The 56,061-nt window shown below is 62.6% G+C and carries 55 protein-coding genes and 1 pseudogene (2 of these 56 only partly in view); 13 read left to right on the forward strand and 43 right to left on the reverse strand.

Annotated elements, in window-relative coordinates; translation table 11 throughout:
* The 3 genes and pseudogenes from LB532_RS22990 to LB532_RS23000 all read right to left on the reverse strand — a co-directional run.
* Positions 1–187 carry the 5' portion of a GNAT family N-acetyltransferase gene (locus tag LB532_RS22990; RefSeq protein ID WP_140638095.1) on the reverse strand. Its footprint begins 578 nt before the window's first position, so the window shows 187 of its 765 coding nt (coding positions 1–187); its start codon is at positions 185–187; its stop codon lies off the left edge, out of view.
* 119 nt (positions 188–306) lie between these two features.
* Positions 307–572 (reverse strand): annotated as a pseudogene (locus LB532_RS22995) (sulfite exporter TauE/SafE family protein); the annotation flags it as partial.
* A 184-nt stretch (positions 573–756) separates the two neighbouring features.
* The gene (locus LB532_RS23000) at positions 757–1,017 is read right to left on the reverse strand and encodes a DUF1127 domain-containing protein (protein ID WP_181169256.1); all 261 of its coding nucleotides are present in this window, start codon (positions 1,015–1,017) and stop codon (positions 757–759) included.
* Between the two features lie 136 nt (positions 1,018–1,153).
* Here LB532_RS23000 and LB532_RS23005 point away from each other — a divergent pair, with 136 nt between their 5' ends.
* Positions 1,154–2,671 carry a winged helix-turn-helix domain-containing tetratricopeptide repeat protein gene (locus tag LB532_RS23005; protein WP_181169255.1) on the forward strand — a complete coding sequence of 506 codons (1,518 nt, stop codon included), beginning with the start codon at positions 1,154–1,156 and terminating at the stop codon, positions 2,669–2,671.
* A 48-nt stretch (positions 2,672–2,719) separates the two neighbouring features.
* Here LB532_RS23005 and LB532_RS23010 read toward each other — a convergent pair whose 3' ends face one another.
* The 5 genes from LB532_RS23010 to LB532_RS23030 form a co-directional block, all read right to left on the reverse strand.
* On the reverse strand, positions 2,720–3,112 hold the full coding sequence (locus LB532_RS23010) for a GFA family protein (RefSeq protein ID WP_140638093.1): 393 nt from the start codon (positions 3,110–3,112) through the stop codon (positions 2,720–2,722).
* 78 nt (positions 3,113–3,190) lie between these two features.
* Positions 3,191–4,075: an aldose 1-epimerase family protein gene (locus tag LB532_RS23015; protein WP_140638092.1), complete on the reverse strand. Its 885-nt coding sequence runs from the start codon at positions 4,073–4,075 to the stop codon at positions 3,191–3,193.
* Positions 4,076–4,280: 205 nt separating this feature from the next.
* Positions 4,281–4,997 (reverse strand): Bax inhibitor-1/YccA family protein, encoded by a 717-nt coding sequence (locus LB532_RS23020; protein WP_140638091.1) that lies wholly within the window; start codon positions 4,995–4,997, stop codon positions 4,281–4,283.
* Between the two features lie 23 nt (positions 4,998–5,020).
* Positions 5,021–5,794 (reverse strand): anti-sigma factor family protein, encoded by a 774-nt coding sequence (locus LB532_RS23025; protein ID WP_140638090.1) that lies wholly within the window; start codon positions 5,792–5,794, stop codon positions 5,021–5,023.
* On the reverse strand, positions 5,791–6,324 hold the full coding sequence (locus tag LB532_RS23030) for a sigma-70 family RNA polymerase sigma factor (protein WP_411908892.1): 534 nt from the start codon (positions 6,322–6,324) through the stop codon (positions 5,791–5,793). Before LB532_RS23030 ends, LB532_RS23025 begins: the two co-directional genes overlap by 4 nt.
* 194 nt (positions 6,325–6,518) lie before the next feature.
* Here LB532_RS23030 and LB532_RS23035 point away from each other — a divergent pair, with 194 nt between their 5' ends.
* Entirely contained in the window at positions 6,519–7,703 is a 1,185-nt protein-coding gene (locus LB532_RS23035; RefSeq protein ID WP_140638088.1) for an aromatic amino acid transaminase, read from the forward strand.
* A gap of 89 nt (positions 7,704–7,792) precedes the next feature.
* Complete coding sequence (gene mazG, locus LB532_RS23040) at positions 7,793–8,617, forward strand: nucleoside triphosphate pyrophosphohydrolase (RefSeq protein ID WP_140638087.1); 825 nt, start codon at positions 7,793–7,795, stop codon at positions 8,615–8,617.
* A gap of 6 nt (positions 8,618–8,623) precedes the next feature.
* Here the strand turns inward: mazG and hflX are convergent, their stop codons facing one another.
* The 8 genes from hflX to dusB form a co-directional block, all read right to left on the reverse strand.
* The gene (gene hflX, locus LB532_RS23045) at positions 8,624–10,012 is read right to left on the reverse strand and encodes a GTPase HflX (protein ID WP_140638086.1); all 1,389 of its coding nucleotides are present in this window, start codon (positions 10,010–10,012) and stop codon (positions 8,624–8,626) included.
* Positions 10,013–10,258 (reverse strand): RNA chaperone Hfq, encoded by a 246-nt coding sequence (hfq, locus tag LB532_RS23050; RefSeq protein WP_006202172.1) that lies wholly within the window; start codon positions 10,256–10,258, stop codon positions 10,013–10,015.
* 145 nt (positions 10,259–10,403) lie between these two features.
* Positions 10,404–11,267, reverse strand: coding sequence for a D-amino-acid transaminase (locus LB532_RS23055; protein WP_140638084.1), 864 nt, complete (start codon positions 11,265–11,267; stop codon positions 10,404–10,406).
* Between the two features lie 184 nt (positions 11,268–11,451).
* Positions 11,452–12,813, reverse strand: a complete 1,362-nt coding sequence (locus LB532_RS23060) for a sigma-54-dependent transcriptional regulator (RefSeq protein WP_140498569.1) — start codon at positions 12,811–12,813, stop codon at positions 11,452–11,454.
* Positions 12,803–15,088, reverse strand: coding sequence for a sensor histidine kinase NtrY-like (locus tag LB532_RS23065; protein ID WP_181169254.1), 2,286 nt, complete (start codon positions 15,086–15,088; stop codon positions 12,803–12,805). Before LB532_RS23065 ends, LB532_RS23060 begins: the two co-directional genes overlap by 11 nt.
* Before the next feature lie 129 nt (positions 15,089–15,217).
* Complete coding sequence (gene ntrC / locus LB532_RS23070; protein ID WP_140515418.1) at positions 15,218–16,678, reverse strand: nitrogen regulation protein NR(I); 1,461 nt, start codon at positions 16,676–16,678, stop codon at positions 15,218–15,220.
* A complete protein-coding gene (locus LB532_RS23075; RefSeq protein WP_140548581.1) occupies positions 16,675–17,817 on the reverse strand; it encodes a two-component system sensor histidine kinase NtrB in 1,143 nt (380 codons plus the stop codon). Before LB532_RS23075 ends, ntrC begins: the two co-directional genes overlap by 4 nt.
* Positions 17,814–18,836, reverse strand: coding sequence for a tRNA dihydrouridine synthase DusB (dusB, locus tag LB532_RS23080; protein ID WP_140638083.1), 1,023 nt, complete (start codon positions 18,834–18,836; stop codon positions 17,814–17,816). Before dusB ends, LB532_RS23075 begins: the two co-directional genes overlap by 4 nt.
* A gap of 238 nt (positions 18,837–19,074) precedes the next feature.
* Between dusB and LB532_RS23085 the strand changes: the two genes are divergently transcribed.
* Positions 19,075–20,304, forward strand: a complete 1,230-nt coding sequence (locus tag LB532_RS23085; protein WP_140638082.1) for a bifunctional 2-C-methyl-D-erythritol 4-phosphate cytidylyltransferase/2-C-methyl-D-erythritol 2,4-cyclodiphosphate synthase — start codon at positions 19,075–19,077, stop codon at positions 20,302–20,304.
* Complete coding sequence (locus tag LB532_RS23090; protein ID WP_140638081.1) at positions 20,301–20,807, forward strand: CinA family protein; 507 nt, start codon at positions 20,301–20,303, stop codon at positions 20,805–20,807. Before LB532_RS23085 ends, LB532_RS23090 begins: the two co-directional genes overlap by 4 nt.
* Here LB532_RS23090 and LB532_RS23095 read toward each other — a convergent pair.
* The 10 genes from LB532_RS23095 to eno all read right to left on the reverse strand — a co-directional run bounded on the left by LB532_RS23095 (position 20,786) and on the right by eno (position 30,878).
* Positions 20,786–21,241, reverse strand: a complete 456-nt coding sequence (locus LB532_RS23095) for a type II toxin-antitoxin system RatA family toxin (RefSeq protein WP_140638080.1) — start codon at positions 21,239–21,241, stop codon at positions 20,786–20,788. The genes LB532_RS23090 and LB532_RS23095 overlap by 22 nt on opposite strands.
* A gap of 114 nt (positions 21,242–21,355) precedes the next feature.
* Positions 21,356–22,321: a lipoyl synthase gene (gene lipA, locus LB532_RS23100; RefSeq protein WP_140638316.1), complete on the reverse strand. Its 966-nt coding sequence runs from the start codon at positions 22,319–22,321 to the stop codon at positions 21,356–21,358.
* A gap of 133 nt (positions 22,322–22,454) precedes the next feature.
* On the reverse strand, positions 22,455–22,712 hold the full coding sequence (locus LB532_RS23105) for a GlsB/YeaQ/YmgE family stress response membrane protein (RefSeq protein ID WP_140498561.1): 258 nt from the start codon (positions 22,710–22,712) through the stop codon (positions 22,455–22,457).
* Positions 22,713–22,811: 99 nt separating this feature from the next.
* Complete coding sequence (gene lpdA, locus LB532_RS23110) at positions 22,812–24,257, reverse strand: dihydrolipoyl dehydrogenase (protein ID WP_140638079.1); 1,446 nt, start codon at positions 24,255–24,257, stop codon at positions 22,812–22,814.
* A gap of 15 nt (positions 24,258–24,272) precedes the next feature.
* On the reverse strand, positions 24,273–24,908 hold the full coding sequence (locus LB532_RS23115; RefSeq protein ID WP_140638078.1) for an SGNH/GDSL hydrolase family protein: 636 nt from the start codon (positions 24,906–24,908) through the stop codon (positions 24,273–24,275).
* A 123-nt stretch (positions 24,909–25,031) separates the two neighbouring features.
* The gene (locus LB532_RS23120; protein WP_224557232.1) at positions 25,032–26,444 is read right to left on the reverse strand and encodes a pyruvate dehydrogenase complex dihydrolipoamide acetyltransferase; all 1,413 of its coding nucleotides are present in this window, start codon (positions 26,442–26,444) and stop codon (positions 25,032–25,034) included.
* 18 nt (positions 26,445–26,462) lie between these two features.
* Positions 26,463–27,854 carry a pyruvate dehydrogenase complex E1 component subunit beta gene (locus tag LB532_RS23125; protein WP_140638076.1) on the reverse strand — a complete coding sequence of 464 codons (1,392 nt, stop codon included), beginning with the start codon at positions 27,852–27,854 and terminating at the stop codon, positions 26,463–26,465.
* Positions 27,855–27,869: 15 nt separating this feature from the next.
* The gene (pdhA, locus tag LB532_RS23130) at positions 27,870–28,907 is read right to left on the reverse strand and encodes a pyruvate dehydrogenase (acetyl-transferring) E1 component subunit alpha (RefSeq protein ID WP_140638075.1); all 1,038 of its coding nucleotides are present in this window, start codon (positions 28,905–28,907) and stop codon (positions 27,870–27,872) included.
* A 215-nt stretch (positions 28,908–29,122) separates the two neighbouring features.
* Positions 29,123–29,446 (reverse strand): FtsB family cell division protein, encoded by a 324-nt coding sequence (locus LB532_RS23135; protein WP_140501344.1) that lies wholly within the window; start codon positions 29,444–29,446, stop codon positions 29,123–29,125.
* Positions 29,447–29,603: 157 nt separating this feature from the next.
* The gene (gene eno, locus LB532_RS23140; RefSeq protein ID WP_140638074.1) at positions 29,604–30,878 is read right to left on the reverse strand and encodes a phosphopyruvate hydratase; all 1,275 of its coding nucleotides are present in this window, start codon (positions 30,876–30,878) and stop codon (positions 29,604–29,606) included.
* A 199-nt stretch (positions 30,879–31,077) separates the two neighbouring features.
* On the opposite strand from eno, the gene LB532_RS30105 reads away from it, so the two are divergent.
* Positions 31,078–31,200, forward strand: a complete 123-nt coding sequence (locus LB532_RS30105; RefSeq protein WP_263483006.1) for a hypothetical protein — start codon at positions 31,078–31,080, stop codon at positions 31,198–31,200.
* 69 nt (positions 31,201–31,269) lie between these two features.
* Here the strand turns inward: LB532_RS30105 and LB532_RS23145 are convergent, their stop codons facing one another.
* From LB532_RS23145 to LB532_RS23170, 7 genes are all read right to left on the reverse strand, one after another.
* Positions 31,270–31,635 (reverse strand): PRC-barrel domain-containing protein, encoded by a 366-nt coding sequence (locus tag LB532_RS23145; protein ID WP_140501340.1) that lies wholly within the window; start codon positions 31,633–31,635, stop codon positions 31,270–31,272.
* A 172-nt stretch (positions 31,636–31,807) separates the two neighbouring features.
* Complete coding sequence (gene kdsA, locus LB532_RS23150) at positions 31,808–32,653, reverse strand: 3-deoxy-8-phosphooctulonate synthase (RefSeq protein ID WP_140557261.1); 846 nt, start codon at positions 32,651–32,653, stop codon at positions 31,808–31,810.
* Positions 32,650–33,540: a VOC family protein gene (locus tag LB532_RS23155; RefSeq protein ID WP_140638073.1), complete on the reverse strand. Its 891-nt coding sequence runs from the start codon at positions 33,538–33,540 to the stop codon at positions 32,650–32,652. Before LB532_RS23155 ends, kdsA begins: the two co-directional genes overlap by 4 nt.
* 47 nt (positions 33,541–33,587) lie before the next feature.
* Positions 33,588–33,878, reverse strand: a complete 291-nt coding sequence (locus tag LB532_RS23160; RefSeq protein ID WP_140501335.1) for a Dabb family protein — start codon at positions 33,876–33,878, stop codon at positions 33,588–33,590.
* 106 nt (positions 33,879–33,984) lie between these two features.
* Positions 33,985–34,119 carry a hypothetical protein gene (locus LB532_RS30110; RefSeq protein ID WP_263486323.1) on the reverse strand — a complete coding sequence of 45 codons (135 nt, stop codon included), beginning with the start codon at positions 34,117–34,119 and terminating at the stop codon, positions 33,985–33,987.
* 199 nt (positions 34,120–34,318) lie between these two features.
* The gene (locus tag LB532_RS23165; RefSeq protein ID WP_140638072.1) at positions 34,319–36,298 is read right to left on the reverse strand and encodes a bifunctional 2',3'-cyclic-nucleotide 2'-phosphodiesterase/3'-nucleotidase; all 1,980 of its coding nucleotides are present in this window, start codon (positions 36,296–36,298) and stop codon (positions 34,319–34,321) included.
* Positions 36,299–36,449: 151 nt separating this feature from the next.
* Positions 36,450–37,715, reverse strand: a complete 1,266-nt coding sequence (locus tag LB532_RS23170; protein WP_140638071.1) for an NAD(P)/FAD-dependent oxidoreductase — start codon at positions 37,713–37,715, stop codon at positions 36,450–36,452.
* 165 nt (positions 37,716–37,880) lie between these two features.
* Between LB532_RS23170 and LB532_RS23175 the strand changes: the two genes are divergently transcribed.
* Positions 37,881–38,540, forward strand: coding sequence for a 5-formyltetrahydrofolate cyclo-ligase (locus tag LB532_RS23175; RefSeq protein ID WP_140638070.1), 660 nt, complete (start codon positions 37,881–37,883; stop codon positions 38,538–38,540).
* Between the two features lie 30 nt (positions 38,541–38,570).
* Here LB532_RS23175 and LB532_RS23180 read toward each other — a convergent pair whose 3' ends face one another.
* Positions 38,571–39,044, reverse strand: coding sequence for an Lrp/AsnC family transcriptional regulator (locus LB532_RS23180; RefSeq protein WP_140501327.1), 474 nt, complete (start codon positions 39,042–39,044; stop codon positions 38,571–38,573).
* Positions 39,045–39,202: 158 nt separating this feature from the next.
* On the opposite strand from LB532_RS23180, the gene ald reads away from it, so the two are divergent.
* Entirely contained in the window at positions 39,203–40,318 is a 1,116-nt protein-coding gene (ald, locus tag LB532_RS23185) for an alanine dehydrogenase (RefSeq protein WP_140501325.1), read from the forward strand.
* A 378-nt stretch (positions 40,319–40,696) separates the two neighbouring features.
* Here the strand turns inward: ald and LB532_RS23190 are convergent, their stop codons facing one another.
* From LB532_RS23190 to LB532_RS23215, 6 genes are all read right to left on the reverse strand, one after another.
* Positions 40,697–41,164 (reverse strand): DUF1203 domain-containing protein, encoded by a 468-nt coding sequence (locus tag LB532_RS23190; RefSeq protein WP_140638069.1) that lies wholly within the window; start codon positions 41,162–41,164, stop codon positions 40,697–40,699.
* A 142-nt stretch (positions 41,165–41,306) separates the two neighbouring features.
* Positions 41,307–41,864 carry an OmpA family protein gene (locus LB532_RS23195; RefSeq protein ID WP_140638068.1) on the reverse strand — a complete coding sequence of 186 codons (558 nt, stop codon included), beginning with the start codon at positions 41,862–41,864 and terminating at the stop codon, positions 41,307–41,309.
* Positions 41,865–41,960: 96 nt separating this feature from the next.
* On the reverse strand, positions 41,961–42,524 hold the full coding sequence (locus tag LB532_RS23200) for a GNAT family N-acetyltransferase (RefSeq protein ID WP_140501320.1): 564 nt from the start codon (positions 42,522–42,524) through the stop codon (positions 41,961–41,963).
* A 2-nt stretch (positions 42,525–42,526) separates the two neighbouring features.
* Positions 42,527–43,378: a 3-mercaptopyruvate sulfurtransferase gene (gene sseA / locus LB532_RS23205; protein ID WP_140638067.1), complete on the reverse strand. Its 852-nt coding sequence runs from the start codon at positions 43,376–43,378 to the stop codon at positions 42,527–42,529.
* A 76-nt stretch (positions 43,379–43,454) separates the two neighbouring features.
* The gene (locus tag LB532_RS23210; RefSeq protein WP_140638066.1) at positions 43,455–44,198 is read right to left on the reverse strand and encodes an alanyl-tRNA editing protein; all 744 of its coding nucleotides are present in this window, start codon (positions 44,196–44,198) and stop codon (positions 43,455–43,457) included.
* Positions 44,198–45,232, reverse strand: coding sequence for a cysteine synthase A (locus LB532_RS23215; protein WP_140638065.1), 1,035 nt, complete (start codon positions 45,230–45,232; stop codon positions 44,198–44,200). Before LB532_RS23215 ends, LB532_RS23210 begins: the two co-directional genes overlap by 1 nt.
* Positions 45,233–45,462: 230 nt before the next feature.
* Here LB532_RS23215 and LB532_RS23220 point away from each other — a divergent pair, with 230 nt between their 5' ends.
* On the forward strand, positions 45,463–46,284 hold the full coding sequence (locus tag LB532_RS23220; protein ID WP_140501312.1) for an SDR family oxidoreductase: 822 nt from the start codon (positions 45,463–45,465) through the stop codon (positions 46,282–46,284).
* Between the two features lie 93 nt (positions 46,285–46,377).
* Positions 46,378–47,352: an alpha/beta hydrolase gene (locus tag LB532_RS23225; RefSeq protein WP_140638064.1), complete on the forward strand. Its 975-nt coding sequence runs from the start codon at positions 46,378–46,380 to the stop codon at positions 47,350–47,352.
* A gap of 108 nt (positions 47,353–47,460) precedes the next feature.
* Here LB532_RS23225 and LB532_RS23230 read toward each other — a convergent pair whose 3' ends face one another.
* On the reverse strand, positions 47,461–48,876 hold the full coding sequence (locus LB532_RS23230) for a DEAD/DEAH box helicase (RefSeq protein ID WP_140548627.1): 1,416 nt from the start codon (positions 48,874–48,876) through the stop codon (positions 47,461–47,463).
* Positions 48,877–49,273: 397 nt separating this feature from the next.
* Here LB532_RS23230 and LB532_RS23235 point away from each other — a divergent pair, with 397 nt between their 5' ends.
* On the forward strand, positions 49,274–50,806 hold the full coding sequence (locus LB532_RS23235) for an acyl-CoA carboxylase subunit beta (RefSeq protein WP_140638063.1): 1,533 nt from the start codon (positions 49,274–49,276) through the stop codon (positions 50,804–50,806).
* An 18-nt stretch (positions 50,807–50,824) separates the two neighbouring features.
* Here the strand turns inward: LB532_RS23235 and LB532_RS23240 are convergent, their stop codons facing one another.
* Positions 50,825–52,354 (reverse strand): NAD(P)H-hydrate dehydratase, encoded by a 1,530-nt coding sequence (locus LB532_RS23240; protein WP_140638062.1) that lies wholly within the window; start codon positions 52,352–52,354, stop codon positions 50,825–50,827.
* A gap of 334 nt (positions 52,355–52,688) precedes the next feature.
* Between LB532_RS23240 and LB532_RS23245 the strand changes: the two genes are divergently transcribed.
* Positions 52,689–53,027 (forward strand): P-II family nitrogen regulator, encoded by a 339-nt coding sequence (locus LB532_RS23245; RefSeq protein WP_006205430.1) that lies wholly within the window; start codon positions 52,689–52,691, stop codon positions 53,025–53,027.
* A 58-nt stretch (positions 53,028–53,085) separates the two neighbouring features.
* Complete coding sequence (gene glnA, locus LB532_RS23250) at positions 53,086–54,495, forward strand: type I glutamate--ammonia ligase (protein ID WP_140515442.1); 1,410 nt, start codon at positions 53,086–53,088, stop codon at positions 54,493–54,495.
* A gap of 848 nt (positions 54,496–55,343) precedes the next feature.
* Here glnA and LB532_RS23255 read toward each other — a convergent pair.
* A protein-coding gene (locus LB532_RS23255; protein WP_140638061.1) for a glutamine synthetase beta-grasp domain-containing protein crosses the window boundary here: on the reverse strand, positions 55,344–56,061 show its 3' portion. Its footprint extends 323 nt past the window's final position; 718 of the gene's 1,041 nt are visible here — the last part of the coding sequence; its start codon lies beyond the right edge, outside the window — the gene reads right to left on this strand; it ends in the stop codon at positions 55,344–55,346.

A 56,061-nucleotide genomic window follows, 5' to 3' on the forward strand; every position in this document is an offset into this window, starting at 1 on the left:
GATCGACGTGATAGGCGATCCATTCTTCCTTGCGGTAATCGCGAGCGTTCTTGCGCTCAGCATCGCGCATCAACCACAGCGACCCGACACGACTTGTCTCGTAAGGAAAGGTACGGCTCTTGCCGGTGCTGTGCCCGTGCACGAACACCTCGATGGCAGACTCAATCGCTCGATTTGAACCCGTCATCGCCGCAGCCTAGCGTTGCTGGACAGATCAAGGCAATACGCTGCATCAGCTCAATGCTACAGTTCCATAATCTATCTTATGCGACTTATGGAGATGGCAGGCTGGCTGGTGCATTCAAGCGCTTCGTGACCGAACAACAGCACGGCCGCGATGACGACCAGCAGTAAGGCTATCATCTTGTAGAGAGTTTCCGATTTGAGGCGTGTTGCCCACCTTGAGGCTGACCGGCCAATGGGCCGCCACGTCGGCAAAGGGCACTGTCTGCGCCCTGAACGGCAACGCTGTGGCCACCACGACTAGGCTGATCGCCTTGTTCAGGATCACTGCTTCCAACGAAGTTGAACGTGCCAATTAATAGCGGCAGACGAAACTCGGCGCCTCCCAGGGTCTGCGCCGGCAGCGCTTCGCCGAACACCTACTTGACGTTCGGGCTGCGCAGCGTCGGCAGCGCGCGCCTTACCGTCGGCCCTGACCGCCGCACGGCTCGTCCTCAATGTGATCGGTACCATCGCCCGGCAGGTCTGAAATCCGCCCTACCCTATACTGCTGATATTTGCTCAGCATTCGGCTTACCGTCGCCAGAACGGCTTTGCGAGCTCTGCCTCGACCTGCCGTTTCGTCAATCCGATGTCGTCGATCAGATGGGGATTGTCCTTCGACATTCGCTCAAGCTCCCAGCGAAAGCGTATCCGCTCGCGCCAGCTCCGATCGTGCCAGCTTTCGACAATGCTTCGCAGGGTCGTCAGGTGCCGACGCAACGCTTCCGCCAGCCCCTCAGGCATCCTCGGTCGCGCGGTCTGACACCGCGTCGATGCAAGGGTATCGTTCATGGCAACCTCCTACGGTTTGAGGGAGGGGTCCTAGACTTGGGACCTCGACCTGAAAGAGGTTGAATTGTGCCGGATGCGAACAGCGCCGTAATTAAGCTCTCCCAAATAGTTCTCAAAAGTTCCAAACGGGCTATAGATGCGCTTCATGCAGGGATCGCGCTTTGCCTTTGGTCCGTTTGTGCTTGATCCGGATGCGGGAACACTGCTTCGGAACGATGAGCCCGTTGCCGTCGGCTACCGTGGGCTCAAGCTGCTGACGGCGCTCGTCGAACGGCCAGGCGAAGTCCTCGACAAGGCCCATCTGATGGATGCGGCATGGCCGGGTACAGCGGTCGAGGAAGGCAATCTCACCGTCCAGATCGCGCAGCTGCGCAAGCTGCTTGGTCCGCCCGCCGACGGCGGGGAATGGATCGCCACTGTTCCGCGCGTCGGCTACCGCTTCGCCGGGATCGTGGAATCCCTCGGTAGCGCCAAGCGGAAAGCTTTGCCGCTGCCCGACAAGCCCTCGATAGCCGTGCTGCCCTTCGTCAATCTCAGCAACGACCCCGAGCAGGAGCCCTTCGCCGACGGATTGACCGAAGACCTGATCACCGACCTGTCCAGGGCCTCGGGCTTGTTCGTCATCGCGCGCAACTCGACCTTTGCCTACAAGGGAAAGGCCATGGACGTGCGCGAGATCGCCCGGGAGCTTGGCGTACGCTACCTCCTGGAGGGCAGCGCAAGACGTGCCGCGGGACGCGTGCGCATCAACGCCCAGCTGGTCGACGCCGTGAGTGGCGATCACCTGTGGGCGGAACGCTTCGATCGCGGGCTGGACGATATCTTTGCCGTTCAGGACGAGGTGACGGCCAAGATCGTGGAGGCGCTGCTCGGCCGGCTGCGCGCGCCGCCGCCGCGCAATCGGCCCAAGAGTCTCGAGGCCTACGATCTCTGCGTTCGGGCGCGCAAGCTGATAGACGATTCACCGCAGACGGCGCGCGAGGCGCATCTGATGCTGACGCGCGCGGTCGCGCTCGATCCGGACTACGCCGAGGCCTATCGCTGGCTTGCCATGAACCACTGGATGGGATGGGTACATTGGGGCGAGCCGGTGGAACCCAACCGTCGCCTGGCCCTGGATCTGGCGCGCAAAGCGGTGGCGATCGATCCCAATGACGCCGGCTGCCGCTGGGTGCTCGGCAACCTGCTCGCCTATGAGCGCGACTTCGCTGAGGCGGATGCGGAATTCGCCAGGGCGTTCGAGCTCGACCCCAATGAGGCCGATGCCTGGGCGACGTTGTCCGACATCTCCGTGCTGGCCGGGCGGGTCGAGGAAGGGCTCGAACAGATCCGCAAGGCGTTCCGACTCAACCCGTTTCCGGCAAGCTGGTACTATCTGACGCTCGGCGCGGCGCAATATGCGGCGCGCGACTACGAGGCCGCCGTCAAGACGTTGCGCCGGGACGAGACCTATCGAACGAGCTCACGCCGCTTCCTGGCGGCCAGCCTCGCGCAGCTCGGCCGGCTCGAGGAGGCGCGCACGGAGGTCGAACTGTTTCTCGTCAGCAACCCGCATTTCACCACCAGCCACTGGGTCTGGACGGAGCCCTTCCGCGATGCGGCGATGCTCGATCATTTCGTCGACGGCTTCCGCAAGGCCGGTCTTCCGGAGTGAGGCGCCGCCGGTCCCCTGGTCACGGCGCCTTCCCGCCGTTCGTGCCGCCTACTCCTCGAAGCGGCCCGCGGCGTCACGATCGCGCTCATATCGTCTCGTGAGCGGAAACGGCGGCAGCCAGGTTTCGCGACGGATGATCCAGCTTTCGTACGTTGGCGTCAGTTGGTCCGGGGCATCCAGGGATCCCAGGTTCACTTCGATTTCGTCGGCGGTGCGACCAAAAATGGTCGAGCCGCAACGGGGACAGAAGAACCGCCCGGCATAGTCACGGGTTTCGCCATCGATCGTCACCGCATCCTGAGGGAAAATCGCGGAAGCATGAAAAAGCGCCCCGTGATGCTTGCGGCAGTCGAGACAGTGACAAAGGCCCACCCGGTATGGGCGTCCAGTCGCCACAATTCGGACGTTGCCGCACAGGCAACCGCCGGTGAATCGGTCCATGCTGTATTCCTCCAAATCAAGCGAGTTGGATGTTTACGACCAACTCCACCATCCATGAACGCGACGCCAGCCTTTCAGCTAATGCCTCTGCGGTTGAAATTCGATCCGATAGCCGAGCACGCGCCTTCCGGCCGGCTCGATCAGCATCACTCCCGGCTTGTCGACGAATTCGCCATCGAAATCCACCGGGCTGGCGAGGCCGTACCACGGTTCGATGCAGAGGAACGGCGCGCCGCCGGGCTTGGACCAGACGCCCAATTCCCGAAATCCGTGCCAATGCATCTCGATCGCCGGACCGCGATCGGCTCCATAGCGCACGGCGGTGCTGGCAGGCTGGTCCAGGATCACGGCATCCTCGTCGAACAGGCGATCCGCCAACGCGAGAACGTTGCCCTCGAGGGGCGTCGGCTGCGGCGCCGCCAGCAGCAGTCCGTCCTTCAACCGGCGGACCGGCGCACGCTCTGCTTCAGCAAAGGTCAGGCGGTAAGCCTCCTTGGGCAGGTCCGGCAGCAGCGGCCAGTTGAACGCCGGGTGAGCTCCGATCGACGCCGGCAGCGTCTCATCACCGGTGTTGGTGATCTCGAAGGTCACATCGAGCCGCCGGCGGTCGAGGGTGTAGGTTACCGCCAGACGGAAGGCGAAGGGATAGTGCGTTCGGGTCTCCGCGTCGTCGGTGAGCACCAGCATGCAGGACCGAGAACCCCTCTCCGCCCAGGCAAACGACTTATCGCGGGCGAAGCCGTGCTGCGTCATCGGATAGGTCTGGCTGCGATGGCGCAGTTGATCGCCCTTCAGCCGGCCGACGATCGGAAACAACACCGGGGAATGACGGCGCCAGGCCGGTCCGGCCTGCCACATAAGTTCCAGCCCATCCGCATCCCGCAGCGAGACCAGTTCGGCGCCCTGCCCGACTATAACGGCCGAGATGCCGTCGCCATGAAGTGTCTGGCTGTCCTGTGCCATATGTTCTCGCGGTTTGTCTTTGCTTGGCCGGCAGGCTAGCAAATGGCCAGGCGTGAACTCAAGGCGGCGGTTTGCATTGCGTTTCACATAGTCACGATGAACGTGCGATGGCACAAGCGGGCCAGGCGCCGTCTCAAATGAAGAGTGGCCGGAGATTTCCCTCCGGCCACGGCAAGATGCAAGATGTTGCCTGCTACGGTTCGGACTATTCCCGCTCGCCGGTGAAGTTCAGCAACAGCTGGAAGATGTTGACGAAGTTGAGGTAGAGCGAGAAGGCGCCGAAAACGGCCAGCTTCTGCCGCGACTCCGCGTCGAAGTTCTCCGCATACTGTTCCTTGATCGACTGCGTGTCCCAGGCAGTCAGGCCGATGAACACGGCGATGCCGATCACCGAGATGGCGAACTGCAAAGCGGTCGAGCCGAGGAAGATGTTGACGATGCTGGCAATCACCACGCCGATCAGGCCCATGATCAGGAAGGACGAGAACTGGGTCAGGTCACGCCGGGTCGTGTAGCCGTAGAGGCTGGTGGCGCCGAACATGGTGGCGGCGATGAAGAAGGTGCGCGCGATGCTGGTTCCGGTGAAAACCAGGAAGACGGAAGCCAACGACAGACCCATGACCGCACAGAAGGCCCAGAACATCGCCTGCGCGCTTGCCGCCGACATCGTCTGCATCTTGAACGAGAACAGCAGGACGAAGGCGAGCGGCGCCAGCATCACCACCCATTTCAGCGGGCTGGAAAAGATTGGCACGTAGAGCGCGGGCGTCGACGACACCATGAAGGCGACGAGGCCGGTCACCACGAGCCCGAGGCCCATATAGTTGTAGACGCGCAGCATGTGCTGGCGCAGGCCCTCGTCGTAGAGGGCGCCGCTTTGGGCGCCGGTGCCGACGCGGTATCCCAGATTGGGCGTGTTCATTTGCATTCTCCTTTGTGAACGGATCAGTAAAGCGTTCTGGCAAGCGTCTCGGCGGCGCGGTCGAGGTCATGGACCTCGCCTTGCGCGACCACCGCATAGGCGACCTCGCCGACCTGGAAATAGGCCGAGGAAATATCGCCCGAGGGCGCGACCGTCGGCTTGACCACGTCGAAGGTTCCCGGCCGTATCGCGAACAGCGACACCAGGCCCATCTCCTTGGTCTCGACCGCCATCTCGACGCTGGGCCCAAAGCGCGACGGATAGACCTGCACGTCGCGGACCTTCCAGTCCTTGGGCAAGGATGGCATAACGATGGCCGTCGCCGAGCGGATTTCGCCGGCATTGTAGTTTGGCGCCTCGGCCTGCGAAGACATGGTTTCGCGCACAAGGGTCGTCCTGTGTGCGCGCACCGCCTCGTCGACATAGGCGGGCGGCTGCGGCGAGGCGACGACCCTGGTCACCGACATCGGCCCGACGATGCCGTTGGCCAGCCAGCCGGCGGCGACGAAAGCGGCCACCGCCGCGACACGTTGCAAGACGCCGAAGATGCGGCCCCGGGCAAGCCCCCTCTCCAGGCGCCGCGCGGCATCGGTCGTCATCGGCCTCGCCATCCCGCCTGATCCGGCCAGCGCCACGCGCAGTTCGTCCCGCATCCTGAGATCCGCCATCACACGCGCGGCCGCTTCCGGCCGGGCGGAGAGGAAGGCCTCGACTTCGATGCGGCGCGAGACGTCGAGCTGATCGTCGACATAGGCGTCGAGATCGGCGTCCGTCACGGGATCGATAGCTGCTGTCATGACGGGCCTCCAACAATCCTGAGGTGATTTTTCGCCTTCGCGGGAGCCCCCTCCTCCATCTCGCGAAGCGCGGCGCGCGCCCTGCCGATGCGCGACATCAGCGTTCCGAGTGGCACGCCGCTGGCATCGGCCGCCTGGCTGTAGGAAAGGCCCTCTATGGCAACGAGATGCAGGGCCGAGCGCTGTTCTTCGGGCAGGCTGAAAAAAGCATCGCGCACCTGGCCCAGGCGCACCGAATGCTCCTGCGGCGCTGGCGCGCTGGCGTCCGCAAGGTATCCAGCCTGTTCGAGGCGCGCTGCTTCCGAACGTCGCGAGCGCATGCGGTCTACGAACGTGTTATGAACGATGGACAGCAGCCAGGCGCGCAAATTTCCGCCCGAGCGGAAGGTGCCGCGCCGCTCATAGGCACGCACAAGAGCGTCATGCACGAGATCCTCTGCATCGGCACCGTCGCGCGTCAGCGAGCGCGCGTAACGCCTGAGCGAGCCGAGTTGTCCGACGATATCGAAGCGTGGCATCGACCGTTTCATGCCCTGTTTACGGAACATGTGGGGGTTTTAATCCCGGCCCTGCAGATTTTTTCGCGAAACGCCGCACATATGCAGCCGCGGACGTAGCTCGCGGCGATGCCAAGGCTATGCGATTCGGGGTGGCGCGAGTTAAAACCGCTGGTGCAAGGGGTTCGATTTGCGTATCACTCCGCCGCGCCAACGGAACCATGCAGATGTTTGAAAACCTTCAGTCGGCCGCCGCCGACAAGATCCTTGCCTTGATCGGCCTCTATCGCGCCGATCCTCGACCCGACAAGGTCGACCTTGGTGTCGGCGTCTACAAGGATCGCGACGGCAAGACGCCGGTCATGCGGGCCGTCCGCGAGGCGGAGAAGCGGCTGCTGCAGGGTCAGGACACCAAGACTTATCTCGGCCTCGCCGGCGACACCGGGTTCAATACCGTGATGGCCAGGCTCGCCTTCGGTCCGGGTGCAGACATGACGCGGATCCGTGCCGCGCAGGCGCCGGGCGGCTCCGGCGCGTTGCGGCTGGTGGCCGAGCTTTTGATGCGAACCCGCGCCGATGCGACGGTCTGGTTGTCCGATCCCACCTGGCCGAACCACATGCCGGTGATGCGCGCCGCCGGGCTGCAAATCCGTGAATACCCCTATTTCGACGCGACGTCGGGCGCCGTTCGCTTCGACGACATGCTGGCAGCACTGCGCACCGCAAAGAGCGGCGACGTGGTGCTGCTGCATGGCTGCTGCCACAACCCGACCGGCGCCAATCTGGACATCGCGCAGTGGGCCACTGTCACCGATCTCGTCGTCGAGCGCGGCCTGCTGCCGTTTGTCGACATTGCCTATCAGGGCTTTGGCGATGGCCTCGAGGCCGATGCCGCCGGACTGCGGCTGCTGGCCGAAAAGGTTCCGGAAATGGTCGTCGCGTCCAGCTGCTCGAAGAACTTCGCCGTCTACCGCGACCGTGTCGGCGCGGCGATGATCCTGGCCAGGGACAGCGCGCAGGCCGACGTGGCGCTGGGCCAGATGCTGTCGGCGGCTCGTGCCATGTATTCGATGCCGCCCGACCACGGCGCAGCGGCGGTGCGCATCGTGCTTGAGGACGCGGTCTTGCGCGCGGACTGGGAAGCCGAGCTCGAGGAGATGCGCCTGCGCATGCTCAGGCTTCGGGTGCAATTCGCCGAGGCGCTGCGCCGGCAGTCCAACTCCGACCGCTTCGATTTCGTCGCCAGCCATCGCGGCATGTTTTCCCGGCTTGGGCTCACGGAAGCGCAGGTCGAACGGCTGCGCGCGGAATATGGCGTCTACATGGTCGGCGACAGCCGTATCAATGTCGCCGGCCTGCCGGAAGACGGCATGGACAAGCTCGCCAAGGCGATCGTTTCCGTGCTCGACTGACCGGACTTGTTCGGCGCAACTGTGGACAAGCCCGCTTCGCCTGCCGACAGCATTGGCCGCGCCGCGGACCGCGCGATAGCATCCGCCGCATGAAGCCATCGAAAGACATTTCGCGCCTGATCGAGATCATGGCGGCGCTGCGTGCACCAAAGACCGGCTGCCCGTGGGATATCGAACAGGATTTCTCGACCATCGCGCCTTACACGATCGAGGAGGCCTATGAGGTGGCCGACGCCATCGCGCGCGGCGATCTGGACGATCTGCGCGACGAACTCGGCGATCTCCTTTTGCAGGTCGTGTACCACGCGCAGATGGCTGAGGAAGCCGGCGAGTTCGCTTTCGGAGACGTGGTCCAGGCCATCACCACGAAGATGATCCGCCGCCATCCACACGTCTTCGGGGACGAACAGGCCCGCAGCGCCGGCATGGCCAAAGGCATGTGGGAGAAGATCAAGGCACAAGAGAAGGCCGAGAAGCGTAGCGCCCGTCTCGCGCGCGGTCTCGACCCGGAAGACAACGGCAAGGGGTTTCTGGACAGCGTGCCGATCGCCCTGCCCGCATTGACGCGGGCATTGAAACTTCAGGAGAAGGCCGCCCGCGTCGGTTTCGACTGGAGCGAGGCAGCGCCCATCCTCGACAAGATCGAGGAAGAGATCGGCGAATTGCGCGAGGCGCTGGCCAAGGGCCAAACCGCGGAGATCAAGGATGAATTCGGCGACATGCTGTTTGCCGTCGTGAATCTCGGCCGTCACCTGAAGCTCGATTCGGAAGCAGCGCTCAGCGGCACCAACGAGAAATTCCGTTCGCGCTTCCACTATGTCGAGCAGGCCCTGGAGAAATCCGGCAGCTCGCTGGAAAAGGCTGATCTGGACGAAATGGAAGCGCTCTGGCAGAAAGCGAAGAGCGCGAAATAACTGGCGTTAGCCGTTATTCTTGCGACGCAATCTGCTTTCGATCTCTTCGCGGGCACTTTGCGTGGCCTTGAGGGAGATGGTGGCGCTGCCGTCGTCATTGTCGGTTCGCGAAACGACATCGCCATTGCGGTAAAGCCAGTCGACAAGGCCGAACTGCGCCGGCCCGATCGTCACCGTCAGATCTTCGAGTTCGCCGGACATGCGTGTCTCTATGATCGCGTTCAGCGCGTCGATGCCTTCGCCCGTGACCGCCGATATGGCGACGGGAGGCGCCTTGGCATCCGTACTCTCGGCAAGCAGCCGCGCGCGATTGCCTTCATCGAGCAGGTCGACCTTGTTCCAGACCTCGATGACCCGCTTGGTATCGCCGGCGTCGACGCCGAGGTCGGCCAGGATGCGCTCGACGTCCTCGGCCTGGGCGGATGTGTCAGGATCGGAAATGTCGCGCAAATGGATGACGAGATCCGCCTCGACCACTTCTTCGAGCGTGGCGCGGAAAGCCGCGATGAGATGCGTCGGCAGGTCCGAGATGAAGCCGACCGTATCCGAGAGGATGATCGGCGTGCCGTGCGGCAGCCGCACGCGGCGCAGCGTCGGATCGAGCGTGGCGAACAGCATGTCCTGCGCCAGCACCCCTGCCCCGGTCAACTTGTTGAACAGCGTCGATTTTCCGGCATTGGTGTAGCCGACGATGGCCACCACCGGAAACGGCACCTTCTTGCGCTTGGCACGATGCAGGTCGCGGGTGCGGCGCACCGTCTCCAACTCGTGCTTCAGCTTGACGATCTTGTCCTGCAGGACGCGCCGGTCCGATTCGATCTGGGTTTCGCCGGGGCCGCCGAGAAAGCCGGCACCGCCGCGCTGGCGTTCGAGGTGGGTCCAGCTGCGCACCAGCCGGCCCTTCTGGTAGTTGAGATGCGCAAGCTCGACCTGCAGCGTGCCTTCCTTGGTGCGGGCGCGCTCGCCGAAGATCTCGAGGATCAGCCCGGTGCGGTCCAGCACCTTGGCGTTGAATTCCTTCTCGAGGTTGCGCTGCTGCACCGGCGTCAGCGGATGATCGACGATGACCACCTCCGCGTGCCCCTCCTTGACGATCTGCGCCAACTCCTCGACCTTGCCGCTGCCGAGCAAGGTCGCCGGACGTGGATCGTTGACGGTAACCACGGCCGTGTGGATCAGATCGAGATCGATGGCGCGGGCAAGGCCGACCGCTTCATCATGACGGGCCTCGGCCGAGCGCGTCAGCCGCGGACGGTTGGTGTCGTCCTCGCCGCGCGGCTGGCGGGTAAGCACCGGCACGATGACAACTGCCCGGGTCGGACCCTCAGCTTCCGTCCCCGGCAGATGTGCTGATTTTCCGCGAACGCTGCGATCCGGGTCCTTCTCACGTGCCAATCAGGCGCCCTGGCTTTCCTCGCCATCGAACATCTGAACCGGCTGGCTCGGCATGATCGTGGAAATGGCGTGCTTGTAGACGAGCTGGGAGTGGCCGTCGCGGCGCAGCAGGACGCAGAAATTGTCGAATGAAGTGACGACGCCGGTCAGCTTCACGCCGTTGATGAGAAAGATGGTGAGCGGGTTCTTGCTCTTGCGAACAGAGTTCAGGAACAGGTCCTGAAGGTTTTGCGATCGTTCCGCCATTGTTCTTGTCTTTCGCCGATCCCCTTCGGTTTGCAGGCCAATGCGCCAAATTGTCAGGCACATGTCAAGCGCACAAACACCGTCTTGTCGTCAGTAACGACAAGCAGAACGAGATATATTGATGTTCATTCCACCTGTGCGGTTATCAGGCTGGACTTTTTTCCGCAATGTCAAAAAAGGCTTGCCGCAACGAAAGTGTTATCGAGCCGGGGTGGCCGTTGGCGATCGGATCGCCGTCTATGGCCACGACCGGCATGGCGATCGTGGTCGCGGAACTGATGAAAGCCTCCCTCGCCGCCTTGGCCTCGGCGACGGAAAAGCCGCGTTCCTCGATCTTGAGTCCGAGCTTGGCCGCCACTTCAAACATGGTGGTGCGGGTTATTCCGCGCAGAATACCGTGCTCGGCGGGCCTGGTGACCAGAACGCCGTCCCTGGTGACGATCCAGGCATTCGACGACCCGCCTTCCTTGACGTTACCGTCCGTATCCACGAACCAGGCTTCCTGCGCGCCAGCTTCCTTGGCCTTCTGCTTGGCCAGTACATTGGGCAGCAGGCCGGTGCTCTTGATGTCGACGCGATCCCAGCGATTCTCGGGCACGGTGATGACGGCGATACCGGTCTCGGCCCGCTTGGTCCCAGCAGCGGGATCCATCTTCCTGGCGGTGATCACCAGCGACGGCTTGGTATCAGCCGAGGGGAAGGCGAAGTCGCGGCTGGCAACGCCGCGTGTGACCTGGACGTAAACAAGGCCGTTGACGACATGGTTGCGATTGACCACTTCACGCATGATGAGCGGCAGGACGCCTGGGGTGACGGGCCAGCCGATCGACAGCTCGCTCAGCGAACGGTTCAGCCGGGCAAGGTGACGCGGCATGTCCACGATGAAGCCGCGCGCCACTTCGCAGACCTCGTAAACGCCGTCGGCGAACTGGTAGCCACGGTCTTCGATATGCACAGCGGCATCGGCATGAGCGGTGTAGCGCCCGTTCACATAGGCAATACGCGGCATTTGTCACCTCGGGGGATCTGCTTCGGCTTGTTTAGGCGATTCCGCCTCAACAGTGATGGATAATCGCGTGGGCCACTGAAGCAATTCCAGAAAGCGTGTAACGGTTTTCCGGCCGGAACTGCTTGAGCAAGGTATTGAACCGAGCCGGCAATGCATCAAACGCCGAACCGCTCAAGATATCAGGTCAGACACCGAGCGACTTCAGCTTGCGGTGCAGCGCGGAACGCTCCATGCCGATGAACTCGGCCGTTTTCGAAATGTTGCCGCCGAACCGGTTGATCTGGGCGATCAGATAGTCCTTCTCGAATTGTTCGCGCGCCTCGCGCAGCGGCAGCGCCATGATGTGCTGGTCCGACTGGTTTGGCGTGCGCGGCATGACATCGCCGATTTCGGACGGCAACAGGTCGGCGGTGATCGGCGCATCGACATTGTCGCCGCGCGCCAGGATCATCAGCCGTTCGACATTGTTGCGCAATTGGCGAACATTGCCTGGCCAATTGTGCGCCTGCAGCACCGCCATGGCGTCATCGCCGATGCGGCGCGGCTTGATGCCGGCCTGACGGGCGATCTGCTTCATGAAATTGTCAACGAGATAAGGAATGTCCTCGCGCCGCTCGGCAAGTCCCGGCACCGTCACCGGTACCACCGCAAGGCGATGGTAAAGATCCTCGCGGAAACGGCCATCGGCGATCATCGCCTCCAGGTTCTGCGATGTCGAGGAGATGATGCGGACATCGACCTTGACCCGTTTGGTGCCGCCGACGCGCTCAAACTGCTGTTCGACCAGCACACGCAGGATCTTGTTCTGCGTCTCGCGCGGCATATCGGCCACCTCATCGATGTAGAGGATGCCGCGATGGGCTTCCTCCAGGGCGCCGACCTTGCGCTCGACGCCGTTCGATTCGGTGCCGAACAGTTCGATCTCCATGCGTTCGGGCGTGATGTTGGCGGCGCTCAGGGTCACGAAAGGTGCGCTCTTGCGCGCCGACAGCGTGTGGATGGCGCGCGCGGCCAGCTCCTTGCCAGATCCGGAGGGGCCAATGATCATGACGCGGCTGTTGGTCGGCGCGACGCGCTCGATGGTCTGGCGCAACTGGCTCATCGCCGACGACATGCCGATCAGGTCGAAGGTCTCCCCGCTGCGCAGCTTGAGATCGGAAACCTCGCGCCTCAGCTTGGAGGTTTCCAGCGCACGCTCGGCAATCAGAATCAGCCTGTCCGCCTTGAACGGCTTCTCGATGAAATCATAAGCGCCGCGTCTGATGGCGGAGACCGCGGTTTCGATGTTGCCATGGCCCGAAATCATCACCACCGGCAGGTTGGGGTGCATGGTCTTGATCTCGTCCAACAAAGCCAGGCCGTCCAGGCGCGAACCCTGCAACCAGATGTCGAGGAAAATCAGGCGCGGCGCTCGGTCAGCGATGGCCGCCAGAGCGGTGTCGGCATCGGATGCCGTGCGGGTTTCGTGACCTTCGTCGCTCAGTATGCCTGCGACGAGCTCACGGATGTCTTCCTCGTCATCGACGATCAGAATATCAGACGCCATTACCGACCTTTTCAGTTTCTCTTTCGTGTTCCGTCCTGCTTTCGCCGCGCGCTGGCGCCACGGCCGCAGGTGGCAGGATGATGCTGATCATCGCGCCGCGCCCGCCGTGGAAATCTGCAGGCGCATCGTGGAGCTCCAGCCTGCCGCCATGGTCCTCCACGATCTTCTTGACGATGGCGAGGCCAAGGCCCGTGCCCTTCTCACGCGTGGTCATGTAGGGCTCGAGCAGCCGTTGGCGATTCTCCCGCGGCAGGCCCTTGCCATTGTCGATGACGTCGATGCGAATCGCGCCATTTTGGCGTCCGGCTTGAATCCGGATTATGCCGTGCGAACCGTCCTTCTGTTCCAGCCCGTCGATCGCTTCGGCAGCGTTCTTGATCACGTTGCCGAAAGCCTGCGCCAACAGGCGGCTGTCGAAAGTACCCTTGAGCGGTTCGTTGCCGAATATGCGCTCGAACGTGATGTCGGAACGGCTCACTTCGACCAGGAAGGAGGCCTCGCGCAGCGATTCACGCAGGTCTATGGACTTCATCTCGGGCTTCGGCATGCGAGCGAAAGCGGAGAATTCGTCGACCATGCGACCAATATCCTCGACCTGCCGGATGATCGTGTCGGTGCACTGGTCGAACACCTCGCGGTCCTCGGTGATGACCTTGCCGTAGCGGCGCTTGATGCGCTCGGCTGAAAGCTGGATCGGCGTCAGGGGGTTTTTGATCTCATGGGCGATGCGGCGCGCCACATCGGCCCAGGCAGAGGAGCGCTGCGCCTGGACCAGATCGGTGATGTCGTCGACCGTCACGACGTAGGATTTCTCCTCGGTGCCGTTATTGCCGGCCTCGATGGTGATCTGCACGTTGAAAGTCCGCTCCGTGCCGGCGCGGAAAAACGTCACCTGCTCGCGATAGACGGGCTTGCCCGATTGGCGGCCGATCTCGAAGACGCGGCCGACATGCGGGAGAATGGCGGAAAGGTTCTGCCCGAGTGCCGCACTGGCCGAAATGGCCAGCATGGACTCGGCCGAGCGGTTCACGATGGTGACGATGCCATAGGGATCGACCCCGATGACGCCCGCGGTGACACCGGCCAGCACCGCTTCCGAAAAGCGCCGTCGTTCGTCGATCAGATCCTTGGCGGACAGGATCTCGTTGCGCTGCGATTTCAATTCCTGCAGCATCTTGTTGAAAGTATTGCCGAGCGAGGCAACGTCGCCGTCGGACGGCCGCACCGGCACGGCGACATCGAGATTGCCGGTCGCGACCTCGTCGGCAGCCCCGATGAGCTGACGAATCGGCCGCACCAGCCGGTCGGCCACGGCAATGCCGGTCCAGATTGCCGACAAGATGATAATCAAAGTCAACGACAGATAAGGCAAGGCGAAAGCCACCTGCGAAGTGCGCCTGTTGTCTTCGAGATTGCGATATTCGTCGGTATTCGATCTGACGATCTGGCGCGCCTTAATCACCTCGGGATCGACCAGCCGGATCGTGTAGAGGTAGAGTCCCTCGATCTCACGCAGCTTGACGATAGCGCCCATGATGTTGCGCGTGCGCGGCTCGATCAGAACCGGCTTGCCATCGGTGGCGCTGGCGACCGCTCCCTCCGGCGGTTCCGGCATGGCGAAGTCGGCGTCGGTCTTGGCGCTCATCACGAAGGAGCCGTCGGGCTTGATCAGCGCGGCATGTGCCAGCGAGCGGCCCACCGCTTCCTTGCTCATCAGATCGAGGAAGCCAGTCCGGTCGAGGCCGTAAAGCGTGCGCGACGCGTCGAGGTCATAGGCCATCGACAGCGTCGTGCCCTGCAGATTGCGCGCGTTTTCCTGCACATAGGCATCGGCGATGGACAGCGACGAATTGACGATCGTCTTGGTGCGAATCTCGAACCAGCGGTCGAGACCGATATCGAGCGTGATCGATGCGATGATGGCCACCATGATGGCGGGGATGGCGGCGACGAGCGCGAACATGGCCACGATGCGCACATGCAGCCGCGAGGCTGCCTTGCCATGCCGGCGCGCCATGACGATGCGATGCACCTCCCGGCCGATCAGTGCGATCAGCAACAGGACGAAGACGGCGTTGAGCGCGATGAGCGCCCAGGTTGTCCTGGCGTCGGGCGCAATCGGCGTCGCGCCGACCAGGATGGCGAACGAAATGGCCGCCATGACCAGCGCACCCACGACCGCCACCACGCCGGGCAGCGCCAACAGTCGGCGCCCGTCACGCGTGCCGGGGTCGTTGAAAAGCGGTTCGTTCGGTGTCGGAGCCTGCGAAGCCATGTCGCCGTCTAGAGCCAGTGATTGCGTCGGATCTATGCAACGCATTGTGGCGATTATGCAACAAGTGTGGCCTGGACGGAAATCTTTCGCGGCCAGTCCCCCGGAAAAGCGCTTCGGCTCGATCCCAGCTCAGGCCTGGCGTGACGATTTGTAGACGTTGACGCCGAGTTCGCGAATCTTCTTGCGCAGCGTGTTGCGGTTGAGCCCCAGCAGTTCCGCGGCTTTGATCTGGTTGCCGCGCGTCGCGGTCATCGAGGCCAGCACCAGCGGATACTCGACCTCCGAGAGAATGCGCTGGTAGAGGCCGGCAGGCGGCAATTCGCCGGCAAACGAGGTGAAATAGCGCTGCAGGAAATGCTCGACCGCCTGGCCGATGGACAGGTCGTCGGGAATGAGGTTGCCGCCGCCCGGCACCACGGGACGCTCGCCGGTCTTGAGTTCGGCCTCGATGATCTCGGCAGAAATCTCGTCCTGTGAATAGAGCGCGGCGAGCCTGCGGACCAGGTTTTCCAGTTCGCGCACATTGCCCGGCCAGGGATAGCGCTTCATCAATTCGATGCCGCCCGACGAGATACGCTTGGTCTGGAGACCTTCCATCTCGCCGAGCTTGAAGAAGTGCCGGACGAGGTCCGGCACGTCCTCGGAGCGCTCGCGCAGTGCCGGCAGCCTGAGGGGCACGACATTGAGGCGGTAGAAAAGATCCTCGCGGAAGAGCCCCTGGTTGATCAGCGTGCGCAAATCCTTGTTGGTGGCGGCGACGATGCGCACGTCGGTCTTGATCGGCGTGCGGCCGCCGACCGTCGTGTATTCGCCCTGCTGGAGGACGCGCAGCAGGCGCGTCTGCGCTTCCATCGGCATGTCGCCGATCTCGTCAAGGAACAGCGTGCCACCTTCAGCCTGTTCGAAACGGCCGGTTGAGCGATTCTGCGCGCCGGTGAAGGCGCCCTTCTCATGGCCGAACAGTTCCGATTCGATCAGGTCGCGCGGGATGGCCGCCATGTTGATGGCGACGAAAGGGCCGCCACGGCGGCGGCCATATTCGTGCAGCGCACGCGCCACCAGCTCCTTGCCGGTGCCCGACTCACCCGAAATCATCACCGTCAGGTCGGTCTGCATCATGCGCGCCAGCATGCGATAGATGTCCTGCATGGCGGCCGAGCGGCCGACCAGCGGCATGGTCTCGGGCTGCTCTTCCGGCCGCGCGTCGATCTTGGGGCGCCGCGGCTCCGACAGCGCCCGGTTGACGATGTTGAGGAGCTCGGTGAGGTCGAACGGCTTCGGCAGATATTCGTAGGCGCCGGTCTCGGAGGCACGGATCGCCGTCATGAACGTATTCTGGGCGCTCATGACGATGACGGGCAGCTCCGGCCGTGCTTTCTTGATGCGCGGCAGCATGTCGAAGGCGTTCTCATCCGGCATTACCACGTCGGTGATGACGAGATCGCCCTCGCCCGCCGCCACCCAGCGCCACAGCGTCGAGGCGTTGGAGGTCACGCGCACCTCATGGCCGACACGCGAAAGGGCCTGGTTGAGGACCGTACGGATCGCTGCATCGTCGTCGGCGACGAGAATATTGCCGCGAACGGTCATTTGCGGTCTCCTTCAGCGTCTTCATCGGCGCCCAGCGCCGTTTCCTTCCAGGCCGGCATCAGGATGCGGAACATCGTCGCGCGCGGCGTCGATTCGCATTCGATGATGCCGCCATGCTCACCAACGATCTTGGCAACCAGCGCGAGGCCCAGTCCCGAGCCGTTCGGCTTGGTGGTGATGAAGGGATCGAACAGGATCGGCAGGATATCCTCCGAGACGCCGGAACCGTTGTCGCGTACGCAGAACTCGAGCGGCAGCGACACGCGATCCTGGGTGCCAGGTACCGAAACACGAATGCCGGGCCTGAAAGCAGTCGACAGGACGATTTCGCCTTGCGGGTCGCCGCCGATCGCCTCGGCGGCATTCTTGACCAGGTTGAGGAACACCTGGATGAGCTGGTCGCGGTTGGCGAAAACCGGAGGCAATGAAGGATCATAATCCTCCAGTATCTTGATTTTTTTCGCAAAACCGTTCTTGGCGATCGCCTTCACATGGTCGAGTACGACATGGATGTTAACGGGGTAGCGGTCGATCGGCCGCTCGTCGGAAAACACCTCCATGCGATCGACCAGCGACACGATGCGGTCGGTCTCGTCGGTGATCAGCCGCGTCAGCGCGCGATCCTCGTCGGAAGCGGACAGTTCAAGCAGCTGGGCAGCGCCCCTGATGCCCGAGAGGGGGTTCTTGATCTCATGGGCGAGCATCGCAGCCAGACCGGTCACCGAGCGCGCCGCGCCGCGATGCGTCATCTGCCGGTCGATCTTGTCGGCCATCGACCGTTCCTGGAACATCACCACGACGGAACCTGGAAACTCCGGCACCGGGGCGACATAAAGATCGACCACCTTCTCGATGCCGAGACGCGGAGACGACACGTCGACGCGGTATTCGTTGACGGGGGCCCGGCGCTCGCGCACCTGGTCGACCAGCGTCAGCAACGGGCTGCCGAAGGGGATGAGCTTTGACAGCGTGTTACGGGCGAGCATCGTCGCGCTCGAGCGGAAGAAGTCTTCCGCATCGGCGTTGGCGAAGGTGATGAACCCCTCCGGGCTGATCATGATGACCGGACGGCGGATGGTGTTGAGCACGATCTGGGCGGCATCCGCCATTTCCGGGCTCTGGCCGACGGAGGCGTTCATGCGGCGCTCCGCAAGGGTGTTTGCTCGGCGGCCGAAAACACCTCGCGAAGCAAGGTAATCGTCCGCGCGGGATTGAACGACGTTAGAATGGCCTTGCGCTTTTCGTCGGCAACGGCGCCGGCATGGCGGTCCAGATACCAGCCGAGGTGCTTGCGCGCTTGGCGCAGGCCGCTCTCGACGCCGTAGAGCGCCAGCATGTCCTCGTAATGGGCAATGATGTAGTCGGCCAGTTCCGCAGCGCTTTCCGGTAGCCGGGCAAGCTCGCCTGCCGCCGCGACCGCGATGGTTCCGGCGGTCCAGGGCGCGCCGTAGTGGGCGCGGCCGACCATCACCGCATCGGCGCCGGACTGCTCCAGAACAGCGGCGGCTTGCGCAGGCGAAGACACATCGCCATTGGCGACGACCGGGATCGACACGGCAGCCTTTACGCGAGCTATGGCACGCCAATCAGCCTTGCCCTGGTAGAACTGGCAGCGCGTGCGGCCGTGCACCGTTACCATCTTGACGCCCGCCTGCTCGGCACGGCGCGCCAGGTCAGGCGCGTTGAGCGCCGTTTCGTCCCAGCCGAGCCGCATCTTCAGCGTCACCGGCACACCGACCGCGCCGACCACGGCGTCGACCAGCGACAGTGCATGATCGAGGTCCTGCATCAGTGCCGAACCGGCATAGCCGCCGGTCACCTTCTTGGCGGGGCAACCCATATTGATATCGATGATGTCGGCGCCCTCGCCGGCGGCGATGCGCGCGCCTTCGGCCATGTGTGCCGCCTCGCGGCCGGCAAGCTGCACCATATGGACGGGCAGGCCCGAATGACGTATGCGCAGGTCGCAGCCGGCCCTGCCTTTGGCGAGCTCGCCGCTTGCCACCATTTCGGACACGACCAGGCCGGCGCCATGCGCATGGGCGCGTCGCCGGAACGGCTCGTCGGTAATTCCCGACATCGGCGCGAGGAACACGCGATTGCGGATACTCACGCCGCCGACATCGAGAGGTGCGGCCAATTTGGTCAGGTCAAGCATGCACAAAAACCAAGCATGTTCATTTGCTGCACATTCTCTAGCCATATCGGCCGCAATGTGCAACGCGCAATGACGTCACATTACGGCGCAATTGGGAAATGCCGAGCTCGGCTGCAGTCCCGAGCAAAGCGCCGCGCCTTGCACGGACACGCAATGGACGTTTTAGGGCTTCATGTTGGCCTACGATCTCTCCGAAAACCGATTACACTTTTGGGGATCGTGCGCTAAGCCAATCGGCATGACTGACGGAAACGAAAATCAGGCTTTGGAGGCGAACGGCAAGGTCGCGGTGGTTATTGTTGCGGCCGGCCGTGGCGCGCGTGCCGGACAGGCCGATGGGCCGAAGCAATATCAGCAGATCGGCGGTCGCGCCGTCATCGCCCACGTCATCGATATTTTCCTGGCGCATCCGCGTATCGGCCCGCTCGTCGTGGCAATACACGCCGAGGATCACGAACTTTTTCGACATGCCGTCGGCGCACACTCCAATCGCGTCACGGCAATTGCGGGTGGCCCCACCAGGCAAGACTCGGTTCGACTCGGACTGCAGGCGTTGAGAAGCCACGCACCGGACAAGGTTCTCATCCACGACGCGGCGCGCCCCTTCGTCGACGCGGATCTGATCGACCGTACGATCGCGGCCATCGGCGAGCGCGAGGGCGCGCTCCCGGCGCTGCCCGTTGCCGACACGCTGAAACGCGAATCCGCCGCCGGGATGGTCGCCGAAACGGTTTCCCGGAGCGGGCTTCACGCGGCGCAAACGCCGCAGGGTTTCCCATTCCTGGCGATCATGGCCATGCATGAGGAAGCCTATAACAGCGGCAAAACCGACTTTACCGACGACGCCGCGATCGCCGAGTGGATGCAGATGCCGGTCAAACTTGTTCCCGGCTCGCCGGACAACGTCAAACTCACCTGGGCACGGGACATCGCCATGGCGGACCAACGACTTTCCAGCGAGCGCATGCGCTTTCCCGATATCAGAACCGGCAATGGCTACGACGTCCACGCGTTCGAGCCTGGCGACCACGTCACGCTATGCGGCATCGCCATCCCGCACGACAAGAAACTGTCCGGCCATTCCGATGCCGATGTCGGGCTCCATGCCCTTACCGATGCGCTGCTGGCGACCTGCGGCGCCGGCGATATCGGCACGCATTTCCCACCCTCCGACCCGCAATGGAAGGGCGCCGCCTCGCGGCTGTTCGTGGAACATGCGGCAAAGCTGGTGCGTGCGCGCGGCGGCCGCATCGCCAATGCCGACATCACGCTGATCTGCGAGGCGCCACGCGTCGGCCCGCATCGCGAGGCGATGACGGCTGCCCTGTCGCAGATGCTGGCCATCTCCGCCGACCGCATCTCCATCAAGGCGACAACCAACGAGAAACTCGGTTTCGTCGGCCGCGAGGAAGGCATTGCAGCGATCGCCACGGCGAGTGTGGTGTTTCCCGGCGAGGTGCCGGAATGAGCAACAGCGAGCTGGCAAACGCATTGCTGCAAGCCTGCCAGAAGCGCGGCATCATGCTTGCGACGGCGGAAAGCTGCACCGGCGGCATGATCATCGCCGCGCTGACCGACATCGCCGGCTCTTCCGCCGTGGTCGATCGCGGCTTCATCACCTATTCCAATGAAGCCAAGATGGACATGCTCGGGGTTTCCGCCGCCACGCTGGAGGCTCATGGCGCGGTTTCACGCGAGACAGCGATCGAAATGGCAACCGGCGCGCTGGCGCGCTCCCGCGCTGGGCTCAGCCTCGCCGTTACCGGCGTTGCCGGACCGGGCGGTGGCTCGCCGGAAAAGCCGGTCGGCCTGGTCTGGTTCGGGATTGGCCTAAGCGGCCGGCCGGTGACGGCCGAGCGGGTGCTGTTCGCCGATGAAGGCCGTGATTTCATTCGCCAGGAGACCGTCAGCCATGCACTCAAGCTGGGATTGCACGCGCTTGGGCATGCTCACGCCGGTTTTACACCGTAGATGACATCAGCACGCTTCTCGAATGCCTCGGAAAACATACGGAAAGCACGGTCGAACATCGTGCCCATCAGGGCGCCGAGGATGCGGCTCTTGAACTCGTAATCGATGAAGAAGCAGACGGCGCAGCCGCCGTCGGCAGGGTCGAATCGCCAGACATTGGTCAGATATTTGAACGGACCGTCGATGTATTTGACGTCGATCGCGCGCTCGTCGGGCTTCAGCAGCACCTGCGTCGTGAAGGTCTCGCGGATCGCCTTGTAGCCGATGCTCATATCGGCGACGAGGATGGTGCGCCCATCACGCTCCTTGCGCGAGCGCACCGTCAGCGCCTCGCAAAGCGGCAGGAATTGCGGATAAGCTTCGATGTCGGCGACCAGGGCAAACATCTGTTCCGGCGTGTGGGCAACGCGGCGGGTGGCTTCGAATTTCGGCATGAACCCAACTCTAAAGCGCGTCGCGTCGACACAGACTCATGCGACGCGCTTTGGAGTCTTTGTTCTCGTGCATGTCGTTCTCCCAAAACCCGAGGTCACTTTGGGCGACATGCATCAGAGCGATTTCTGGAGCTGCGCTTCGCGCGCGGCGCGCAGCCTGGCGAAGTCATCGCCGGCATGGTGCGAGGAGCGGGTCAGCGGGCTCGACGCCACCAGCAGGAAGCCCTTGGTCCGGCCGATCGTCTCGAAGGACTTGAACTCCTCCGGAGTGACGAAGCGGATCACCGGGTGGTGCTTTTTCGATGGCTGCAGATACTGGCCGATGGTCATGAAGTCGACATTGGCTGAACGCAGATCGTCCATCAGCTGCAGGATTTCGTTTCGCTCCTCACCCAGTCCAACCATGATGCCGGACTTGGTAAAGATCGAAGGGTCGAGCTCCTTGACCCGCTGCAAAAGCCTGATCGAATGGAAATAGCGGGCGCCTGGCCGGACCGTCAGGTAGTTCGACGGCACGGTTTCCAAATTGTGATTGAACACGTCCGGCTTGGCGGCCACGACGATCTCCAGGGCACCGTCCTTGCGCAGGAAATCAGGCGTCAGTATTTCGATTGTGGTCGAAGGCGTCGCCGCCCGGATCGCACGGATGACGTCGGCGAAATGCTGTGCACCGCCATCGGCGAGGTCATCGCGGTCGACAGAGGTGATGACAACGTGGCTGAGGCCCATCTGCTTGACAGCGTGGGCGACCCGTGCCGGCTCATCCGGGTCGAGCGCGGTCGGGATGCCGGTGGCGACATTGCAGAAGGCGCAGGCACGTGTGCAGATCTCGCCCATGATCATAAAGGTGGCGTGCTTCTTGTCCCAGCACTCGCCGATGTTCGGGCAGCCGGCCTCCTCGCACACCGTCACCAACTTATGCGATTTCACGATCTCGCGGGTTTCGGCATAGCCTTTGGACACAGGCGCCTTGACGCGGATCCAGTCAGGCTTGCGCAGCACGTCCTGGTCGGGCTTGTGCGCCTTCTCGGGATGGCGCAGCCGCGGCGCATTGGCGATCGTGTCGAGGACGGTGACCATCGGAACCCTGGTTTTTTTGCGATCGCCTCCGGCGATCGTCACTTACACGTCATCTAGGACTTTTCAGCACAAAGAAAAAGGCTGCGGCGGTACATGCCGCCACAACCGTTTCGCATGGCGGAAACGATACCGGCTAACGGCGCACCAGACGCCCGGCCCAGATCAGCAGGCAAGCGCCGATGAAACCGGTGATCAGGTAGGCGGTCCAGCCGACGCCAAACACGCCGATGTTCAAGGCACGCAGGATCGCGTTCAGCACCACTGCGCCGGCAATGCCCAAGATGATGTTCATCAAGACGCCGGTATTGCTCTTCATGACCATTTCGGCAAACCAGCCCGCCAGGCCGCCGATGATGATGGCTGCGATCCAGCCCACGCCATTCACGTCCATATGCCCTCTCCTTATTTGAGAAAAAACGCATCCGGAAACGAACTAACTTGCCGTCGAGCTCCAGCGGTTTTCGCATCTGAGTCTCGTGCGGCCAATCTATCATGCGTTCAACACACGGCCATAGGCGTCGAGCACGCTTTCCTTCATCATCTCCGACAGCGTCGGGTGCGGGAAGATCGTGTGCATCAGTTCTTCCTCGGTCGTCTCGAGGTTCATCGCCACGACAAAACCCTGGATCAGTTCGGTCACTTCGGCGCCCACCATGTGGGCGCCAAGCAGCTGGCCGGTCTTCTTGTCGAAAATGGTCTTGATGAAGCCCTGGTCCTCGCCGAGCGCGATGGCCTTGCCATTGGCGGCGAACTGGAAGCGGCCGACCCTGACATCCTTGCCCTCGGCCTTGGCTTTCGCTTCCGTCAGGCCGACCGAAGCGACCTGCGGATTGCAATAGGTGCAGCCAGGGATCTTCAGCTTGTCGATGGCGTGCACGCCGGGGAAATTGGCGATCTTCTCGACGCAGATGACGCCTTCATGCTCGGCCTTGTGGGCGAGCATCGGCGGGCCGGCGACATCGCCGATGGCATAGATGCCGGGCACATTGGTCTTGCCGTAGCCGTCGACGACGACGCAGCCGCGCTCCGTCTTTACGCCAAGCGTCTCCAGGCCGAGGCCCTCGATGTTGCCTTGCACGCCGACGGCCGAGATCATCCGGTCGGCCGTGATCTTCTCCACCTTGCCGTCCTTCATCTCGACATGCGCAGTGATCGAGTTGGCGCCTTTCTCGACCTTGGTCACCTTGGCTTCGAGGATGATCTTCATCCCCTGCTTCTCGAACTGCTTCTGGGCGAATTTCGACACCTCGGCGTCCTCTACAGGCATTACCGCCGGCAGCAGTTCGACGACGGTCACGTCGGCGCCCATGGTGCGGTAGAACGAGGCGAATTCGATGCCGATGGCGCCCGAACCCATCACCAGCAGCGACTTCGGCATTTCCTTGGGCACCATGGCCTCGAAATAGGTCCAGATCAGCTTGCCGTCCGGCTCGATGCCCGGCAGCGTGCGCGGCCGGGCGCCGGTCGCCAGTATGATGTGCTTGGCGGTGTAGGTGCCCTCGCCCTTGACGCCTTTCGGCACAGGCGGCTGCGGCTCCATCGGCTTCTTGGCCGTCTTGGAGACGACGATCTCGCCCGGTTTTGTCAGCTTGGCCTCGCCCCAGATGACGTCGACCTTGTTCTTCTTCATCAGGAAGGCGACGCCGCCATTGAGCCGCAGCGACACCTTGCGCGAGCGGTCGACGACGGCCGACGTGTCGACGCTGACCTTGCCGTCGAGCTTCAGTCCATAGTCCTTCAGATGATCCGAATAATGCATGATCTCGGCCGAACGCAGCAACGCCTTGGTCGGAATGCAGCCCCAGTTCAGGCAGATGCCGCCAAGATGCTCGCGCTCGACGATCGCCGTCTTGAAACCGAGCTGCGCGGAACGCACTGCCGTGACGTAGCCGCCGGGACCGGAGCCGATGATGATGACGTCGTAGTTCTCAGCCACGGTTTTCTCCTTCAATCACAATTCCAGCATGACGCGCACGAGCGGCGTCAACGCCTCGCCGATGTTTCGCGTATTTTCGGCATCGAGATGGACACCGTCGAGCGGCGTGGTCTGGGCCACCGTGCCGGCATCGAAGAAGCCGCAGCCAGCCTCATCGGCAAGCGCGGAATATTGCGGCGCAAGCTCTTTGGAGGCATCGTCGCCGCCGGCAAACATCGCCTTGAACTCGGCATCTTCGGTGCGACTGACGAGAGGCGGTGAAACGATCAGGATCTGCGGCGCCGGCCAGTCGAACGGATAGTCGTGGCCGCGCACGATGTCGATCAGGCGCTGGATGCCTTGTTTGGCCGCAACGGGATTGCCGTGGATCCAGGGCTTCATGTCGTTGGCGCCGAGCATGATGGTGATGAGGTCGATCGGCGCATGCGTGGTCAGCACCGTCGGCAGCGTTCTTGCGCCATTGCGGTCGGCGCCTGCCAGGTGATCGTCGAACGCCGTTGTGCGGCCATTCAGCCCCTCGGCAATGACATGCACGCCGTCACCTAGTCCGGTCTGCAGCACGCTTGGCCAGCGATCCTCGAGCGCATGACGGCCACCGTCGGCATTGTAGCCCCAGGTCAGCGAGTCGCCGTAGCAAAGAACCGTCTTCATCCTGCTCAACCCGCCCCTGCGAGGGTGTATTCTTCCTCGGCATTGGTGACGACGGCGAATTCCTGCGCCTCCAAGCCGCCGGCGAAGAAGCCGGTGAAGAATTTCCGCACCGCCTTGTTCTTCCTACACCAGCATGCCCATCGGGTTCTCGATCAGCTTCTTGAAGGCGACCAGCAGTTCGGCGCCGAGTGCACCATCGACGGCGCGATGGTCGGTCGACAGCGTCACCGACATCACCGTGGCGATTTTGATCTCGCCGTTCCTGACCACCGCCCGCTCCTCGCCGGCGCCCACCGCCAGGATCGTCGCATGCGGCGGGTTGATGACGGCGGCGAAATCCTTGATGCCGAACATGCCAAGGTTCGACACCGCCGTGGTGCCGCCCTGATACTCTTCCGGCTTGAGCTTGCGGCTGCGCGCGCGGCTGGCCAGGTCCTTCATCTCGTTGGAGATGGTGGACAGCGTCTTTTCATCCGCCTTGCGGATGATCGGCGTGATCAGGCCGCCGGGGATCGACACGGCGACGCCGACATCGGCGTGCCTGTGCTTGACCATGGCGCTTTCGGTCCACGAGGCATTGGCATCCGGCACCGCCTTCAGGGCCATGGCCATCGCCTTGATCACCATGTCGTTGACCGAGAGCTTGTAGGCGGGCGCCTCGCCCTTGTCGGTCTTCTTTACCGGTGCGGCCGCATTGAGCTGCGTGCGCAGCGAAAGCAGCGCATCGAGCTCGCAGTCGAGCGTCAGGTAGAAATGCGGGATGGTGGTCTTGGCCTCGACCAGCCGCCGCGCGATGGTCTTGCGCATGTTGTCGTGCGGAACCAGCTCGTAGGAGCCTTCCTCGAACAGGCGCAGCACCTGATCGTCCGACATCGCCTTTACCGGCGCGGGAGCAGCGGCCGGCGCGCCAGCCGGAGCCTTGGCAGCGGGTGCTGCCTTGGCGCCGCCGCCGGCTATGGCGGCATCGACATCGGCCTTCACCACCCGGCCATGCGGGCCGGTGCCGGTCACGGCAGACACATCGACGCCCGCCTCTTTGGCAATACGGCGCGCGAGCGGCGAAGCAAAGGTGCGCCCTTCCAAGGATTGGCCGATCTCCCCACCCGTGGGGGAGATGCCCGGCAGGGCAGAGGGGGGCGTGACAGAATGCGACGTGGGAGGGGCAGCGCGCCCCTCTGTCGGCTTCGTCGACATCTCCCCCACGGGTGGGGAGATTGGCGCCTTCTCCTGCTGTGCCTCGGCTTTCGCCGGCGCGGCATCGCCACCGCTTTTCGCGGCGGCACTTGCGTCCTCGCCCTGGGCGGCAAGCACGGCGATCAGCGCATTGACCTTGACGCCTTCGGTACCGGCGGGAACGACCAGTTTCGCCACCGTGCCCTCATCGACGGCTTCGACTTCCATCGTCGCCTTGTCGGTCTCGATCTCGGCAATGACATCGCCGGGCGAAACCTTGTCACCTTCCTTGACCAGCCACTTCGACAGATTGCCCTCTTCCATGGTGGGCGAGAGGGCCGGCATGGTGATGTTGATTGGCATTGTGTCCTCCCGCCCGGTTCAGCGATATGAGACGGCTTTGACGGCCTCGATGACCTCGCCGACATTCGGCAAGGCCAGCTTTTCGAGATTGGCCGCATAGGGCATCGGCACGTCCTTGCCGGCAATGGTGATGACCGGCGCGTCGAGGAAATCGAAGGCTCGCTGCGACACCTGGTTGGCGATATGGTCGCCGACCGAGTTCTGCGGGAAGCCTTCTTCCACCACGACCAGCCGGTTGGTCTTCTTCACCGAGGCGATGATGGTGTCGAAGTCGAGCGGACGGATGGTCCTGAGATCGATGATCTCTGCGTCGATGCTCATGCCGCGCAGTTCCGCTTCGGCCTTGACCGTATAGGTCATGCCAATGCCGAAGGAGACGATGGTGACGTCCTTGCCTGACTTATGGATGCGCGCCTTGCCGATCGGCAGCACGAAATCGTCCAGCTTCGGCACGTCGAAGGACTGGCCGTAGAGGATTTCGTTTTCTAGGAAGATGACCGGGTTCGGATCGCGGATCGCCGCCTTGAGCAGTCCCTTGGCGTCGGCGGCGGTATAAGGCATTACTACCTTCAGGCCCGGTATATGGCTGTACCAGGCGGCGTAGCATTGCGAATGCTGGGCGGCGACGCGAGCCGCAGCACCGTTCGGCCCGCGGAAGACGATCGGCGCGCCCATCTGTCCGCCGGACATATAGAGCGTCTTGGCGGCCGAGTTGACTATCTGGTCGATCGCCTGCATGGCGAAGTTGAAGGTCATGAACTCGACGATCGGCTTCAAGCCCGCCATCGCCGCGCCGACCCCGACGCCGGCAAAGCCGTGCTCGGTGATCGGCGTGTCGACGACGCGACGCGGTCCGAACTCCTGTAGCAGTCCTTGGGTGATCTTGTAGGCGCCCTGGTACTCGGCAACCTCCTCGCCCATGACGAAGACATCGCCGTCGCGGCGCATTTCCTCCGCCATGGCATCGCGCAGCGCTTCGCGCACTGTGGTCGAGACCATCTCGGTGCCTGCAGGAATGTCAGGATCGGCGGCGACTTCAGTCTTCGGCGCGGCCGCCACAGGTGCCGCCGCCTCGCTCTTGGCTGCGGCGGGCGCAGGTGCCGGCGCCGCTGCTTCAGCCTTGGCGGGCTCTTCACCGATGCCTTCACCGGCCTTGTCGACGTCTTCGCCATCCACGGCCAGCACGGCGATCACCGCGTTGACCTTGACGCCTTCGGTGCCTGCGGGAACCACGATCCTGGCAAGCGTGCCCTCATCGACAGCTTCGACTTCCATCGTCGCCTTGTCGGTTTCGATCTCGGCGATGACGTCGCCGGCGACCACCTTGTCGCCCTCGTTCTTCAACCATTTGGAAAGATTGCCCTCTTCCATGGTCGGCGAAAGGGCGGGCATGAGAATTTCGATCGGCATGTCCTTGCCCTCCCGTTACAATACGATGTCGGTCCAGAGCTCGGACGGATCCGGCTCGGCGTCGTGCTGGGCAAACTCGGCGGCATCGGCGACGACGTCGCGAACCTCCTTGTCGATGGTCTTCAATTCGTCCTCGCTTGCCCACTTCTTCTGGATCAGCCGCGCTTTGACCTGCTCGATCGGGTCATGCTCGGAGCGCATCTTCTGCACTTCTTCCTTGGAGCGGTATTTCGCCGGGTCGGACATCGAATGGCCCCGATAGCGGTAGGTCTGCATTTCGAGGATCAGCGGCCCATTGCCGGCACGGCACCATTCGGTGGCGAGATCGCCGGCGGCCTTGACAGCACGCACGTCCATGCCGTCGACCTGGATGCCGGGAATCTTGAACGAGGCGCCGCGATTAGAGAAGTCGGTCTCCGCCGAGGAGCGCGATACCGAGGTGCCCATGGCATAGCGGTTGTTCTCGATAATGTAGATCACCGGCAGCTTCCAAAGCGAGGCCATGTTGAAGCTTTCGTAGACCTGGCCCTGGTTGGCGGCCCCGTCGCCGAAATAGGTCAGCGTGACATTGTTGTTGCCGCGATAGCGGTTGGCGAAAGCCAAGCCCGTGCCGAGCGACACCTGGGCGCCGACGATGCCGTGGCCGCCGTAGAAATGCTTTTCCTTGGAGAACATGTGCATGGAGCCGCCCTTGCCCTTCGACAGGCCGCCTCGGCGGCCGGTCAGTTCGGCCATGACGCCACGCGGCGAGAGTTCCATCGCCAGCATATGACCGTGATCGCGGTAGGCGGTGATCATCTGGTCACCGTCGAGCAGCGCCATCTTCATACCGGTGACGACCGCTTCCTGGCCGATGTAGAGATGGCAGAAGCCGCCGATGAAGCCCATGCCGTAAAGCTGGCCGGCCTTTTCCTCGAAGCGGCGAATAAGCATCATGTGCCGGTAAGCGGCAAGCTCCTCGTCCTTGGTGAATTCCACTGGTTTGGGCGCGGAAAGGCCCGATTTGCCGTCGGATTTCGACTTGGCAGGCGCTTTCCTGGCTGCGGTTGCCATGCATCACTCCCTGTTGGCGGCTCTTCGCGGACATTTCGAGCAAGATAAAAATCTGCTCGAGCAAGATGAAATCTGCTCAGGGGAGATCAGCTCTCCCCACTGATTTTGGGGAGGCTAACACGTGAGAACGTGTTCCGCCATGTCGAAATTGCATAGCTGGCATGCGACTAAGCAATTAGAATCATTGAAAATATTGGTGATTAACCTGATATTGGTTACTTTGCCGAGACCGGCAGCATGATGGTGATCTCGTCGGCCTGGGACAAATTCAGCGCCTTACGCGCCTGCTCGTCGAGCATGTCCTTCTCCAGCGTGCCGTCGTGCATCAGCTTGACGCGCCGTTCCAGCTCCATCCTGCGCGCCTTGATCGCATCGAGCTGGGCCTGCAGGGCAACAGTCTCGGCCTCGAGCTGGTATTTCGAATTGATGCCGAACTCGCCGTGATAGGCATGAAAGCCGAAATAGGCCAGGAACACCGCGCAGAGCGAGGGAATTATCAGCCGGCCGGTGTTTCTCTGTTTGTGCTGACGCGTCCACATCGCCCGATCCCTCGCAGTCGCGAACTCAGGCGACCACGGTCTTTTTCGCTCCATTGTGCTTAACGGACGGTTACGGATGACGCGTCCACAGGCGCTCCAACGAAAAAGGGCGGGAATTCCCGCCCCTCGCCGCCATCCCTGTGTCCGATGCTCCGGCTCAGCCCTTCAACATCGACTTGCCGGCGTAGCGCGCCTGCTTGCCGAGTTCTTCCTCGATGCGGATGAGCTGGTTGTATTTGGCCATGCGGTCGGAGCGTGACAGCGATCCGGTCTTGATCTGCCCGCAATTGGTGGCGACGGCGAGGTCGGCGATGGTCGAATCCTCGGTCTCGCCCGAGCGATGCGACATGACGGCGGTGTAGCCGGCCTTGTGCGCGGTCTCGACGGCGTCGAGCGTCTCGGTCAGCGAGCCGATCTGGTTGACCTTGACCAGGATCGAATTGGCGACGCCCATGCGGATGCCGTCGCGCAGGCGCGCCGTATTGGTGACGAAGAGATCATCGCCGACGAGCTGCGTCTTCTTGCCGATCAGGTCGGTCAGATATTTCCAGCCTTCCCAGTCGTCCTCGGCAAGGCCGTCCTCGATCGAAATGATCGGATAATCGGCGGCGAGTTTGGCCAGGTATTTCGCCTGCGCCTTCGGGTCGCGTGTCTTCTTCTCACCTTCATAGACGTAGTTGCCATCCTTGAAGAATTCCGTCGCGGCGCAATCGAGGCCGAGCGCAATCTCTTCGCCCGGCTTGAAGCCGGCCTGCTCGATCGATTCCATGACGAAATCGAGCGCCACCGGCGCGCTCTTCAGGTTTGGGGCAAAGCCGCCTTCATCGCCGACATTGGTGTTGTGGCCGGCGTCCTTCAGCTTCTTCCTTAGCGTGTGGAACACCTCCGAACCCCAGCGCACGCCTTCGCGCAGCGTCGGCGCACCGACGGGCAGGATCATGAATTCCTGGAAATCGATCGGGTTATCGGCATGGGCGCCGCCATTGATGATGTTCATCATCGGTACCGGCAGCAGATGCGCCTTGGTGCCGCCAACATAACGATAGAGCGGCAGGCCGGCGGCTTCGGCCGCGGCCTTGGCCACCGCCAGCGACACGCCGAGAATAGCGTTGGCGCCGAGCCGGCTCTTGTTGGGCGTGCCGTCGAGTTCGATCATGGTCTGGTCGATGTGGATCTGGTTTTCGGCTTCCATGCCGCCGATCGCCTCGAACAGTTCGCCGTTGACCGCCTCGACGGCCCGCAGCACGCCCTTGCCGAGATAGCGGGCGCCGCCGTCGCGCAGTTCGACGGCCTCATGCGCGCCGGTCGAAGCTCCAGACGGCACGGCCGCGCGGCCCATCGAACCGTCTTCGAGCACCACATCGACCTCGACGGTCGGATTTCCACGGCTGTCCAGGATTTCACGCCCGACAATGTCGATGATGGCGGTCATTGCGATGTCCCCGATTGATCTGACGAAACGTCGCGCCCGTCTTAGCCAAAGCGGCGCAAAAGGCAATCGGGCCACCGGCAATTATTGCCGCCGGCGCGATTCACGAAGCGCAAATTCCTGTCATCATAAGTCATGCGCCATAGGGTGGCCGCCGGTCTATGATGGCAACTGCGCGGGGCGAAACAGGAGGAGTTTCGCCATGTCCGAGTTGAGCGGTATCGTGAGTTTGTTCCTGATCGCGGCGGCGTTCTTGACGTCCTGCGACAACCAGCAGCCTCCACAGGGCGCGGTGCAACTGTCGACCCTCCGCAGCGCGGAGTAGGCACTGCAGGCGATCATGTAAAAGGCCCCCGCTGCGTTTGCGGGGGCCTTTTCACGTCAGGCTGGCCGGTCAGTGCCAGTAAGGCTCGACCTTGTAGTAATTGTAGGAGGCGTCACGTGCGGCCTCGCCATCGGCGCCCGTCAGCTCGTTGATCGAATAGGCGGGAGCGGCTTTCAGCTGGTCCTTGGAGAATGGCACGACATAGCCGCCCCGGTCCTCATCGTAATCCAAACTCGCCCATGGGATGGCGTGATATTTTTCACCCATGCCGAGAAAGCCGCCAAAACCGATCACAGCGAACATGATGCCGTTGGACAGCTTGTCGAGCATGACGTCCTCGATGCTGCCGATCTTCGTGCCTTCGGTGTTATAGACGGATGTGCCGATAACCCGCGAAGCAGCGATAGCCTCTGTGTGTCCTGCCTGGGTTGTCATGATGTGCTCCTCATTGTCGTTGCTCTGGACTTTCACAATGAGGGGCGAGATCGAAGGTTCCCGACTTTTCCGCCGGTCTGTTCGACTTTTTTCGCCTGTATGAAGGTGACTTCTTACTGACGTGGCAGACCGATATATGTCCTCCGCGGCGACAACCTTCAGCTGCGCCGGGTCAGCGGGCCTTCGCCACCCGGTCGAACGCCATCAACCTTTCCAGAAGTGCCGGCATATCCTTCAGCGGCACCATGTTCGGTCCGTCGGACGAGGTCGAATTATCCGGATCCTGGTGGGTCTCGATGAAGACGCCGGCAACGCCGACAGCGACAGCCGCGCGGGCCAAGGTCTCGACAAAGCGGCGTTCGCCGCCGGAGGAACCGCCCTGCCCGCCCGGCTGCTGGACCGAATGGGTGGCGTCGAAAATAACAGGCGCGCCGATGTCGGCCATAATGGGCAGGGCCCGCATGTCGGAGACAAGCGTGTTGTAGCCGAACGAGGCGCCGCGCTCGGTGGTCAAGACATTGGCGTTGCCGGAGCCGGTGATCTTGGCCACCACGTTCTTCATGTCCCAGGGCGCGAGGAACTGTCCCTTCTTGACGTTAATCACCTTGCCCGTCCTTGCGGCGGCAACCAGCATGTCGGTCTGACGCGACAGGAAGGCCGGGATCTGCAGCACGTCGACATGCGGCGCAACGATGGCGCACTGTTCCTCGGTGTGGACGTCGGTCAGAACCGGCAAGGAGAATTCCTTGCGCAACTCGTCGAAGACCGGGAGCGCCGCTTCCATGCCGGCACCTCGCGTTGCCGACAGGGAGGTGCGGTTGGCTTTGTCGTAGCTGGTCTTGTAGACGAGGCCTATGCCCAACCTGCCTGTCAATTCCTTCAGCGCGCCGGCCATGTCGAAAGCATGCTGGCGTGATTCAAACTGGCAAGGGCCGGCGATCAGCGACAGCGGTGCTGCGTTGTCGAAGACGACATTGCCGACGGTTACCGATGAATTGGGCGCCAAGGCGTTGCTCATTGTATCTCCCGAAAGATGAAGGCCGCGCCCTGCCCGGATGCCGGCTGCACGACGATATCATTGCCCGACATATCGTATCTGATGGAATTGGCTGCAAGCAGACCTGCCGCGACAGCGGCACGCTGAACCGAAAAGACGACTGCCGCGAAGCGGAGTTGCGTCGGCTTACCGGCGGGCACGCCAAAGCGTGCCGTGAAAGAGGCCGGGTCGAGCACAGTCAAGACAGCGTTAGGTAGACGAAAAATGGAGGCGCGCGCGTCAGCGGTCGGATCGTTTGCTGCCACGGAAATCAGCCGACGCTGCTCGGCGGGCTCGTCGCTGATTGCCACGATCTCGACAATTCCCGTGGCACCGTTGGCGTGAGCCTGCAGCGCTGTGCGGTCCACTTCCGGCGCGTTGACGCGCTGGCAGGCGAACAGGAACGCATCGGTTGAACCCCCGGACGACGCGAAGGCCAGTCTGAATGACGCCATGTCGCTTTTGCCCGAGGCATCGGTGAACGCGCGCGAAAAGCCCAGCATGTCCCCGCCCGACAGGCTCGCATCGACATAGCGTGCATGGTCCGCATCGGCATCATCCGTGGCCAGGACCACGGCGGAAAAACCTTCCTTGCCATTGCGGTCACGATAGAGTCGGTCACGCGCGACGAAGACATTGCCCTGGCCGGCGGCCCTCATCGCGGCCTGGTCATCGCCGACAGCCAGCGGTTCGAGATAGGTGCCGTCCGCGAGGAAGACGCAGCAATTTTCCGTGCCGAATGGATGGATGCCTGTCGGCGCGACGATGAAGCCGAGGGCCGTTAGCCGCGCCCGCGCCACATCCAGGCTCAAGGTCGGCAGCACGAGGTGGTCCAGCGGATGAGTGCCTGTGGATGGTGTGTGGATCATGCCGGCGCGGTGTGCCTCATTCCGCAAAAGGGTTCAAGAGTGTCGGATCAGCTCCCCGCCACCACATCGGCGGAATAACGCAATTCACGCAACGGTTTGACCCTGCTGGTGGTCTGCGCATAGAGCGGATGCGCCTTGTAGGCGGCCAATGCGGCGGCATCCGTGAATTCGGCATAGACGACCACGTCGATTTCATCCGACAGCGGATCGACCTTGGTGTTCAGCGTCACCTCGAACAGGCTGGAATGGGGAATGCCGCCGAGCGCCAGCAGCCCCGAGCGCACTGCCTCCACATCCTCGCCGCGCCGCGCGCTGAAGAAAACGATATGCCGGATCAAACCCGCCTCCTCGATCAAAATCCGGGGTCTTTTGTGACGACGAAACCGTCAGGTCAACCGTTCAGGGTGCCGCGCGTCCTTGCGACGCGCCCAGGATGCGCCAAATCTAGGCCTTGCCGGTGACGTAACGCACCACGTGAGAGACATTCCTCACCGTCATATCGAGGTACCGGCCCTGGTTGTAGAGACCGTCCCAGATCAGGAAAAACGCAACGGCGGCGATGACGATGACATAACGCATGGCTAATCTATCGCATAAGCCCGGCTGTGCTCCTAGACGTTTCTGCCAGGCAAAAACAGGTCCGTGTCGACCCTCGTCCGGTGTGTGAGCTCTCGGCACCTGGAACTGGCAAATCAATGCCGGCGCGCCTTTGATCTCGTCGCCGGGCGACTGGCCGGGCATGCCCCGAAACGGCCCGCGGCCCAATTGCGAGTGGCGATCAGAGAAGGATTCGGTATTTCGCGAATCCTGCCTCGCCTTCGCCAGCCGGCTCGATCTTCAACGACTTCACTTCAGCGATGAAGTCCTTCGCCTTGGGCCCTGTCTCGAACACGACGCTGGTTCCGGGCAGCGGCGCGAACGACCAGTTGCCGTCCGCCGACGGGTTTATCGTGCCCTGCTTGACGATGTAGCGGACGATGACATCGCGGTTGGTGTCCGGCGCTTCGTAGATGATCCTGGAAGCATCAATGTCAGGGAAATTGCCGCCGCCGCCGGCCCGGTAGTTGTTCGTTGCAACCACAAATTTCTGATTGGGATCAATTGGTTTTCCGTCGAACATCAAGTCGACGATGCGATTGGCGCCGGCATTGGCAAGCCCGCCCTTGGCATCGTATTTCGGCGGCTGGGACAGATCTATTTTGTAGGTGACGCCGTCGATAACGTCGAAATTGTAGGACGGAAAGTCGGTGTTGATGAGCGCCTGGTCGGCCTTGCCAAGTTCGATCCGGTTGAAGATGCCGGCCGACATTTCCAGCCATTCCTTGACCTGCGCTCCGGTGATCTCAACGGCCCGCACGGTGTTGGGATAAAGGTAGAGGTCGGCGACGTTCTTGATGGCGATGTCGCCTGCCGGCACATCGGTGTAGTAGTCGGCGCCGTTGCGCCCGCCGGCCTTGAAGGGGGCTGCCGCCGACAGCAGCGGCACGTTCTTCCATTGGGTGTTTTTCAGGATGTCCTGCAGGTACCAGGTCTGCGCCTGGCTGACGACCTGAACCGACGGATCGTCGGCGACCAGCGCGAAATAGGAATAGAGCGGCGCTGCGGTCTTGCCGACGGGACGACGCACATAGGCGAGCGTTGCCTGGTGGTCCTGCTCGAGCGCGGCGATGATGCGGTTGTCGTCCGCGACAGTCGGCTTGTTCTTGTTATCGACACGCTCGAAGATCGGCCGCGCCTCCGAGGTAGCGGAAACGATCTTCCATTTCGATCCGTCGCGCTCCAGCATCAGATCGATCAGGCCCATATGCGAGCCCCAGAAGCCGCCCATGACGGCGGGCTTGCCCTGTAGCGTACCCTTTTGCGCATCGACGCCTTCGAGCGCCTGAAAATCCTTCTTCCCAGGGAACACCAGATGCTGGTGACCCGTGAACACCGCGTCGATGCCTTCGACGCCGGCGACAAAGAACGATGCGTTCTCCATCATATCGCCCTGCTTGATGTCGATGCCAGAATGCGAGAGCGCGATGATAATGTCGGCGCCGTCCTCCTTCATCTGCGGCACCCAGGCCTTGGCGGCCTCGACAATGTCGCGCGTTCTGACATTACCTTCGAGGTTCTTGAGATCCCAGACCATGATCTGCGGCGGCACGAAGCCGATGATGCCGATCCTGATCGGTTGCTCGGTGCCTGAACCGTCCTTGATCTTCTTGTCGAGGATGACGTAGGGCTTGAGGTAGAGCTTGTCGTCGCGCGGGTTCGCGGCAAGCTTGGTGCCGCGGATCAGGTTGGCGCAGACGAAGGGAAAATTGGCGCCGGCCAGAACCTTGTCCATGAACGACAGGCCATAGTTGAATTCGTGGTTGCCCAGCGTCGAGCACTCGTAGCCGAGCAGGTTCATGCCTTTCATGACCGGATGAAGGTCGCCGTCCTTCATGCCCTTTTCATAGGCGATGTAGTCGCCCATCGGATTGCCCTGCAGCAGGTCGCCATTGTCGATCAGCATCGAATTGATAGCCTGCTTGCGCACCGCGTCGATCAGCGAAGCCGTGCGCGACAGTCCCATCGTGTCATTCGCTTTGTCGGCGTAATAGTCGTAGGGCAGCACATTCACATGGATGTCGGTGGTCTCCATGATCCGGAGATGCGCCTGGTTAGCCTGGGCGCGGGCGGAGAAAGGGTGAAGCGCAATCAGCGCGCCCGTGGCGCCGGCGCCCGCGAGGAGACTGCGGCGGGAGACGGAATGGAGCGGCTGCGACATGTTTTCTCCTTTTCGACGACACGAAAGCCCTGCCCCAAAGCGAACTTCGCGCTGAAACCTATTCGAGTCCATTCAAGAAGTTGCGCGCATCGGAGCTCTCAGTCGATCAGCAACTGATGACGCGCGGATGAACGGGCGCAAGCGCGGAAGATCAGCCCTTGTCGTCGTCGCCCTGCGTGATCAGGCGGGCGCTGCGTTGGCCCGTGACGTAGATCCATAGCCAGCTCAGCGACACCGCGAGCCGGTTGCGGAAGCCGATCAGGAAATGGATGTGCGCCAGTCCCCACAGCCACCAGGCCGGCCAGCCGGTCAGCCTGATCCAGCCGAAATCGATCGCTGCGGCGCGCTTGCCGATCGTGGCCAGGTCACCGGCATGCTTGTAGTGGAACGGCCGTACGCTCGGGTCGCCGGCAAGCCTGGCCTTGATGGTCGCGGCAACATGGCGGCCCTCCTGCTTGGCGGAAGGCGCCACGCCGGGAACTGGCCGTCCATCGGGCCGCAGCACGAGAGCGGCGTCGCCGATGACGAAAATCTCGGGGCTGCCCGGGACGGTGAGATCGGGTTCAACCAGCACCCTTCCCGCCCGATCGGCGGCGGCGCCCAGCCATTCGGCTGCCGGCGAAGCGGCAACGCCCGCCGCCCACAATATGGTCCTCGCCGGCAGATGCGTGTCGCCGAAGACGACGCCCTCGGCGTCGCAGCGCGTGACCGCCCGGCCGAGTTCGATCGTCACGCCGAGCCGCTTCAGCGCCTTTTTGGCATAATCGGACAGTTTCGGCGCGAAATTGGCCAGTATGCGGTCGCCAGCCTCGATCAGCACCACACGCGTCTCGCGCGTGTCGATGTTGCGGAATTCGCCGCGCAGTGTGTCGTGCGCCAGTTCGGCAATGGTGCCGGCAAGTTCGACACCGGTCGGACCGCCGCCGACGATCGCGATGGTCAGCAGCGCCTGGCGCCTGGCGGGATCGGTTTCCCGCTCGGCCTGTTCGAAGGCGAGCAGAATGCGCCGTCGAATGGTGGTGGCGTCCTCCAGGGTCTTCAGCCCTGGCGCGAACGGCTCCCATTCATCGTGGCCGAAATAGGCGTGTCGGGCACCGGTGGCGAGCACCAGCGTGTCGTAGGCGACGGTGCTGCCGTCATCGAGCAGCACGCGTTTTCCGGCTCGGTCGATGCCGGTGACATTGGCGAGCAGCGTCGTCACGTCCTTGCGCTTGCGCAGCAGGTGGCGGATCGGCCAAGCGACCTCCGAGGTCGCCAGCGCCGTCGTCGCGACCTGGTAGAGCAGCGGCTGGAAAAGATGATGATTGCGTTTGTCGATCATGGTGATGCGCACGGGCGCTCCGGCGAGAGCGCGGGTGAATTCGAGGCCGCCGAACCCCGCCCCTACGACGACGACATGGTGATTGGCTTGATCCATCGCGTTCACCCTGACGAGCAATATCGCCTGCCTTTGATGTAGGAGCTTTTGTGCAATGCAGCAACACAAAGGCCGTGCCCGAGACTCGTCGTTCCATGTCGTGAATGCACATGTCGCATCCCGCCGCCGGGTATAGCGTTATGGAAAACAGCGATGAGGTGAAGCATGGCCAACGATCACGACGACCAGGGTCCCGCGCAATATTCCTCGCCGCCATGCTTCATGCACGAACTCGATCCTGCGTTTCACGCGCCCATAGCCGATTGGACCGACGTCAGACGATGGCGCAAGGCCGAACGGGAACGCCTGATCGCGGCGCGTCTCGCGGTTTCCGCCGATGCGCGAACGGCGATGTCGCAGAGCATCGCCGGAGCCCTCGACGCGGTGATCGGCAATATCGCCGGCCGCATGGTCAGCCTCTATTGGCCGTTTCGCGGCGAGCCGGACCTGCGGCCATGGATGGCCGCCATCAATGAACGAGGCGGGCGCACCGCGCTGCCCGTCGTCGTCGAAAAGGCACAGCCGCTGATCTTCCGGGCCTATGTTCCGGGCGACCGGCTGGAGAAGGGCGTGTGGAACATTCCGATTCCGGCCGAGGGCGAACCGGTCTTGCCCGACATCGTCATCTCGCCGATCGTCGGCATCGATTCCGGCAATTATCGCCTGGGCTATGGCGGCGGGTTCTATGACCGAACGCTGGCGGCGATGCCGTTCAAGCCGCTGGTCATCGGCGTCGGCTACGAATTGCAGCGCATCGCCACCATCTACCCGCAGCCGCACGATATCCCGATGGACCGGATCGTGACGGAGGCTGCCAAGGCGTAGACGGCTGAAGGCGTGGAAGGCTGAGAACGCTCAGGCCATTTCGGGCTTCAGACCCATCGCCGTCCGGTCGACGATTTCGCGCAGGGCAAAAGACGAATTGATCTTCGTCACATGCGGCATCGCCGACAGCCACTCCTTGTGGATGCGTTCGTAGTCGGCAAGGTCCTTGGCCGCGATCCTGAGGATGTAGTCGTACTCGCCCGACATCAGGTGACAGGACAGCACGTTGGGGCAGCGCTTGATCGCAGCCTCGAAATCCGACAGCGTCTTCTCGAACTGGCCCGACAGCGATATGTGCACGATCGCCGTCATCTGGTGACCAAGTGCTGCATTGGAAAGCCGGGCATGATAGCCGCGGATGGTTCCGGATTTCTCCAGATTGTCGAGCCGGCGCGAACAGGCCGACTGCGACAGGCCGACCCTTTCGGCAAGGGCGGCGTTCGGCATCCTGCCATCCTTCTGCAAGGTCTCCAGAATGGCGATATCAATCCTGTCGAGCGGCATTCTTCGTGATTCCTGCGAATTTTTGCGCATTCTACGCAACAATTATCGAATAGCGAACCCTCCTGCAAGTGCATTCGCAAACACTTACGCAACGATTCGTGGTTGACTGCGTCAATACAGGGAACGAGCCCGGAAGGGCCGTGTCAGGAGAAAAGAAAATGCGCGTCGGCTGCCCCCGGGAAATCAAGAATCATGAATATCGTGTCGGGCTTACGCCCGGCTCGGTCCGCGAATATGTCGCCCACGGACATGAGGTGCTGGTCGAGACCGGCGCCGGGGCTGGCATTGGCGCCGACGACAACGCCTATCGCGCCGCCGGCGCCACCATCGCCAAGACGGCGGCCGACGTGTTCGCCAAGTCGGATATGATCGTCAAGGTCAAGGAGCCGCAGCCTAACGAATGGGCCCAACTGCGCGATGGCCAGATCCTCTACACCTATCTTCACCTTGCTCCAGATCCGGAACAGACCAAGGGCCTGCTCGCTTCGGGCGTTACCGCCATCGCCTATGAAACGGTGACCGACGACCGGGGCGGCCTGCCGTTGCTGGCGCCGATGTCGGAAGTCGCCGGCCGCCTGTCGATCCAGGCCGGCGCCACGGCGCTGCAGAAGGCCAATGGCGGCCGCGGCGTGCTGCTCGGCGGCGTGCCCGGCGTGCTGCCCGGCAAGGTCACTGTGCTCGGCGGCGGCGTCGTCGGCCTGCACGCGGCCAGGATGGCGGCTGGCCTGGGCGCCGACGTCACCATCATCGACCGCTCGATCCCGCGCCTGCGCCAGCTCGACGACCTCTTTGCCGGCCGCGTCCACACCCGCTACTCGACCGTGGAGGCTCTGGAAGAAGAGTGCTTTTCCGCCGACATCGTCGTCGGCGCCGTGCTGATCCCGGGTGCTGCGGCGCCGAAGCTGGTCTCGCGCGAAATGCTTTCGGGCATGAAGAAGGGGTCGGTGCTGGTCGACGTCGCCATCGACCAGGGCGGCTGCTTCGAGACCTCGCACGCGACCACGCATGCTGAGCCGACCTATGAGGTCGACGGCGTCATCCACTACTGCGTCGCCAACATGCCGGGCGCCGTGCCGGTCACCTCAGCACATGCACTCAACAACGCGACTCTGCACTATGGCCTGCAGCTCGCCGACAAGGGCCTGAAGGCGCTGGTCGACGACCATCATCTGCGCAATGGACTCAACGTCCACAGAGGCAAGATTACCAACCGTGCGGTCGCCGAAGCGCTCGGCTACGAACTGGTCGAACCGAAGGCGGTTCTCGCGGCCTGATTCTCCTGAGAGGATACCGGCCTCCCGTCAGCCCGCCGGTCATTCCCGGCGGGTTTTTTCTTTCCGGATTGGCGGCTGTCAGGCCTGCACCCGGCTCGGGCTTAAAACATGTGCCGCAACCTGCGTCTCGGCGCCAATTGCAAGTTTAACTGAGCCCTCCAGGCAAATAGTCGAAGCCCATCGGCTTCTTTGCGCACAAACTTTCTGTGGGAGGTTCAGGCAAACAAAAAAGCGGAGCCAAGGCCCCGCTTCCTCGATGTCGAGATTTGCCGCCGGTTCATCCGCGGTCGACAAATCGATCGACGACTACCCGTGTACCGCACTGGTGTGACGGGAGTACGACAGCGCTCTGCTATCGCACCGCCCACATGCGCCCCTTCAGGTGCGTTCGATCCGGCATTGGTAGCAATTGTTGCGCGCCGAGCGAACATGGACGTAGGCAATGTCGTCGCGCTCCAAGAGAGCCTCGGCGCGCGCCGCGATCGCATCGGTCGCAATGACGCCGCCGCTGCCATAGACGATGCGGTCATCCCTGCCGTAGCCGCGCACGATATAGTCCGGGCTTTCGAGAATTTCGGGAAGCGCCTGAGATTCCGCGGTGCGCTCGCATTCCTGCGCGTGAAGGAAGATCGGTCCGGTCTCGGCATAGGGCTGAAGTTTGGGGAATGGCCGGTAGGCCAGGATGAGATAGTCGTCTCCGGCGGAGATGTTCTTCAGGCAATGCCGGCATGGCATGCCGTCGCCGTCGGAGACTTTGCGCTCGGGCGTGTTTCCATACGCATCGGGTCCGCCGCGCTGAAGCGCTCGTACATCTTGTGTCGGCAAGGCTTTGAACTGGATGGTCATGGCGAAAATCTCCGATGTCGTTGATCGGAAGTTATGCGCTTCAGCCCCTGCCTCCCACCCGATTCCTGACAACCATTGGCCCTTGACCGGCATTTTCCAGCCGACCAAGGCAAGGCGAACTTCACCGGATTGTCGGAACTCCTCAGCGAATGAAGTCGTCAAAGCGACGGAGGGTGACCCGCCGGTTCCGCCAGTTTTCGTTCTGCGTCTGCACCAGCAGGAATTCCTCGCCATAACCGACCGTCTCCAAAGCATAGGCCGGCACGCCGAATTCGCGCACCAGGGTGCGCTTCAGCGAGGCGGCGCGCTGTTCCGACAGGATCTGGTTCGATTGGAAGGAGCCGACGGCGTCGGTATGGCCCTCGATGAGGACGCGCGCCCCGGGATTGCGGCGCAGGATACGCTGCAACGCATCGGCGATAGTGTCGATCTTGTCGTATTGCGAACTGGAAATCGCGGCCGAGCCGAAGGCGAAATTGATCGACTGGATGTCGATCGACCGGGCCATGCGGCGCAGGTCCGGCCGGCGCTTGAACTCACGGATGGTGACACGCTCGTTCGGGCGCAGCTTCACACGGGGTGCCGCCTCGAGCTTTCGTTCGATGGTTGCGGCCGAAGGTGTTGTCGCCTGCCCGGCGGCGAGACCGGGCATTGCGATTGCCGCGATCAGCGCGGCGGCAAGGGTACGGCGGGTCAGCATGTCTTTTCTCCTTCGGCCCGTATTATGTGCGGGCAAGATCGCAGAGACAGGCTGAAGCGCGGATGAACGAGAGGTTCAGCTTTTGTGAGGGCGTCGCTATGGCCGCATGACGCTGGCCGAGCGCTCGGCGAAGGGCAGAGGGTGCACGGTCTCCTTCTTCTGCGCCACCGGCGCGAAGCCGAGCTTCTGGTAGAGCGGCAAGGCAGCAGGATGGTCGAGCGTGCAGGTCTGCACCGTCACCCGTTTCGGTCCATATGACCAAGCCGCGGCGATCGCCGATCCCAGGAACCAGCGGCCGATGCCTTGCCCGGTGGCATGTTCCATCATGCCGAAATAGGCAAGCTCAACTTCTTCCGGCAGATGCGGCTTGAGGTCGAAAAACCCGGCGGGCGCGCCGTCGAGATAGAGCACCCTGATGTCGCGATCCTCGCGGTGGATGCCGGCAGAAAGCTCGTCGTCATCCAGCCTCAGCACATTGACCCAGTGCCATTTACGCCCCACCCGATCCATCAGGTACCGGTAGAAATGCAGCGGAATGTCCTTGGTTTTCAGGAGTGCGACCTGGCGGTTGTAGGGCATGGGCGGCGACACGGCCGGTGGTGCATGCATCTCGAGGAACGTCACCGTGACTTCGATGTCCTTCAGCTCGCCGTTTTCCATCGTCATTCCTTGCCTGTCACGACTGGTGTGTCGGAGAGACCGCCCCATTCGGTCCATGAGCCGTCGTAAAGCCTGTTGTCGGTATGGCCAAGCGTTTCCAACGCAAGCGTAATCACCGCTGCCGTAACGCCAGAGCCGCAGGAAGTGACGACAGGCTTCGACAGATCGAGGCCGGCGTCCTCGACCACCTTGCGCAACCGCTCCTTCGGCAGAAGCACGCCGTGTTCCGACAGCGCCGAATAGGGCAAGTTGCGCGCGCCCGGCATATGGCCGGAACGGACGCCCGCACGCGGCTCCGGCTCCGCGCCGGTGAAGCGTCCTGCCCCGCGCGCATCGGCAATCTGGCTCTCCCGGGTTTCGACGATGCGGCGCATATCGGCAAGGCTGGCGACCCGGCCGGCGTCGAAATCGGCGTGGAACACGCTGGGCGCGATTTTGGTCGGTTCGGCCGTCACTGGCCGGCCGGCCGCTTTCCAGCCATCGAAACCGCCGTCAAGGATATAGGTCTGGAAGACGCCCATCACCCGGAACATCCACCATGCCCGAGGTGCCGAGAAAAAGCCCGGGCCGTCATAGACGATAATCGTGTCATCGGCCGAAACGCCCATCGCGCCGACATACTGGGCAAAATGCTGCGGCGACGGCAGTGTATGCGGCAGCGCGGCGTCCGGATCGGAGACCGCGTCCTGATCCAGGAAGCGGGCGCCCGGAATGTGCCCGGCATCATATTCGGCCCGCGCGTCGCGGTTCTGCGCCGGGAGATACCAGGATGCATCGACAATCGTCAGGCCAGGCTGGCCCAGACGCTCCTGCAACCAGTCCGCGTCGACGGTGAAAGGACTGTCTTCAGCCATTGTGGTTCTCCTGCCGCCATTGACCAGACGTTGCCTTGCCGCATGATCTTGTCCGAAAACGTCGCAGCTTTCGAGATCATGTTTGAGGCATCAGTCCAAACCGGATGCGGAAGCGCCGGTTCTCACGTCCCTTCTTCTCGATCTTGCCGATATGGATTTCGCCGATCTCGCCGGTGCTTTTGACATGGGTACCACCGCAGGGCTGGCTGTCCACCGAAGCGTTCTCGCCGATGCAGACCAGCCGGATTTTGCCGGTGCCTAGCGGCGGACGGACATTTTTGGACTTCACCAGACCCGGATTGGCGGCCAGTTCCTCGTCGCTGATCAGCCTGGTAAAGATCGGATGATCGGCCCGCACCAAGCCCATCAGGCTCGCCGTCACGTCTTCCTTGCTGAAGCTGGCGTCGGGAATGTCGAAATCGACACGGCTGTCGTGTTCCGAAACCGCCGCGCCGGTGATTGGAAACGGGCAGACGACGGTGAGCAAATGGCAAGCGGCATGCATGCGCATCAAAAGGTGCCGCCGCTCCCAGTCGATAGCGAGCCTCAGGCGCTCCCCGACCGCAGGCGCGGCTTGTTCCGGCGCCGGCACGTGGATGATCTCGTCCTTTGTTTCCCCGGTGATGGTGGCGGCCAGCACGATGCGGCTGCCATCGGCGCGCTGGAGATGGCCGCTATCTCCCGGCTGCCCGCCCGAGGTGGCATAGAAGATGGTGCGGTCCAGAACGATGCCGCCGCGCTCGTTGACGGCGACCACCACGGCATCGGCCGTCCTGAGATAGGCGTCGTCGCGAAACAGCGCTTCGGTCTTGTGCGCCATCACACAACCTCTTCAAACGGCACGGAAATCTCTGATTTCTCTTCCATCCAGCCGGGCACCGGCAGCTTCTTTTCGCGCAGGAATTCGGGATTGAACAGCTTCGATTGGTAGCGTGTGCCGTAGTCGCAAAGAATGGTCACGACGGTATGGCCGGGGCCGAGTTCACGCGCCAGCCGGATCGCGCCCGCTATGTTGATGCCGGTCGAACCGCCGACGCAAAGGCCTTCCTCCTGGACCAGGTCGAAGACGATCGGCAACGCATCCTCATCACGAATCTGGAACGAGAAGTCGGGCGTGAACCCATCGAGGTTGGCTGTGATGCGCCCCTGCCCGATGCCTTCGGTGATCGAACTGCCTTCCGACTTCAGCTCACCGCTGGTGTAGAAACTGTAAAGCGCAGCACCCAGCGGATCGGCGAGGGCGATCTTGACGTCCCTGCTTTTCGCCTTCAGCCCGAAAGCGACGCCGGCCAGCGTTCCGCCCGAGCCGACCGCCGAGACGAAGCCGTCGACCTTGCCGCCGGTCTGGCTCCATATCTCCTGCGCCGTGGTGCGGATATGACCATCGCGGTTGGCGATATTATCGAACTGGTTGGCCCAGATAGCGCCGTTCGGCTCCGACCGCGCCATTTGCTCAGCCAGCCGCCCCGACAATTTCACGTAGTTGTTGGGGTTCTTGTACGGCACGGCCGGAACCTCGATCAGCTCGGCGCCGAGCAGCTTGATCGTGTCCTTCTTCTCCTGGCTCTGCGTCTCGGGAATGACGATGACGGTGCGGTAGCCGAGCGCCTTGGCGACCAGCGTCAGCCCGATGCCCGTATTGCCGGCCGTGCCCTCGACAATGACGCCGCCCGGCCTGAGCAGCCCACGCTCTTCGGCATCGCGGATGATGAACAGGCCGGCGCGGTCCTTGACCGACTGTCCAGGATTCATGAATTCGGCCTTGCCCAGAATCTCGCAGCCGGTCTCTTCCGAAGCCTTGTTGAGGCGGATCAATGGCGTGTTGCCGATAGCGTCGATCACGGAGCGGGGCATTCGGGAGTCCTTGTGTAGCTGCGGCGAAACCCTAGAAACCCGAAGCTTCGGTTTCAAGGCAAGAATTTGCCTGGTCCAGTCGCATTTTCCGCACTGCATTTGCGCCGGCGTCTCCCTGGTGCCGGGCGTATCCGCGCTGTTCATTTGCGACTGGCGTCGAAAACCGCTCTTTTCATTCGATTTCTTCGCGGTTAGAGCAAAAGCCAAGAACAATTCGACGGGGGCGCAGCATGACACTCTATCGGGCCGACCCGAAGCATGGCGTCGCCTGGGTCACGGGAGGCAGCAGCGGCATCGGCCGTTCGCTGGCCAGGGATCTTGCGTCCCAGGGCTATGCGGTGGCCGTAACGGCACCCGATGGCGATCCGATCGACACGCTGATTGTCGAGACCGCGCAGATGCCAGGCAAGGTGAAGGCTTTTCCCTGCGATGTCACCGACGAGCCGCGCATGGCGAGAACCGTCGCTGCGATCGAGAACGAGCTTGGCCCCATCGTGCTCGCCGTCTTAAACGCGGGCAATTACATTTCCACGCCTGGCGAGGCTCTCGTCGTCAGCGATTTTCGCCGCTCTTTCGAGGTCAACTATTTCGGCATCATCAACGGGCTGGTGCCGGTCGTCGAACGCATGCGCGTGCGGGCGCGCGGCCATATCGTGCTGGTCGGCTCGGTCACCGCTTATTTCGGCTGGCCGACGACGGCCGCTTATGGCGGCACCAAAGCGGCGATCAACATCCTGGCCGAATCGCTGAAATACGATTTCGACAAGATGAACGTGCGCGTCCAGGTCATGAATCCGGGCTTCATAGACACACCGCTGACCGAGAAGAACATGCTGCCCATGCCGGGGCTGATGCCGGTCAGCCGAGCGACGCGGCGCATGGTGCGGGGTATCAAATCCGGCGGCTTCGAGGTCACGTTCCCGCGCCGGACGAGCTGGCCCCTGAAGCTGCTCAGCCTGTTGCCGAGACCGGTGTACCGAGGCGTGATCAGCCTCATGACGAGCTGGAAGGCACGGCCGCTGAATTATGACCGCAAGCCGCCGAGCGAATAGAAGCCACCGGATCGGCGGCTTCATCGCCGGGCCGGTCGTTGCCTGTTCCCGGCCACCCCGGTGGGTTTGTTGTTGTTGCGTTTGGAGTCTGCGATGGGGCGACATATCGTGCTTGCTGTGCTGGGGTTAGTCGCCATCCTCGCACTGGCCTTCGTGCTCGGCCCGCGGGTTCCCGTCGACACCACGATCCGCTTCGATCCATCCGCAATCGGCGACGATCCGCAGGCCTACGTGGCCAGGACGGAAGCGGCGATATCCGGCATCCGTGACGGGCTGGAGAAAGAAATCATCTGGGCCAATCCGATGGTGCATGCCAGGACACCGCTGTCCATCGTCTATATCCACGGCTTTTCGGCGTCGAAAGGCGAACTCCGCCCGCTGCCCGACGAGGTTGCCGACCAACTCGACGCCAATCTGTTCTTCACCCGCCTCACCGGCCACGGGCAGGATGGCGCGGCCATGACGCAAGGCAGCGTCAACGCCTGGATCAACGATTATGAGGAGGCGCTCGCGATCGGTCGGGCCATCGGCGACAAGGTGATCGTTATCTCCACTTCGACCGGCGGCTCGCTGGCGGCCTGGGCGGCAACACAGCCGGGCGCTTCGGACGGCGTGGCGGCGATCGCGTTCATCTCGCCGAATTTTGGCGTCAAGGCGTCGGGCGCCGATATCCTGACCATGCGATGGGGCAAACAAATAGCCGAACTCGTCGCCGGCAAAGAGCGCAGCTTCATGCCGCGCAACGCGCTGCACGAGAAGTTCTGGACCACCAGCTATCCCCTTGCCGCGACGCTGCCGATGCAGGCGCTGACGGAACTTGCCTATGGCGCGCCGGTGGAGAAAGCGGTGGTCCCTGCCCTCTTCATCTTTTCGGATTCGGACAGCGTGGTTCGGTCTGACCGCACGCGTGAAATCGCCGGGCGTTGGGGCGCGCCGCACGAACTGGTTCCGGCCGACGACACCGGCGATGCCGACAACCACGTCATCGCCGGCGACGCCCTGTCGCCATCGACCACGACCTTCCTTGCACAAAGAATTGCCGTCTGGATCGAGGCGGTCGCGAAGTAGCCCGAGCTTCCATACGGAAAGGGCGACCGCAGCCTCACCGCGGTCGCCCTTTATCTCACTGGTGACCAGCCGGGCACGCAAATGCCCGGCCGATACGAAGCGGCCTGCCTACGCAGCCCGCGCCGCAGGACGCTTGCCGCCGAAGCGGCGTTTATTGTTGCCCTTGAAGGGCTTGGCGCCTTCCGGTTTGCGGTCGCCAGCGAAGGCCGGCTTGTCACCGAAGCGTTTCTTGCCGGAGCCGTTGTTCTGGCCGCCCGGCCGCCTGCCGTCCCGACGGCCATTGCGCTCGTTGCGGTCATTGGCAGGCTCGAAGCGCTCGTTCTTCTCAGCCGGGTTGCGCTGCGGATCGGGGCTGCCGAGATGGTCGGCGACAACAGGCAGCTTGGCGCGGATGATGCGCTCGACCTGGCGCAGCTTGCTGTTCTCGGACGGGTCGCAGAGCGTAATCGCAATGCCGTCCCGGCCGTTGCGGCCGGTGCGGCCGATACGGTGGACATAGCTCTCCGCCTCATCAGGCAGGTCGAAATTCACGACATGACTGATGCCGGGCACGTCGATGCCGCGCGCGGCGATGTCGGTGGCCACCAGAATGCGCACCGCGCCGTCGCGGAAATCATTGAGCGCCTTCTGGCGCGCATTCTGCGACTTGTTGCCGTGAATAACGGCGGCCTTGAAGCCGTCGCGCTCGAGGTCCTTGGTCACCCGATCGGCGCCGTGCTTGGTGCGCGAAAAGATGATGACGGACTTCATCGCCTCGTCGGCGAGCATTGTCGACAGCACCTGGCGCTTCTGCTTGGTGCGGGCAAGGACGACGCTCTGCACGATCTCGGCCGCCGTCGTGCTCTGTGGCGCGACTTCGACGCGAACCGGGCTCTTCAACAGGCCCTTGGCCAGCTCGGCGATCTCGTTCGGCATCGTCGCCGAAAACAGCGCCGTCTGGCGATCCGGCGCGGTCGCCTTGGCGATGCGCTTGACGTCGTTGATGAAGCCCATGTCGAGCATGCGGTCGCCCTCGTCGAGGACCAGCCATTTGGTGTCGGAGAGGATGAGGTCGCCCTCACGCACCAGGTCGGTCAATCGGCCGGGCGTGGCGATCAGTACATCGACGCCGGGAGCGATCTTCTTCACCTGGCTGAAGCGCGAGACGCCGCCCAGCACGAGCGCCGTCGAGACATGCGCGCCCTTGGCGAGGATCTTGATGGTGTCTTCGATCTGCACGGCGAGCTCACGAGTCGGCGCCAGAATCAGCGCACGGGTCGTCTTGGCACGCCGTTTGGTGCCGAGCGCGATGATCTTGGAGAGGATCGGCAGAGCGAAAGCCGCTGTCTTGCCGGAGCCGGTCTGGGCGATGCCGAAAATGTCACGGCCTTCCATCTGGGGCGGGATAGCCTGGACCTGGATCGGCTTCGGATCGGCGAAGCCGGCGGCATGGGTGGCCTTGAGCAGCGCACCCGTAATTCCCAGTGCCGCGAAACCGGAGAGTTCTCCAGTGTCGTTGCCGGGCAAAGTGTTTTCGTTGGTCAAAATATTCTTCTTTCACACGGCCTCTGGCCGCAAACATCAATGGCGGCAGGGCGCAACCCGCCGTCGGACAATTGTTATGGAACGACAAGGCGGCGGACGTGTCCGTCCGCGCGGCTGCGCTGTCGTGCCCGCAGGCATCATGCCACGGGGCTTTTTCGCCGCCTTGCTAACCAATCGGGGCCGATCAGCAGGAAAGAGGGAAAACAGACGCAACCAGTCTCATTCGAGGAGAAGGCCGGATCAATCCGGCCCAAGCGCCTATGCCGTGCATATGGCTGAGTTCGCTCTGAAATGCAAGGGCATCATGTTGCAGCGCAACAAAACGCCTCGAAAAAGCGACGCTTGCGCTCATCTGCGGGCACCATTACCACAAAGCAGCCCGCGCAGGAGATCGAGAATGAAGGACGTGCTGAAGGAACTCGAGCGTCGTCGCGAGATCGCCCGCATGGGCGGGGGTCAGGCCCGAATCGATGCCCAGCACAAGAAGGGCAAGCTGACCGCCCGCGAACGCATCGACGTATTTCTCGACGAGGGCTCGTTCGAGGAGTTCGACATGTATGTCGAGCACCGTTCGACCGACTTCGGCATGGAAAAGACCAAGATCGCCGGCGATGGCGTCGTCACCGGTTGGGGAACCGTCAACGGCCGTCCGGTCTATCTCTTCGCCAAGGATTTCACCGTTTTCGGCGGCTCGCTGTCGGAAGCGCATGCCGAGAAAGTCATCAAGGTGCAGGAGATGGCGCTGCGCAACCGCGCGCCGATCATCGGCCTCTACGATGCCGGTGGCGCCCGCATCCAGGAGGGCGTGGCCGCACTCGGCGGCTATGCCGAGATATTTCAGCGCAATGTGCTGGCGTCGGGCGTCATTCCGCAGATTTCCGTAATCATGGGGCCTTGCGCCGGCGGCGATGTCTATTCGCCGGCCATGACCGACTTCATCTTCATGGTGCGCGACACGTCCTACATGTTCGTCACCGGGCCGGACGTGGTGAAGACCGTCACCAACGAGACGGTGACCGCCGAGAGCCTCGGCGGCGCTTCCGTCCACACGACGAAATCCTCGATCGCCGACGGCGCCTATGACAACGACGTCGAGGCCCTGCTGCAAATGCGCCGGCTGGTCGATTTGCTGCCAGCCTCGAACACATCGGAGATCCCCGAGATCGAATGCTACCAGTCGGTCACCGATCACGATCTGTCGCTCGACCGTCTGATACCGGACAACGCCAACAAGCCTTACGATATCAAGGAGCTGATCCTGAAAGTCGCCGACGAGGGTGATTTCTTCGAGATCCAGCAAAGTTTCGCCAAGAACATCGTCACCGGCTTCGGACGCATCGAAGGCCGCACGGTCGGCTTCGTCGCCAACCAGCCCATGGTGCTGGCCGGCGTGCTCGATTCCGATGCCAGCCGCAAGGCTGCGCGCTTCGTGCGCTTCTGCGACTGCTTTTCGATTCCAATCGTCACCTTCGTCGATGTTCCGGGCTTCCTGCCCGGCACGGCGCAGGAATATGGCGGGCTGATCAAGCACGGCGCCAAACTGCTCTTCGCCTATGCCGAGGCGACCGTGCCGAAGATCACCGTCATCACCAGAAAAGCCTATGGCGGCGCCTATGACGTGATGGCTTCGAAACACCTGCGCGGCGATATGAACTATGCCTGGCCGACGGCGCAGATCGCCGTGATGGGCGCCAGGGGCGCGGTCGAGATCATCTATCGCAAGGACATCGGCGACGCCGAAAAGATCGCAGCCCATACAAAGGCTTACGAAGACCGCTTCCTGTCGCCCTTCGTCGCCGCCGAGCGCGGCTATGTCGACGAGGTGATCATGCCGCATTCGACCCGCCGCCGCATTGCCCGCGCGCTGCGGATGCTGCGCAACAAAGACATGCAGAACCCCTGGAAAAAGCACGACAACATTCCGCTGTAAGCTGAATGTCGCGGCCGGTCAGCGCGCGCCGCGAGCCGCCACCAGTTCACGCAGCACAGGCACCAGCGCCAGCGGCAAGTCCTCGGCGATCAGCCCCGGTCCGAACCGGCTGCCGGCCTCGGCATGGATCCATACCGCCGCGCAAGCCGCCTCGAAGGCCGGCATGCCTTGCGCCAGGAAGCCGGCCACGAGCCCCGAGAGCACGTCGCCCGAACCGGCGGTTGCCAACCATGGCGCGCCATTGGAGTTTATCGCAGCCCTGCCATCGGGAGCAGCGATTACGGTGTCCGCGCCCTTGTAGACGATCACGGCGTTGGCACGGGTGGCGGCCATACGGGCCCTGCTCAGCTTGGACGAAACGGCGCCGCCCGCAATGTCAGCAAACAGCCTGGCAAATTCCCCCTCATGCGGCGTCATCACAAGCGGCGGTGCGCCCGGCTGGCGCGCGGCTTCGAACAGGACGTCCGGCGCCTCGCGAAACGAGGTGATCGCGTCGGCGTCGAACACCAGGCCATCGACCCGGGCGGAAATGTTCCGGTGCTGGCCAGCGGCGAGCAGCGTGAGCGCAAAATTCTGCGCTCTTTCACCGACACCGAAGCCAGGCCCCAGCACAAAGGCGGAGGGCCGGCGTTCGCCGATGAAGGCGTCGATGTCGCCGCTGTCATTGGCCTTGCGCAGCATGATCGAGGTCAGATGCGCGGCATTGACCTGCATGGCGTTCGCCGGGGACAGGACGGTGACCGCCCCTGCCCCGCTGCGCGCTGCGGCAAGCGCCGCAAGCCGCGCCGCGCCGGTGGCGCTCGGGCCGCCGGAAAAGACGCCGACATGGCCGCGCTTGTATTTGTGCGTATCGACGCCTGGAATCGGAAAAGCGCTGAGCCAAAGCGCCGGCGAGTTCTCGAAGGCCTGGGGCCGAATCCGCGCAATGAGACCATCGGTGATCCCGATGTCGGCGAGTACGATCTCCCCGCACATCTCGCGCCCGGGCAGCAAAAGATGGCCAGGTTTTTTGCGTGCGAAGGTGACGGTGACCTCAGCCCGAAAAGCATGGCCGAGCACTTGGCCGCTGTCCCCGGAAACGCCTGATGGCAGATCGACCGCGACGACCGGCACGGCCAGGTTTGCCACAATGCCAACCGTTCTCGCCGCTTCCCCGGACAGCGGTTTGGACAGCCCTGCGCCGTAAAGGGCGTCGACGACGACAGCGCCGGCCTCGGCCGCGAAATTCGCCAGTGATCGAGGCTTCACCGGGCATTCACCGGCGGCGAGCGCGGCATCGCTGCCCGGCTTCGGCGTGCCCGACGCCCAGACCACCGTGTCGACACCAGCGGCTGCCAGGCAGCGGGCCACGACATAGCCATCGCCGCCATTGTTGCCGGGACCGCAAAGCACATGGACCCGCTTCGCCGCTGGATAGCGCCTGAAAATTTCGGCCGCAACGGCTTCGCCTGCACGGCGCATCAGGCCGATGCCGTCGATTGCGCCGGCGGCAATCGTCAACCGATCCGCCTCGCTCATCTCCCCGGGAGAAAGAAGTTCGTTGCTCATGGATTGCCGATCCGCATTCGATCAAGCATTGTCCAGTTTTCGGCTCGACGCAAACGCAGAGGAGTTGGCGCGGTCCCAGCCAAGCTGAGCGATGCCTACCAAATAAGCAATACGCCTAAATATCGGGCAGACATAAACACTGACGCCGCGTAGGTTTGCAGCCATCCGTCGCGCGCTGGATGCAGTGAACGATGCGAATTTGCATCTTCGTGCGGCATGGTTCTGGAATCGAATGACACCGCTTGAAATCCCGCCAATTGGCACAATTCGTGCTTGATGGAGGCGCAAGCGGGGCTCACAACCCGTTTTTTTGGCAGTGGAGGCCACTTTTTACATGAAAAAGATCGAAGCGATCATCAAGCCATTCAAGCTGGACGAAGTGAAGGAAGCGCTTCAGGAGGCCGGACTGCAAGGCATCACCGTGACCGAGGCCAAGGGTTTTGGACGCCAGAAGGGCCACACCGAGCTTTATCGCGGCGCCGAATATGTCGTCGACTTCCTGCCCAAGGTGAAGATCGAGGTCGTGCTCGGCGACGATGCGGTCGAAGGCGCCATCGAAGCCATCCGCAAGGCGGCCCAGACTGGGCGCATCGGCGACGGCAAGATCTTCGTCTCGAACATCGAGGAAGTCGTGCGCATCCGCACCGGCGAAACCGGCATGGATGCCGTCTGACACCTCGCCCATCTTCCGAAACGTCATTATTAAAAAACGTCACACAGGGATACATGACATGACGACAGCCAAAGACATCATGAAGCAGATCAAGGACAACGATGTGAAATTCGTTGACCTGCGCTTCACCGACCCGAAGGGCAAGCTGCAGCACGTGACGATGGATGTCATCGAGGTCGAGGAAGACATGTTCGCCGATGGCGTGATGTTCGATGGTTCTTCGATCGCCGGCTGGAAGGCGATCAACGAGTCCGACATGGTGCTGATGCCCGATCCTGAAACGGTCCATATGGATCCGTTTTTCGCGCAGTCGACCATGGTCATCCTGTGCGACATCCTCGATCCGGTTTCGGGCGAATCCTATAACCGCGACCCGCGCGGCACTGCCAAGAAGGCCGAGGCCTACATGAAGTCGGAAGGCATCGGCGACACCATCTATGTCGGCCCGGAAGCCGAGTTCTTCGTCTTCGACGACGTCAAGTACAAAGCCGATCCCTATAACACCGGCTTCAGGCTCGATTCCACCGAACTGCCGTCCAATGACGACACCGACTACGAGACCGGCAATCTCGGCCACCGTCCGCGCATCAAAGGCGGTTATTTCCCGGTGCCGCCGATCGATTCGGCGCAAGACATGCGTTCCGAGATGCTGACGGTGCTGGCCGAGATGGGCGTGCGGGTCGAGAAGCATCACCACGAGGTGGCCGCGGCCCAGCACGAACTCGGCATCAAGTTCGACACGCTGGTCCGCAACGCCGACAAGATGCTGATCTACAAATATGTCGTGCATCAGGTCGCCAATGCCTACGGCAAGACCGCCACCTTCATGCCGAAGCCGATCTTCGGCGACAATGGCTCGGGCATGCATGTCCACCAGTCGATCTGGAAAGGCGGTAAGCCGACCTTCGCCGGCAACGAGTATGCCGGCCTCTCGGAAAGCTGCCTGTTCTATATCGGCGGCATCATCAAGCACGCCAAGGCCATCAACGCCTTCACCAACCCCCTGACCAACTCCTACAAGCGTCTGGTGCCGGGCTACGAGGCGCCGGTGCTGCTCGCCTATTCGGCGCGCAACCGCTCGGCATCCTGCCGTATCCCGTTCGGCTCGTCGCCAAAGTCGAAGCGCGTCGAGGTCCGCTTCCCCGATCCGGGTGCGAACCCCTATCTCGCCTTTGCCGCCATGCTGATGGCCGGCCTCGACGGGATCAAGAACAAGATCCATCCCGGCCAGCCGATGGACAAGGATCTCTACGATTTGCCGCCGAAGGAGCTGAAGAAGATCCCGACCGTCTGCGGCTCGCTGCGTGAAGCGCTCCAGAGCCTCGACAAGGACCGCGGCTTCCTGAAGGCCGGCGGCGTCTTCGACGACGACCAGATCGACAGCTACATCGAGTTGAAGATGGCCGAGGTGATGCGCTTCGAAATGACACCGCATCCCGTCGAATACGACATGTACTATTCGGTCTGATTTTTTATCTCCCTGGACCCGGCGCACCCGGATCCAGCGGCTTCAATTCAGCCTGCAAATGCGGGGCCGGAAGATGAACCTCTTCCGGCCCTTTTGTTTGCACATGTCAAGGCTTCCATTCAGCCAAATCCGCGGACACTGACGCGTTCGATCGGATGCTGCCCGATCTAGCGACTGGAAAGGCGCACCGGCTGCTGGGTTCCGTCGGCTGGTCACGTCACACGTGTCGATTGCGCTGAGGCACTGGCCGGCTTGAGCCAGCCAAGCTGGGCTGCCAGGCGATCCGGCATGCGCTTTTTGCAAGTGAAGAGATAGGCCAGGAGCGAGCGGCACACTGCCTCAGGCTGCAATGCCCGCTCGTCCGGCGCCCCCGCCAATGCTGTCGTTCAAGAAACCCCGCCCCGTTCGAACAGCACCGCTTGGCGTATCCCCAATGCCTGCGAATACGCATGTTGCGCCGCAGCCTGTCAATGTCGCCCGCCGGGCGTCGAGAGGGTCGATTTTGGAGTATGAACAGGGGCTTATGAAAGGATCGGTCGACAGGCATTCTTGTCGGAATGGCCAGATTTCCGGGCTTTTTCGAGGATTTCGAAGCCTGCGGCCCAGCGCCAAGGCATGCTTTCGTCAGCCAAAAGCCGTCTTGTCGGGATGGGTTTGAACCGCCCTTTTCAACCTGACTTTTTTTGGGGGAATTTGCTTTGCCAGGCCAGGAGCCAGGAAGGCGAGGATCGGCGAACGGAAACAGCGGCATGCGATAGTGCCCGCCATCGTCATACGAAAAAGCCCCGGCAATTACCGCCGGGGCTCGCGTCATGGTTGTCGAGGATCTTGAGGCCCGACGTGAAATATCAAGCAGCGGCCGAAACCGATGCGCCGGTCGAAACCTGCGAGATCGTCTTCAGGACCTGGGAGGCGATCTGGTAGGGGTCGCCCTGCGAGTTCGGGCGGCGGTCCTCCAGATAACCCTTGTAGTCATTCTTGACGAAGGAATGCGGCACGCGGATCGACGCGCCGCGGTCTGCGATGCCGTAGCTGAATTTGTTCCAGGGCGCCGTCTCGTGCTTGCCGGTCAGACGCTTGTCGTTGTCCGGACCGTACACGGCGATATGGTCCATCAGGTTCTTTTCGAACTGCGCCATCAGGGCCTCGAAATAACCCTTGCCGCCGACCTCGCGCATATATTTGGTCGAGAAGTTGCAATGCATGCCCGAGCCGTTCCAGTCGGTGTCGCCGAGCGGCTTGCAGTGGAACTCGATATCGATGCCGTACTTCTCGGTGAGGCGCTGGAGCAGGTAGCGGGCCATCCACATCTGATCGGCGGCCTTCTTGGAGCCCTTGCCGAAAATCTGGAATTCCCACTGGCCTTTGGCCACTTCGGCGTTGATGCCTTCATGGTTGATGCCGGCGGCGAGGCAGAGGTCGAGATGCTCTTCGACGATCTGGCGCGCGATGCTGCCGACGTTCGAATAGCCGACGCCGGTGTAGTACGGGCCCTGCGGAGCGGGATAACCGCTCTCGGGGAAACCGAGCGGACGGCCATCCTTGTAGAAGAAGTACTCCTGCTCG

It is taken from the genome of Mesorhizobium sp. ESP-6-2 (assembly GCF_020164675.1).
In the GTDB taxonomy this organism is placed as follows: Bacteria; Pseudomonadota; Alphaproteobacteria; order Rhizobiales; family Rhizobiaceae; genus Mesorhizobium.

Bases quoted from the DNA above. Each gene is read 5' to 3' on its own strand.
- sseA (WP_140638067.1), bottom strand. From the start codon at position 43,378: ATGGCTGAAGACAGTCCTTTCACCGTCGACGCGGACTGGTTGCAGGAG.
- LB532_RS23210 (WP_140638066.1), bottom strand. From the start codon at position 44,198: ATGGCGCACAAGACCGAAGCGCTGTTTCGCGACGACGCCTATCTCAGG.
- LB532_RS23030 (WP_411908892.1), bottom strand. From the start codon at position 6,324: ATGAAACGGTCGATGCCACGCTTCGATATCGTCGGACAACTCGGCTCG.
- LB532_RS23085 (WP_140638082.1), top strand. From the start codon at position 19,075: ATGACTGACGGAAACGAAAATCAGGCTTTGGAGGCGAACGGCAAGGTC.
- LB532_RS23095 (WP_140638080.1), bottom strand. From the start codon at position 21,241: ATGCCGAAATTCGAAGCCACCCGCCGCGTTGCCCACACGCCGGAACAG.
- LB532_RS23010 (WP_140638093.1), bottom strand. From the start codon at position 3,112: ATGGACCGATTCACCGGCGGTTGCCTGTGCGGCAACGTCCGAATTGTG.
- dusB (WP_140638083.1), bottom strand. From the start codon at position 18,836: ATGCTTGACCTGACCAAATTGGCCGCACCTCTCGATGTCGGCGGCGTG.
- ald (WP_140501325.1), top strand. From the start codon at position 39,203: ATGCGCGTCGGCTGCCCCCGGGAAATCAAGAATCATGAATATCGTGTC.
- LB532_RS23240 (WP_140638062.1), bottom strand. From the start codon at position 52,354: ATGAGCAACGAACTTCTTTCTCCCGGGGAGATGAGCGAGGCGGATCGG.
- LB532_RS23135 (WP_140501344.1), bottom strand. From the start codon at position 29,446: ATGTGGACGCGTCAGCACAAACAGAGAAACACCGGCCGGCTGATAATT.
- LB532_RS23035 (WP_140638088.1), top strand. From the start codon at position 6,519: ATGTTTGAAAACCTTCAGTCGGCCGCCGCCGACAAGATCCTTGCCTTG.
- LB532_RS23145 (WP_140501340.1), bottom strand. From the start codon at position 31,635: ATGACAACCCAGGCAGGACACACAGAGGCTATCGCTGCTTCGCGGGTT.
- LB532_RS30110 (WP_263486323.1), bottom strand. From the start codon at position 34,119: ATGCGTTATGTCATCGTCATCGCCGCCGTTGCGTTTTTCCTGATCTGG.
- LB532_RS23200 (WP_140501320.1), bottom strand. From the start codon at position 42,524: ATGGAAAACGGCGAGCTGAAGGACATCGAAGTCACGGTGACGTTCCTC.
- LB532_RS23005 (WP_181169255.1), top strand. From the start codon at position 1,154: ATGCGCTTCATGCAGGGATCGCGCTTTGCCTTTGGTCCGTTTGTGCTT.
- LB532_RS23060 (WP_140498569.1), bottom strand. From the start codon at position 12,813: ATGGCGTCTGATATTCTGATCGTCGATGACGAGGAAGACATCCGTGAG.
- LB532_RS23000 (WP_181169256.1), bottom strand. From the start codon at position 1,017: ATGAACGATACCCTTGCATCGACGCGGTGTCAGACCGCGCGACCGAGG.
- LB532_RS23195 (WP_140638068.1), bottom strand. From the start codon at position 41,864: ATGCTGACCCGCCGTACCCTTGCCGCCGCGCTGATCGCGGCAATCGCA.
- LB532_RS23245 (WP_006205430.1), top strand. From the start codon at position 52,689: ATGAAAAAGATCGAAGCGATCATCAAGCCATTCAAGCTGGACGAAGTG.
- LB532_RS23175 (WP_140638070.1), top strand. From the start codon at position 37,881: ATGGCCAACGATCACGACGACCAGGGTCCCGCGCAATATTCCTCGCCG.
- LB532_RS23020 (WP_140638091.1), bottom strand. From the start codon at position 4,997: ATGAACACGCCCAATCTGGGATACCGCGTCGGCACCGGCGCCCAAAGC.
- ntrC (WP_140515418.1), bottom strand. From the start codon at position 16,678: ATGACCGTTCGCGGCAATATTCTCGTCGCCGACGACGATGCAGCGATC.
- LB532_RS23235 (WP_140638063.1), top strand. From the start codon at position 49,274: ATGAAGGACGTGCTGAAGGAACTCGAGCGTCGTCGCGAGATCGCCCGC.
- LB532_RS23125 (WP_140638076.1), bottom strand. From the start codon at position 27,854: ATGCCGATCGAAATTCTCATGCCCGCCCTTTCGCCGACCATGGAAGAG.
- eno (WP_140638074.1), bottom strand. From the start codon at position 30,878: ATGACCGCCATCATCGACATTGTCGGGCGTGAAATCCTGGACAGCCGT.
- LB532_RS23220 (WP_140501312.1), top strand. From the start codon at position 45,463: ATGACACTCTATCGGGCCGACCCGAAGCATGGCGTCGCCTGGGTCACG.
- kdsA (WP_140557261.1), bottom strand. From the start codon at position 32,653: ATGAGCAACGCCTTGGCGCCCAATTCATCGGTAACCGTCGGCAATGTC.
- LB532_RS23090 (WP_140638081.1), top strand. From the start codon at position 20,301: ATGAGCAACAGCGAGCTGGCAAACGCATTGCTGCAAGCCTGCCAGAAG.
- LB532_RS23015 (WP_140638092.1), bottom strand. From the start codon at position 4,075: ATGGCACAGGACAGCCAGACACTTCATGGCGACGGCATCTCGGCCGTT.
- LB532_RS23170 (WP_140638071.1), bottom strand. From the start codon at position 37,715: ATGGATCAAGCCAATCACCATGTCGTCGTCGTAGGGGCGGGGTTCGGC.
- LB532_RS23190 (WP_140638069.1), bottom strand. From the start codon at position 41,164: ATGACCATCCAGTTCAAAGCCTTGCCGACACAAGATGTACGAGCGCTT.
- LB532_RS23165 (WP_140638072.1), bottom strand. From the start codon at position 36,298: ATGTCGCAGCCGCTCCATTCCGTCTCCCGCCGCAGTCTCCTCGCGGGC.
- hfq (WP_006202172.1), bottom strand. From the start codon at position 10,258: ATGGCGGAACGATCGCAAAACCTTCAGGACCTGTTCCTGAACTCTGTT.
- LB532_RS30105 (WP_263483006.1), top strand. From the start codon at position 31,078: ATGTCCGAGTTGAGCGGTATCGTGAGTTTGTTCCTGATCGCGGCGGCG.
- LB532_RS23155 (WP_140638073.1), bottom strand. From the start codon at position 33,540: ATGATCCACACACCATCCACAGGCACTCATCCGCTGGACCACCTCGTG.
- LB532_RS23215 (WP_140638065.1), bottom strand. From the start codon at position 45,232: ATGCCCCGCTCCGTGATCGACGCTATCGGCAACACGCCATTGATCCGC.
- LB532_RS23180 (WP_140501327.1), bottom strand. From the start codon at position 39,044: ATGCCGCTCGACAGGATTGATATCGCCATTCTGGAGACCTTGCAGAAG.
- LB532_RS23115 (WP_140638078.1), bottom strand. From the start codon at position 24,908: ATGAAGACGGTTCTTTGCTACGGCGACTCGCTGACCTGGGGCTACAAT.
- LB532_RS23120 (WP_224557232.1), bottom strand. From the start codon at position 26,444: ATGCCAATCAACATCACCATGCCGGCCCTCTCGCCCACCATGGAAGAG.
- LB532_RS23105 (WP_140498561.1), bottom strand. From the start codon at position 22,712: ATGGACGTGAATGGCGTGGGCTGGATCGCAGCCATCATCATCGGCGGC.
- LB532_RS23225 (WP_140638064.1), top strand. From the start codon at position 46,378: ATGGGGCGACATATCGTGCTTGCTGTGCTGGGGTTAGTCGCCATCCTC.
- LB532_RS23065 (WP_181169254.1), bottom strand. From the start codon at position 15,088: ATGGCTTCGCAGGCTCCGACACCGAACGAACCGCTTTTCAACGACCCC.
- lipA (WP_140638316.1), bottom strand. From the start codon at position 22,321: ATGGTCACCGTCCTCGACACGATCGCCAATGCGCCGCGGCTGCGCCAT.
- pdhA (WP_140638075.1), bottom strand. From the start codon at position 28,907: ATGGCAACCGCAGCCAGGAAAGCGCCTGCCAAGTCGAAATCCGACGGC.
- LB532_RS23075 (WP_140548581.1), bottom strand. From the start codon at position 17,817: ATGAACGCCTCCGTCGGCCAGAGCCCGGAAATGGCGGATGCCGCCCAG.
- glnA (WP_140515442.1), top strand. From the start codon at position 53,086: ATGACGACAGCCAAAGACATCATGAAGCAGATCAAGGACAACGATGTG.
- mazG (WP_140638087.1), top strand. From the start codon at position 7,793: ATGAAGCCATCGAAAGACATTTCGCGCCTGATCGAGATCATGGCGGCG.
- LB532_RS23055 (WP_140638084.1), bottom strand. From the start codon at position 11,267: ATGCCGCGTATTGCCTATGTGAACGGGCGCTACACCGCTCATGCCGAT.
- LB532_RS23025 (WP_140638090.1), bottom strand. From the start codon at position 5,794: ATGACAGCAGCTATCGATCCCGTGACGGACGCCGATCTCGACGCCTAT.